This window comes from uncultured Methanobrevibacter sp. (assembly GCF_937898925.1).
Lineage (GTDB): Archaea > Methanobacteriota > Methanobacteria > Methanobacteriales > Methanobacteriaceae > Methanobrevibacter.
The window spans coordinates 1-46,201 of sequence record NZ_CALDKF010000029.1 but is presented as its reverse complement, the minus strand read 5'-3'; the positions used below and the strand labels follow the sequence as shown (position 1 = coordinate 46,201).

The following is a 46,201-nucleotide window of genomic DNA, read 5'->3' as shown; positions in this document are numbered from 1 at the left end:
TGCGGCCACTGTGCACCATGCACTGAAAACATCAATATCGCTATGGTGAACAAGTTCTATGACCTTGCAAGGCATCACGATGAAGTTCCGGAATCCATAAGGGCTCATTATAATGATTTAATGTATAATGCTTCTGATTGCATAGCATGTGGAAACTGTGAGGAAAGATGTCCTTTCAATGTGGGTATTGTTGAAATAATGGAAAATGCAAAGGCATTATTCCAATAAGAAATCTTTTTCCTAAAATTTTATTTTTTTTACTTTTTTTACTTTTTTTATTTTTTAATGATTTCTGCAGAGATTTAGACTAGCTATTTCTTATCCTATTATTAATTAAATTTAAATATTTTAGATTATATACTATTCATATTATAATAGTATTAAAAATTTTAAATCCAGAAAAGAAATTTTTAATTTTTATAATTCTCAATGATTAAAAAACATGAAAAGGTGTTATTTTGAATATAGATTTAAAAGAAATAGCAGTTTACATTGTCCTTATCATTATTGTTCTTATTGCTGCACAGCACTTGAATGTTGTAGTATCTGGCAGTATGGAACCTGTAATGTATAGAGGAGATATTGTAGTGCTTGAAAAAGCAAATCTTCTTGGATTCCAGGAGTTCAATCCAGCTGAAGTTGAAGTTGGAGACATTGTGGTCTACAATGCAGCTTGGCATAATGGGCCGGTTATCCATAGAGTGATTGAAAAAGGTCAAATCAACAGCACTACGGTCTATAAGATCAAAGGGGATAATAATGATGTTGCCGATCCTTATTGGGTAACTGAAGGTCAAATCACCTCAAGAGTTTTAACTTTTAATGGACAACCTTTGATTATTCCTAAAATAGGATACATATCCATATGGATAAGAGGACTTTAATGTTTTATGATTAATTATATTGATTACATGATAATTTTAACTAATAGTTTAATATCTTAAATCAATTTTAATTAATCGTTATTTTTATTATTTTAATAATAATTTTTTTATAGAAAATGGATTTAGTTTTTGCCTATCTTGAAAGCTATTTTATAATGTTTTGATAAGATCCATTTTCAGTTAATTAAAAAACTTATATTTATCGGTGTTTATATGTACTTTAAAATAAAATCTGAAGCTCAAGAAGCTTTAAAAAAAGCAGTTGATCAATTTGACTGTGATTTTGAAGATGAAATTAAATTGGAGTTTCCACCTAATCCTGAATTAGGTGATTTAGCCAGCACTGTTTCATTCCAATTGGCTAAGCATTTAAGAAAGGCTCCAAATTTAATTGCTCCTGAAGTTGTAGAAAAAATCGAACTTCCTGAAATATTTGAAAAGGTTGAAGCGACAGGACCTTATGTTAACTTCTTCATCAATCACGATATCTTTGCAAAGCAATTGTTGGATTCTGTAGATGAGGATTACGGTGCACTTCCAAAAGTTGATGAAAAGATCATTTTGGAACACACTTCAGCTAACCCTAATGGGCCATTGCATATTGGTCACATCAGGAACTCTGTTTTAGGAGATTCCTTAAGAAGACTTTTAACCACTGCAGGTAGAGAAGTTGATACCCAATACTATGTAAACGATATGGGAAGGCAATTGGCTATGATTGTTTTCGGTATGGAAGAGTTAGGATTGAAACTTGAAGACCAGCCATCTGAAAAAATCGACCATAAAGTTGGGGAATTATACTTTAAAGTCAATCAAATGCTCAAAGAGGATGAGTCCTTAGGTGATGGAGTAGATGCAACCATCAGAAAATATGAAGGCGGACCATCTGAACTTGACGAAAAGTTCGAGTATGCAGTGAACAGCTGTCTTGAAGGTGTAAAGGAAACCTTGAAGAGAATGAATGTGAAGCATGATGCATTTGTTTGGGAAGGACAATTCGTAAGGACAGGCATTGTTGACAAGATCACCAATGAATTGTATGAAATCGGTTATGCAAGAAAAGAGGATGTATTATACCTTGACTTGACTGAATATGGCATTGACAAGCATCTTGTCTTAAGAAGAGCAGATGGAACAAGCTTATATTCTACAAGAGACATTGCATATCACATTTACAAATGCAAGAAATGCGATAAGGTATTGGACATCTTCGGTTCTGACCATAAATTGGCTGCAAGACAAGTGGAACTTGCCCTTGAAATTCTCGAAGAGATTGAACCTAACAGTGACAAGATGGAAGTTATCTTCTATGAGTTCATCACCTTGCCTGAAGGGTCCATGTCTACAAGAAGAGGAGTATTCATATCTGTAGACGAATTGATGGATGAAGCTGTTAAGAGAGCTAAGGAAGAAATTGTCTCAAGAAGACCTGATCTCGATGAGGAAACCATTGATGAGATTGCTGAAGAGATTGGTATCGGTGCAATCAGATATTACATTGCAAGATTATCCCCTGAAAAACACATCACTTTCAAATGGGATGAAGCCTTAAGCTTTGAAAGAGGTTGCGCTTCAATTCAATACGCTCATGCAAGAGCTTGCAAATTACTTAGAAAAGCCCAAGAAGAAAAAGGCATTGACTTAGCAAGTCTTCAAGCTGAAGAGAATTGGTCATTGGATGACAATGAGAAAGAATTGGTAAAATTGATTGCTAAATTCCCAAGCTTGATTGAAGATTCAGCTAATATAAAAAGAGTTCATCCAATTGCTCAATACTGTCAAGACTTAGCTGGTGCATTCAACAGATTCTATAAATCAGAACAGGTAATCGGTTCTGATGTGGAAAGTGCAAGATTGATTTTAGTTGAAAAGGCTAGAATCACATTAAGAAATGCATTGGACATTTTAGGAGTTAGTGCTCCTGAGTTAATGTAGCCAAACTTTTAGAAAAAGTTTGATCAAAATTTTTTCCTATAGTTGGGAGTATATGCTCTTCAACTACTTTTTTTATTATTTTTCTTAAAAATAGACTCTTTTTAAAATTAGATTTTTTAAAAAATTAGATTTTTTTTTTTAATGATGATGTTGGATTTATTTTAAGCTATTTTTGCAAATGGTGTATCATCAAGTGACTTTATCCAATTGATTACAGTTCTGGTTATTGGGTATACAATGATTTCATAAATTATCTTGAATGCCCCTTGACAGATTATCATTGTAATCAAAACCTCATTAGGCATTAATCCTGCAAAGGCAATTGTAATGAAGATTATTGCATCCAATCCTTCACCAAACAATGTGCTTATTGAGCATCTTGCAAATAGGTAATCTGTGTATCTTTCCTTTAGTATTTTCATAAAATAAGCGTTTACATAAGACCCTACAAGGTATGATATTAAACTTGCAATCAATATTCTTGGAGTGCTTCCTAAAATAATGCTGAATGCATTTGAAGTTGCAAGATCTGTTCCAGGTAAGAATATGGCTATCTGATATGCTATGACCGCTATTAAATTTATTATAAAACCTAAATAGATGGTTCTTTTTGCAAGTGTGAATCCATAGATTTCAGTTAGCACATCTCCTACAATATATACAAGTGGGAATATGACAACGCCGCATGGCAATATTATATCGTATAATGAAAATGTTTTTGAAGCAAGAATGTTTGAAATTATAAGGCATCCGCAAAACAATGCAGTAATTATTGGATATAATTCCATTTGGCTTGGCTTATTTTTCAAAAAACTCACATTGCCACCCATATTTAAAATATAATTTTGCCAAAAATTTGATAATATTATATCAATTTCTCTACTCTTTCTTTCGCTTCCACTACTTCAGAGTCAGTGTTGTCGAATTCAAGGAATTTTTCATAGTTTTTCAAAGCGCTTTCATATTTCTCCCTGTCCTCTTGGATTATTCCAATCTCATAATAGGAGTAGTGATAGTTTGGATTGATTCCAAGTGCAAGAGAGAATGCTTCAAGAGCTTCGTCATCTTCCTCTAAGGCATGCAATGCAACACCTTTGTTGTGGTATGCATTCTCCAATTCGAAAATTGTTTCGTATGGGTTGTCGCTGTATCTTTCAATGCATTCATCTAAGGTTTGAACAGCTTCCTTATGCTTTTGAAGCTTGATTAAACAGCTTCCTTTTAAAAATAGAATGTTTGAATTGTTTTTGTCAGATTTGAGAGCCTTATTATAGGTTTTTAAAGCATCATCAAATCTTTGATGATTTTCAAGGACGTATCCTTTACTCATTAAATCGTAAATTCCACTTACTTCCACATCCATAACAATGTCATAGACCTTGGAAGCCTCTTCGTAATTTTCCATAAGTTCGTAAGTGTTTCCTTTTGAAATTAATGCGGAAAGGTTATTCGGATCTAATTCCAATGCATTATTGAAGCAGTCTAAAGCATCTTCAAATTGCTCTGTAATTGTCAAGACAGTACCTTTTTGAATGAATTCCTGAGCAGTTGTAGGCTCAATATCCAACATCGCGTTCATGTCATCAATGACTCTTTGCTCATCGATTTCCATGCTGTTTCCAGGCTTGATGATGTCTTCGTCACTTAATGCATGAGATTCGTTTTCAGCTATTTCCTCATTTTCAGCCATCAATGTTTGGAATTCTATAGAGTTCATTAATATGTTTGCCACTTCAGGATACTCTTCAATGATGATATCCATGTATCTTGCTGCCTCTTCCCTATTGTTTTCTTGGAGTGCAATTGTAATTTTGTTTACTAAGTGTTCTAATGCAGGGTCATTAAAGTCCATGTTTCCACCCTTTCCCTAAATACTATAATTAAATTGTTTTTTGAAAATTTTTTAAATGATATTGGAATCTTTAAATTCTCTAAATCAGATATTTTTTAAATGATTATGGAGTCGTTAAATTGTCTAATCAGATGTTTTATTCTTAAATCAGATTGATTATTGGTTTTGCAATTCTTTCAAGAAGTAGTACAATACTCCTTTTTGTGCATGCATTCTGTTTTCAGCTTGGTCATACACTACAGAGTGAGGGCCGTCAATAACTTCAGCGCTTACCTCTTCTCCTCTTATTGCAGGCAAGCAGTGCATGAAGATCACGTCATCATCTGCCAAATCGATAAGTTCCTGATTTACTTGATATTCCTTAAAGTCAGCTCTTCTTTTTTCAGCTTCAGCTTCATCACCCATACTTACCCAAACGTCAGTATAGATAACATCTGCGCCGCTAACAGCAGCTTTCACATCACTTGTGATTGTGATTGTGGAATTGTTTGCTTTTGCATATTCTTCTGCTTTAGCTACAATTTCTGCATTTGGCTTGTATTCGTCTGGACAAGCGACAGCCATGTCCATTCCTAAGCATCCACAGATTAATAAAAGTGAGTTGCATACGTTGTTTCCGTCACCTACGTAAACGAATTTACCGTCAAATCCGCCTTTGTGTTCCTTGACAGTCAACATGTCTGCCAAAGCTTGGCAAGGGTGTTCAAGATTGGTCAACCCATTAATGATAGGAACATCTGCCTCATCCCTAAGCTCGATGACATCATCATGCTCAATAGCCCTGATCATGATTGCATCAACGAATCTGGATAAGACTTTTGCAGTATCCTTGATAGGTTCCCCTCTTCCCAATTGGATATCGTTAGTGGATAGGAACAATGCGGTTCCGCCTAACTCATACATTCCAACTTCAAAGGAAACTCTTGTTCTTGTAGATGATTTTTGGAAAATCATTGCTAACTTTTGATCTTTTAGAGGTTTTTCCTCCATTTTTCCTGCTTTGAAGTCACTTGCAATATCTAAGATTCTAGTGACTTCATCTTCAATATCACTTACTGATAATAGACTTCTCATTTAGACTCCTTCATAAAAATTATTTAAATCTTAAAAATTCACTAAAATTAAAATAGCGCATTGCTTATATTAATTTTTAGTATAATAAAATTAAATATTTATTTTTAATAATATTAAAACTTATCACTTTAAAGCGCATGCTTTTTTATAAAATGTAAAAAAATAGCTAAAAAATATCTAAAAATAAGGGTAAAAAATTAATGATTACATTCATTAAAAATAGATTAAAGCATTTTTTTCTGACAATCACATTAAAAGTCAGAAAGTGTTCTTTGCTTCAAATCAGCTTCACGATGTGGTTTTATGTTTTCCTCTCTTGCTAATTTAACAAGTCTTCTTTGATAAATCAATGCTTTCTTGAACTGATTCTTGTCATTCAAATAGGAAATGATTTCTTTAAGGCCTTGGATTTCTTCCTCAATGCTGTATTCTTTAGCAAATTCAGTCTTATCCTCTGTTTCTAGAATGTCCTCATCATCATTCCCTATAGGGTTGATTATTTCGCCTAAAGTAACTACACTTTTCTCTTCAAGTTCAGATATTTCATCAGAAATCTCTTCATCTTTTCCAATTTCAGGGGATGATTCATCAATTTCATCTTCAGTTGAATCCAATTTAGCATCCTCTTTTTTAGGTTCAAGGAATTGTCTCAATTTAGATCTGATTGCATCAAGATTGAAATTGGAACTTGCTATTTGCTCTTTAGGATTTTCTAAAATGAGTTCTAAGTATTGATAGGATGTTTTTGAAACATTTTCAACAAAGTTCTTAAGCTCTTGAGGAACCTTGTTTTCAATGAACTCATCATCATTCTTTATGCTTTCATAATTGTCCTTGACCATTTCATTCAAGACCAAAATGGTTTCCAGATTATCAATCAACAATCCCCCAGCAAGATAAGATTTTACGATGCCTTCATTTGCCAAGTTTTGTGTTTTGAGTTCAAGATAATTGTCGAGTGTATTGTAGATTTTCAAAAGCTCTATCTCTTGGCCTTCTTCTAAAAAATGAGTTAACTTGATTTTGTATTCATTTATCAATCCTACAAAATCATCGTTATTGTAATATTCAACAAGGAGATCTATTTTCAATAAAATCAGGGTTTCAGCGATAGTGCTGTCTAAATATTCGTCACAAAGCTTCAATGCCTTTTGGTATTTTCCTTGTCTTTCTAATTTCTTTACCTTTTTCAAGGTTGCATTTATAGACTTTGCTGATTTAGACATAAAATCACCGAATTAATTGTTTTAAATATTTATAATCTAAAGTTATATCTAAAGTATTAGTTGTTAATTAGTTAATGAATAACTAATTAACCTTTGGCTATCAATCTAAAACAGATTAAAAGCTTATTCGTTTCTGATTGCTTCCATATGATCGATACGTTTTTGGATTAAAGCTGCGGTTCCAACGTCTCTTCTATGGTAAACATTTCCTCCAACTATATTACAAGCTTCTTCAGCTATTTTTTCAGCTTCAGCAATGGTTTCTCCTTGTGCAACAATTCCTAAAGCTCTTGAACCTGAAAGATGGATTCCATCTTCCTCTTGGCTTACAGCTGCATAGAAGACTTTTGCACCAAGCGCTTCAATAGCTTCATCATCCACTTCAATGAGCTCTCCTGCATGAGGAGTGTCTGGGTATCCGTCAGGCACTATGTATTTGCATACAGAAGCCAAGTCTTCAAATTCAACTTCGCTGAGATTTCCTGCAACGATGTCCTTGCAGATGTCAAGCATTGAAGTTTTTAAAAGTGGAAGAACGTTCATTGCTTCAGGGTCACCGAATCTTGCATTGTATTCAATTAATTTAGGGCCTTCATTTGATAACATGAATTGACCGTAAAGAATTCCTTTGTAAGGAGTGGTTTCCTTAGCTATTGCCTTTAAGGTTTCTTTCATGATGTCAACAGCTTCATCGTAATCCTTTTGAGTCATGAATGGCAATAATCCTCCAACATCAGAGTATGAACCCATTCCACCAGTGATCAATCCTTGGTCATTTTCAAAAGCATGAGGGTGGTCTTGAGCTGCAGGCATTGGAGCTAAGTTTTCTCCATCACAGAATGCTTGGATGGTGAATTCCTCTCCAACAACTTTCTCTTCAATGATTACTTGTGCAAATCCGCCCATTGCATTGTCCATAACTTCCTTTGCATAAGCTTTTGCATCTTGGTTGTCTTTAAGGTGGTCACCTACGATTTTAACACCTTTACCTCCAGTCAATCCTACAGGTTTCACTACAACATCCTTTTCATATTCATCAAGGAAAGCGCTGATGTCTTCATAATTATCAAATACCTTGTAGGTCAATGATCCTTTGATTTGGTATTTTTCAAAGAGGTTTCTCATAAATGACTTGTCAGTTTCAATTCTTGCAGATTCTTGTGCTGGTCCAACACAAGGGACTCCAACCGCTTCAAGAGCGTTTACAATTCCTTTTCCAAGAGGAGCTTCAGGTCCGATTACAGCCAATTCGATTCCATTTTCCTTTGCGAATTTAGCCACTTCATCAACTTCCCCTTCATCTCCTTTCTTAAAAGTGGATATTTTACTGATTCCAGGATTGTTCTTGCTCATGTAAGCATATAATTCTACATCATCTTTTATCAATGCATCACAGATTGCATGTTCTCTTGCACCGGTTCCAACAACTAATACTTTCATTTTTAATCTCCATTCAAGAGTTTTGAGTTTAATATTTCAGATTAATTTTTCATGTCAATAAAAAAATTAAAATCCTTATTATTATGATTTATGTTTTTATTAGTATATATTTTTTAAAAAACATATGTTAATATTTATATCTATCTTAGGATATATATTATTATATTACAAATTATTGAACAAAATTTGATGAAAATTTTTCTGTTTTTTAAACAGGATTTTTGAAAATCAAAATCATGATTATTGAATTTATTAAATGAAAAGGATGGTTGAAAATGAGAGGCGGAGACGCTATTATTAAAGCTTTAATGGATAAAGGTGTTGACACCATTTTCGGTTACCCTGGAGGTACCGTAATTCCATTTTATGACATGCTATATGATTCAGACTTAAGGCATATACTTGTTAGACATGAACAATGTGCAGCACATGCTGCAGAAGGTTATGCAAGAGCTTCTGGTAAAGTTGGTGTCTGTTTAGCTACTTCCGGGCCGGGTGCAACCAATTTGGTCACCGGTATTGCAAATGCATATATGGATTCATCTCCACTTATTGCAATTACTGGACAGGTTGTAAGTAATTTAATCGGTAATGATGCATTCCAGGAAGTAGACATCATGGGTATTACAATGCCTATCACTAAACATTCCTATCAGCCAAAAGACGCGAACGACATTCCAAGCATCATCAATACCAGTTTTGAAATAGCTTCAACTGGCAGATGCGGACCTGTATTAATCGATGTTCCTAAGGAAGTGCAAGAGCAAGAATTGGATGATTACGTATTGGGAACAATTCCAACTCCTGGTTATAAACCTACTGTGAAAGGTAATTCTAAACAAATTGCAAAAGCTGCTAAAATGCTTCTTGAAGCAGATAAGCCATTCATTTTAGCAGGTGGAGGTACCATATTATCTGGTGCTAATGAGGAAGTCAAGAAACTTGCAGAATTGATCAATGCTCCTATAGCAACCACATTAATGGGTAAAGGCATTGTTGATGAGAAGGATGACTTATCCATGGGAATGCTTGGTATGCATGGAAAGCAAGTTGCTAACCAAAACATTAACAAGACTGACTGCTTGCTTGCAATTGGTTGCAGATTCTCTGACAGAACTACCGGTAAACTGGAAGAGTTCATACCTAACGCTAAGGTTATCCACATTGACATTGATCCAGCAGAGATTGGTAAGAATGTTGCTGTAGACTTGCCTATTGTAGGTGATGCAAAGATTGTATTAAATCAATTGATTAAAGAGCTTGAAGCAAAACCAAGCGATAAGAATGCTTGGTTAAAATCTATTGTAGAATTCAAGAAATCTACAATACCAAGAGTAAGTTATGATGATATTCCATTAAAACCTCAACAGGTAATCAAGGAAATTGCAAACTCAATCACTGAAGATACCATTGTAACAACTGATGTAGGTCTTCACCAAATGTGGGCAGCACATTTCTTGGACATTTCAAAACCTCGCAAGTTCATATCTTCAGGTGGTCTTGGAACTATGGGATTCGGTTTCCCAGCAGCTATTGGTGCAAAGGTTGCCTGTCCTGATGATGCAGTGCTTGCAATTGTAGGTGATGGAGGATTCCTTATGGTTTCCCAAGAGTTGGCTACAATCAAGGAGTATGACATTCCTGTAGTTATCGCTATGTTAAACAACAGAAAATTAGGAATGGTTTACCAATGGCAAAACAAGATGTACAATCAAAGATACTCCCAAACCGATATGGGAAGCACTCCTGATTTTGTTAAATTAGCTGAAAGTTATGGTATCAATGCAGTAAGAGTTGAAGAAGTAGGTAAGACTCAAGAGATCTTATCCAAAGCATTGAAAGATAATGAAGCTATTTTAGTAGACATTACTGTTGAGAAGAATGAGTTCATTCCAATGTTCCCACCAGGTGGAGGCATAAATGACCTTCTTGGTGAGTATAAATATGAAAGTGATGTGGAACTTTCTAAAGATTCTCAACATGCAGAAGGAGGAGAATAGAATGAGCGAAAAATCTCATGTTATCAGCACTTTAGTTGAACACAAGCCAGGTGTACTTCAAAATGTTGCAAGCTTATTGAATAGACGTGGATTCAATATTGACAGCATTACCGTAGGGACATCTGAAGTTGAAGGTTTAGCTAGAATGGTTTTCGTTGTAAAAGGTGATGAAAAGGTCTTGGAACAGGTCATCAAGCAATTGCACAAGCTTGTTGATGTTGTCAAAATCAAGGATCTTGACCCTGATTATGTTTTAAAAAGAGAGCTTTGTTTAGTCAAAGTTAAGACCACACGAGAAAAATCAAGGTCTGAGATTATAGAGTATGCAGATATTTTCAAGGCAAAAATCATTGATGTCTGTGATGATTTCATTACAATGGAAGTTACAGGCAATCCTGAAAAGATTGATTCCTTCTTAAGATTGCTTAAGCCATTCGGAATCAAGAAAATAGCTCGTACTGGACCTACTGCTATTGCAAGAGGTCATCACTAATGCCCAAGCGTTTTAGCCTTCGGCTAAAAACCTTAGCCAAAAAATAGTTTAATAGTTGGAGTAAATGCTCCGAACTACTTTTTTTATTTTTTTAAAATTAAATCAATAATTTTTAAAAATTATTTTATTTTCTATGTTTTTAATGATCTTTTGAAATTATTTTTATTTTAAAACTATTTTTAGATTATTTTTTCAGTTTTTTATTTTTTTAAACTATTTTTAGATTATTTTTTCAGTTTTTTTATAAGTTTTTCAAGAAGGGGAACAAATAAACAGTTTGAAAAGAGCAAACTATTTATTATAACTATTGTGTTTCTATGCTTCCGTATCTATCTTCACATATTCCTTTAAACTTGTGGATAAAGAATTTGGCCCAGATGTATCCAACAGTTCCTCCAACGAAACATCCTAATACAACCCCTGCATATATTCCAATTAGTCCCCATCCAAATATGAAACAGAATATGTAAGCGAATACAGTTTCGGCTATAAGTGACCTAAGCACGGTAATGATAAAGGAGTATATTCCTTTTCCAACTCCTTGAAACATCATTGAAGACATTATACCGTGAGGAATGGCAAGCACAAATAGGCTTAAAACGCTTATTGCAGTTGCTATCTCTGGTGCAAGGGCCGCACTTGCAGAGGTGTAACTGAAAGCCCCTGCTATTTGATTGGAGAATAATACCATGATAGCCCCAAGTGCAATTGATATGCCAAATCCTATTTTTATTGAGTAGCTATGTCCTGTCTTTAGGTTTTCATAATTGTGGGCACCATAAGCCACTCCAGCTACTGTAAGCACAGCTGTACCAATACCTATCAATGGAATCATGGTTAGTTGCACAATTCTCATGGATGCTGTATAAACTGCCACAGCACTTGTTCCTGCTACAATCACGAGCATGGAATTGATTATTATTGCAAGAGCTGAAAAGATCACGTTTTCAAGTGTGGATGGAATTGCTACCTGAAGGGAGTCTAAAATAATTTTAGTGCTATAATGAAAGTTTTTAGGGCTTAAATCAAGGAATAAATCTTTTTTACCCCATATCCAATAACTCATAACTAATATTGACATTGTACATGATATTATGGTTGCCCATGCAGCTCCGGTTATTCCAAAATTCAGATAGTAAATGAATATTGGATCCAATATTATATTTAATATGGCTGTTACAGCAATTGCTATGGTTGCTCTTCTCATATCCCCTTCGGACCGGAATATTGCAGATTCCACTCCAGAAAAAACGAATATGAAAAGGAATCCGAATATGATGTACCCATAATCAAGAGCATATTGAATTGAATCTCCTGCTCCCATAAGTTCGAGAATAGGCACCATTGCACCAATCATGATGAATGTGAATATTGCACTTACAATAATTGACAGCAAAATTGCATGAAGGCCGGCATTGTTTGCCTCGGAAAAGTCATTTGCACCAATGTAACGTGCGATGAGTGAATTGGCACCGGCCCCTATACCGTTTCCAAGTCCTACAAGTATGGTGAATAGAGGAGTAATGAATCCTATTGCTGCCAATGCGTCTGCACCAAGGCCTGCAACCCATATGCTGTCTGCTATGTTATACATCATGATTAAAAGCATTGAGATCATCATGGGGACACTTAGCTTTCTTATAGCCCTTTTAGGGTCCCCAGTAATCATTTTAATATTATCATTCTTTTCTACATTTTCTGACATAATGTTCCCCTTACAAATTTTTATATCTTCTTATTTTCTAATTCTATTTATTCTAATGATCTTTAATTTTATATCTTCTTATTTTCTAATTCTATTTATTCTAATGATCTTTAATTTTTATGTAGTTATTAATTCACTGATAGAGATATTTCAACTCTTTTGGCTTACTTGCTGTTTTTTATTTCCATATTCAGAGATATTGTTTTTATAGCAGTATCCTTCAAAAACTCTTGCAATACCCTTTTTTCTTCATCATCCACTTCCTTGAATATCTCATCTTCCCAATCATCTAGAATTTTCAATGATTCTTCAATCACATATTCCCCTTTTGAGGTTAAAGAAATTTTATTTTGACGTCTGTTGTTTTCATCAATTTCCTTTACAATAAGTTCCTTGTCTTCTAATTTTCTTAAGGATCTTGCTACGGAACCTTTATCGACATTGCATCTTTTAGCTATTTCGTCTTGGTTTATTCCGTTGGAGCATTTTATTTCAAATAGTGTATGTAATTGTGAAGCGTTTATGTTCAAATCTTCTAGGCGGTGATTCAAATAAAAGCTATGGCCTCTTGCAATCATTGTAATGAGCTTTCCAAGTGGAAATTCCAACGCATTCTTTTCTTTAAATTTTTCCAAAGACATATTCTCTCCCAATTCCTTTTGAGAATCATTTATCTTTTTTTCTGTTTTTTAATAGGTTTTTTAATATTAAAATCAATAAGCATTTTTATATTCTGGATTTCATGGTATATAAACTGTTGCATTAACAACAATTGTATATGCAACAGTTAAATTATTTAAGTTAAATAATTCTTTAATTTCATTAATGATTTCCTTCAAATCCCATTATTTCTAAAATCATCATTGAAAAACTCTTATAAAATTCCAATTTAATAAGTTTTATAAACTATTAAATTAAATATATTAATGTTATATTTAATACTAAAATTAGTAAACATTTCAATAAACTAATTTCTCTATTGAATATATTGATTTATTGTTTTAAAATTACGATAAATCATTGCTATTAATTTTATAAAATTATTAAAAAACTTATAGGAGTCTTAAAAATGAAAATGTATTATGATGACGATGTTGACGCAGAAGTCGTTGCAGACAAAACCATTGCTGTAATCGGTTACGGAAGTCAAGGACGTGGTCAATCTAGAAACATGGCTGACAGTGGATTAAATGTAATTGTTGGTCTTAGAGAAGGCGGTTCATCCTGGCAAAAAGCTGTTGATGATGGAATGAATGTTAAAACTATTGAAGAAGCTGCTGAAGCTGCAGACATTATCCACATTTTATTACCAGATGAAACCCAAGAAAAAGTTTACAAAGAACAAATCGCTCCTTATGTTGAAGCTGGAAACACCATTTCATTCTCTCACGGTTACAACATTCACTTTGGATTAATCCAACCTGGAGAAGACGTAAACATCGTAATGTTTGCACCTAAAGGACCTGGATCTCGTGTCAGAACCACTTACTTAGACGGTTTCGGTATTCCTGGTTTAGTAGCTATTGAACAAGATGCTACTGGTGATGCATTGCAAATCGCATTAGGTATGGCAAAAGCTGTTGGTCTTACCAGAGCAGGTGTAATAGAAACCACCTTCCAAGAAGAAACTGAAACTGACTTATTCGGTGAACAAGCTGTATTATGTGGTGGATTAAGTGCACTTATCAAAGCAGGATTTGAAACTTTAGTTGAAGCAGGTTACCAACCTGAAATCGCTTACTTTGAAACCTGTCACGAAGTAAAGCTTATTGTAGATGACATCTACGAAAACGGTATGGCTGGAATGTGGCATGATGTAAGTAACACTGCTGAATACGGTGGATTAACCAGAGGTGGCAGAATAATTACTGATGCAACCAAAGCTGAAATGAAAGCAATCTTAACTGAAATCCAAGACGGAACCTTTAAAAAACAATTTGCAGATGAAAACGCAACTGATGCAGCAAACTTAAAAGAAATGAGAGCTGCTGAAGAAAAAGAAGGCATCGAAATTGTCGGTAAAAGATTAAGAATCGCTTGTGGATTACAAAAAGAAGATGAATAGTTTCTCTTCTTTCTTTTTTCTTTTTTAATTATTTTTACAATATTATAATCTATTTTTATCAAATTTTCTTATTTCAAACTTTTTAAAAACTTTCTGCTTTTTTAAATATTATATAAAAGTTTTTAAACTATGCCAAATATATCTAAATTAACTAAAGATTAGTCTAGATTTTTTTAATTTAATTCTAAATTTGTGATTAAAATGGTATATGTAGGTATGGATCATGGAACTACCGGTATTTCATTTGCTATAATGGATGAGAGGCAAGTTCTTGATGTTTTTAAGATATCCCGTGAAGATAGTAAGGCTGGGAAAGTGTCAGCTATTGAAGAATTGTCCAAGCGTGTTGATTTGGATGATATTGAATTAATGATTATCACTTATGCTATGGGAGATGGAATCAGCTCCATTCTTCCAATGGAAAGGGTTGAAAATAGAGGGATTCTTTCAATTGGAGGTGCAGGCAAGGTAACTGGTGGAGGAACATCAGTGTATTCAGAAATTGAAAATGCCGATTTGCCTGTCTTGATGATTCCAGGAATCCATAAGAATTGCGAGTGGCTAGACCCATTGTTCAGAGCAGCCTATTCCCATCATGCAAGCCCTGAAAAGATTAGCATTGTCTATAACGCTTATCTTGAAACCAATTGGGAAAACATGATTGTTGCAGACATCAGTTCAAACAGTGTTGACTTGCTTGTAGAGGATGGAATAATCAAGGGAGCCATTGATGCCTGTTGCGGTGCAATGGGAGTTGTTCACGGACCTCTCGATTTGGAAATGATTAGAGACATTGATGATGGAAAATGCACAGCAAATGAATGCTTCTCACATGCTGGTGCTATAAAAATAGCTGGAATTGACAATAAGGTTGCATTCATGAAGGATGAGCTTTTAAACAATTACAGAAATGGTGATGGGAAAGCAAAGCTTGCTATTGACACCATGATAATGACTGTAGCTATGGAAATTGCAGGATTGATTGCAGTAAGCAAAAATGAGATTGAAGGCATTGTTCTTACAGGCTCAATGGGTTCAATGAAAGATCCTGTTGATTTTGAAAAGGAGTTGAACAAGTACTTCAAGAACAAGTACCCAACCAAGATCATTTCAAGTGAATCCGGAGCTATTGGTGCAGCTCAAATAGCAAGGGATATTGCTCATGGAAAAAGAGAAATCATGGGTATAAAAGTTGAGCTTTAATTGTATACAAATTGTATACAATATATTTTTTTTTAAACTATTTTTTCTTTATTTTTTCGATTTTTAATTTTTTTAAAAAAAGAGTTTTAAATTTTATTTTAATTGAAAAACTCATTATTTTTCCTTTTTTTATCTAAAATTTTTTCTACAATAGAAAATTAAAAATAGCTATTTTTTAATAAGGATATAATAATTTTTAAAATGAGCATATAATAAAATTTTGAAATAAATAAAAAATAAAAATAGTAAAATTTAGAGAATATTTTCTAAACTTTTTTTTTTTAAAGTTGATTAAAGTATTAAACTACCAATCAACACTATTATTCCTACAATCCAACAGTAGTATGCGAATATGTCCAAGCTTTTTTCTCTAACGATCTTGAGCAATACGCTTATAGCTAAGTATCCTGAAATAACTGCAACTACAAATCCTGCAATGCAAGCACCTATTTCAACACTTCCTCCGCTTAAATCCTTAAGTTGGAAAACCGCTGCACCTAAGATTGCTGGAATTGATAAGATGAAACTGAATTTTGCAGCAAATTCCTTATCCAATCCTGCAAACAATCCAGCAGCTATTGTGGTACCTGAACGGGAAAGCCCTGGCAATACCGCTAATGCTTGTCCGCATCCCATGATGAGAGCTTCTTTAATGGTCATGTTTCTAACATCTATTCTGCCGCTGTTCATTCTTTGGGATGCATATAAAAGACAACCGGTTACTAATAATAAGAATGCAGGTATGGTCAATCCCTTAAACATTGATTCAATTATATCGTTAAAGAGTACTCCTACAACACCTACAGGAATGGTAGCCAATATTGTAAGCCAAGCCAATTTCTTGTAAGGGTCTTTCTTGATTTCTCCCATGAAATTTCCATTCTTTAAGTCAACTAGACTTAAAAGGAATCCTTTAATCATGTTTACAATATCATTAAAGAAATACACGATTACAGCTACAAGGGTTCCTACATGCATCAACACATCAAAGGCAAGTCCTACATCACTTAAACCTAATGCCTGTTGTGCAAAGATCAAATGAGCAGAACTGCTTACAGGCAGAAATTCAGTTAATCCTTGGACAAGTCCAATGATTATTGCTTGAAAAATATCCATTATTTCAACTCGCTTAGTTTTTTATAAGAATTTTAAATCAGTTAAGTTTTAAAAAGATTTAAAAAAAATTTAATTAACTCATGTCTATTCGACATAAGTTAACCAATTATGAATGTCTTCAGATCTTCCATATACTGCATCGAAGTATTTTTCTTGCAATTCTTTGGTTACAGGACCTCTGGATCCAATACCGATTTGTCTGTTGTCGATTGCACGGATCGGAGTAACTTCAGCTGCACTTCCAGTGAAGAACACTTCGTCAGCTAAGTATAATCTTTCTCTTGAAATGGTTTCTTCAGAAACTTCATAGCCTAAGTCCTTTGCAATGGTCATGATGCTGTCTCTGGTAATTCCTCTAAGGATGGAAGAACCTAAGTCAGGAGTGATGATTTTGCCATCTTCTACGATGAAAATGTTTTCTCCACTACCTTCTGCAACATGTCCGTGATAATCTAATTGGATAGCTTCATCGTAACCGTGTTCTCCTGCTTCCAAGTTAGCAAGCTGGGAGTTCATGTAGTTAGCTGCAGCTTTTGCAAGAACAGGCAATGTACCTGGTGCAGGTTTTCTCCAAGTGGAAATACCGATGTTTGCACCTTGTTCCATTTCCTCTTCTCCAATGTATGCTCCCCATTCCCATACAGCAATGGTTGTGTTTACAGGACAGTTTAATGGGTTTACACCTAATTCACCAAAGCCTCTGTAGGTAATTGGTCTGATGTAACAGCCTTTTAAGTTGTTTTCCTTAATGGTTTCTATGATTGCATCACAGATTTCTTCTTGAGTAAATGGAATTTCCATTTTGTAAATTTTAGCGGAATCAAATAATCTTTGTACGTGTTCTTTTAAACGGAATACAGCAGGTCCATTTTCAGTTTCATAACATCTTATACCTTCGAATACTGCAGTTCCATAGTGGACTACGTGAGAGAGAACGCTGATTTTAGCATCTTTTAATGCTACAAATTCTCCATCCATCCAAACTTTTAAATTTTCATCAAATGCCATTTTTTCACCTTTTGTTTTTTTAAAAGTATTTATTCAATGTCAAATTTTATGTCAATGTAGTTAGTTTAAGGGATTGTTTTATTTAATCGGAATTTGGCCGATTATAAGTTTTAAAAAAATAATTCCTTTATTAATTATTTATTTCTTATATTTTAAATATATTGCTTATTATAAGGATTTTTCATCAGATATTTTTGTTTTTTATTCATTTTTCGCCTATTTTTTCAAAATTCCTAAAAATGATTTTTATTTTAAATCTTTTCCATCGAAAGTTTTAAATAATATGTTAACAATATTTATTATGTAGTATGGTTCCGTGGTCTAGGGGTATGATATCTCGCTTACAACGAGAGGATCACGAGTTCGAATCTCGTCGGAACCACTTCTCAACTTTTTTTTTTATTTTGAAATTTTTTATCATTCATTTCTTTTTAATTAGCTATTTTTAGTTCTCATTCATATGTTCGTTAATGATAGAATAATTATTTTTTTAAAAAACTAATTTTAAAAATCAGATAAAAATAAAGATAAAATAAGTGATTTTTTTAAATAAAAATAATGAAAAAAAGAAATGGTGGTTTAAAAATTAAATTAAGATTTGGTTGAAACGCTTTTTGTGTAAAAGCACTATTCTAGAAAGCAACAATCAATATCATGATTATTACTAATGAAATAAAGAACACGATTGTTCCTTTTACTAAAACATCTGCTTCCTTGTCTGAGTATAATACAATACCATAAGAGAGCAGCAATGCTATTAATAGTTCAGCAATACCTAAGTATCCTGTAGGGACTCTTATTATTTTTCCAAGGATAAATCCAATTAGGTATGAAATAAGGACTACCACTATAACAGATGCTATAGGATTAGATAATATAGGTTTTAAAATCTCTCCCCAAGGTTTGCTTGGCTTTTGAGGGACATGTCCACCAAAGTTGCTTAAAGCACTATCAGAAGATGAGAAGAAGCTATGATTGCTGGAAGCCCTATTGCTTCTTTGGCTAAGTGAGCCAGGTCTTCTATTTCCTGAAAGGGATGGTGCTCTTCTTCTTTTTGGAGCTTGTTGCTGACGGCTTGCAAATAGTGTACCGCTTGGACCAGAGTAGTTGTCTCTAGGAGTTTTATTTAAGAACTCAGCACGGTATAGGTCATCATCATATTCACTGTAATGACTTAATTCCAATCCGCCGACTTCATCCTCATAATATTCCATGTCTTCAGAGAATTCCTCATAACCTTCATAAGCACCTTGAAGCCTGTTATATGACCTGTCATCATCATAACCCCTATAATTTGATGTGTTGTCAATATATTCTCTGTTAACATCTCTATGATAGAAAGAATCGCTATCAATATCTGTTAATCTGTTTGCTCCACGGTCTAATCTTGACTTAGTTTCTTTGTTTTTATTTGAATATTTTTTCGCTAAAGTGACAAGGTTGTTTCTATCAATGAGCTTGATCTTTCTCTCTTCAGCATATCTTTTTGCTTGAGAGGAAAAACCAGAACTGGTTACAATAGCTACTTTAGAGGCTCTAAGTTTTTTACCTATAAATTCCATTTCCTTTAAAACATCGATTCCAACTTCCCAGTCCTTATCGTAGTTTTTACATCCAACCACTAAACCAAAATCACCCATAGATGTTTGAAGGATTGCATATATGTCTACAACCTGTTGGGATGTCTTAAAATTTTTATAAACTTTAAAGCCAGAATCCTCAAGAACTTTAGCTATAAAATTCACTAATTGTGGCTTTTCCACGGTTTCACCTTATCTTAATTTTAATATAATATATTTATATTTTCTCAATATATAATTTTTATTAAATTTTTCTAAAAAATCAATCAAATTCACTTATATTCTCATTTCATTTCAATAGAATTTTTCATTTTTTCAAATTTTTTCATAATATTTATAATCATGAAAATATATACTAATATTAGTTATATAATCTAAAAAGCTATTGAATTTTTTAAAAAATTTAGATTATTTTTTAATTATAATTTTAAGGAACGTTTATTATGTTATCTATTGGTCAATGTTACTTAGATTTTGTTGATAAAATCTTAAAAGAAGGAAAGGAAACCTATAAGGACAGTGATCATCATTTAAAGGAAAGTCTTGGTAATTATTATTATATTGATGATCCATTGGATTTAAAATTCAGAGCTAAATATCAGCACATGACTCCTGAATTGATGTTGGAAGAAATCAAAAGCGGAAAATTTGATATTCCATCATGTCCTATCAAAGGTGATGCATTATATGAATATGTAAAATCCTTTGAAATAAGGGATGATCAAGGTTTTGTTTACACTTACCCTAACCGTATCTTGGAACATTTTGGTGTAGACCAATTTGAAACCATGAAACAAAGAATCCTAACCGCTACAGGAAGTAATCGTGCAGTTGCTGTTACCATCGACCCTGCATTGGATGGAGATAGGGAAGACATTCCTTGCTTGCAGGTTATACAGATTCTCGTTAGGGATGGAGAATTAACCATTCACTGTTTCTTCCGTTCCAATGACATTTTTGGAGCATTCTATTCCAACATGTTCTTCATAACATACATTGGAATCAAGATGAAAGAGGAAGTCAATAAGGAAATAATGGGAGATAAACTAAACTTCGGCGGTCTTCATTACCATTCCACTTCTGGCCACATATACAGCAATGATATGAGGGCAGCTAGAAAATTGATTTCCGCAAATAAATAATCTTAGGGCTAATATTTTTTAATTAGCTTCTTTTTTTATTCTTTTATATTTTAAATTCGAGGGAAATTATTTTATCAATATTTTTTCTAATTTTTATTGTTTGTTGATTCGTATGAAAATTTTATTATCTAATGATGATGGCGTAGATGCATCAGGAATTTTGGCAGCAAAGCAAGTTGCTGATGAGTTTGGAGAGACAATTGTGGTTGCACCTTCTAAACAGCAAAGTGGAATCGGCCATGCATTGACTCTCGTTGAACCTATCAGGGTGAATGAAGTCAATTTGAGAGATGGTGACATTGGATATGGAGTTACTGGAACTCCTACAGATGCAGTGACTATAGGTATTTATGAAATAATGGATGATTGGCCTGACTTGGTGATTTCTGGAATCAACACTGGCAGAAACACAGGTAAAGGAGAACTATCCACCTCTGGTACAATTGGTGCTGCAACAGAGGCTGCTTCTCTTGGAATTCCTACAATTGCAGTGAGCCAGCACACTCCTGATGACAATATCAAGTTTGATGAAGGCCATATTGAAATTGATTTTTCATCAAGTCAAAAGGTCTTAAGGGACCTTATCCAAAAGGTCATTGACAATGGATTTCCGGAAGGGGTTGACATATTGAACTTGAATGTTCCAGCGGATCCTGATTCCTATGAACCTAAAATATGTCCATTGGCTACAAGAATGTATGAGCCTGTTGTTGAAATGCGTGTAGATCCAAGGGGAAGACCTTATTATTGGATTGATGGTGTTTTTTACGAAGGAAATCCTAAAGACAGTGATGATTATGTCCTTTTAGAGGAGAATGTACCTACATTGACTCCTTTGATATTGGATATGGCTCATGATTTGGACGCCTTAAAGGAATGGTATGATAAATGATCCATTTAGATTTTTGATTTTTTCTTTTTAATCGGTCCGGATTAAAATCAAAATTAAAATTTTATTTCATAATACACAAACAATATATAACATAAGATACATAATAAAAATTAATTATAATTAAATCAATACACTGATTAAAATTCAATTTGAAAAAAATTTAAGGAGATAAAATATGTCTGTAAATCAACTTGAAGCTACATTACAAGCTGTTACACACACCTTAGCAAAATTGGAAAAAGAAGGGTGCAATGATGAAAAGCTTTTAAATGAGCTTAGAAAAGAAAGAGATAAACTTTTAAATGAATTAAATTTAAACTAATTACAAATTCAATTTAATAATTAAATAAGTTTATAATGGATTAAATATAAATAATATTTTACGAATATTATTCAATAAATTAAGATTTTATTTTTATAATTTAAAGAGGCTATATAATGAGTGACAATTTCCAAGTAAATAAACAATTTGCTAAATTCAAAGGCAAAGATGTTCTTATTGGTTTAAAAAACTGGGAAGAAGTAGAAGGAAAAATAATTACCATTGATAACTTTTTAAACTTAGTTTTGGATGATGGTGAAGGTTTAAAAGTTATTAAAGGTGGAAAAATAGCATTTATTTCTATTCAAGAATAAATCTATTTCTCTTTTTCTATTTTCTTTATCTATTTTCAATTTTTATTCCATATTCTCTTTTTAAATTCAATTTTAGATTTTTCACTTCTGTTTCAATAGTTACGAATAATTACTTATTTTAAAAAAATATAGTTAAATTAAATTAATAATTTAACCGCATGCTTCTTCAATTGATTCTCTGATTTCATCAATGCTGTTTCCAAGCATAAGAGCCAAGAACATTGCTCCTCCAGCGCCTGCTCCTTCCTTGATGAATCCTTTTGTATAATTCTTAAGACCTTCGACAGTGGAAATCTCAAAGTTAGGGTCTACAGCATTTACAGTGATATCTCCGATTTGCTCTACAATATTAAGCATGTCAGCAGTGTTATCTTTCACTACAAATGCAGTTGTTGCAAGGCAACTGTTTGAGAAGTCGAAGTCAGGATCCAATGCCTTAGCTATTGCACAAGAAGCAGTGAGTTGAGTTCCTCCTGCCAATACGACAGGAACTTTTGCACCCATAAGGACTCCTGCAACTGCTGGAAGCATAGGGTCTCCAACAGCTCTGACAACATCAAAAGGATCATTTTCTTCTGTTTCTTCCAAACCTGCATTTTTCAATCCCTCTTCAACAATTGCATTTTTCATTTCATGAGGGTTTGTGTCCATGCAACCGCTGACCTTTCCTTTAGCATCATAGCCAAGTCCAACCAATACTCCAAGTGCAGTGGTTGTACCAGCAGGTAGGCTTTCTCCAATTACGATGTAGTCATGCTTTTCAGATAATATTTCAGCAAGCTCGAATCCTTTTTCAAAAAGCTCTTCAGGGTTTTCTACAGCTTTTCCGGTTCTAATGTCTTTACCATGCTTTCCATCGCTTATGTCAAAAACATCAGAGTTTGCCTTGATTTCACTTCCTGCATCCAATACCATAACAGGACAGTCACAAAGTGCAAGGGAACCTTTTGTAATCATTGATGGAGTAGGGGTTACAACTTCTCCAATGATTGTTTGAGGAATGTCTGTCATACATTTGACCTCTCCATCCAAAATAAGCTCTGCATCTCCAGCAGGAGTGTATTTGGTAAGTTCTGGAGTAGCTCCAGCACCAGTAAGGCCTGGAATCTTAGAGGTTTCAGTTGTAGCTATTGTACAAATAAAAATAGGGTTTTTCAAGTCTGGCAATTCCTTTACAAGTTTGTCTGATCCGTAAGTTTTCAATCCTTCTATCATTTTATCATCTTGAATTTCGTAAATTTTTTAAAGTATTTTTGATAAATTAATTAAAATTTTTTGTCAATTCTTGATTAAATTAATTAACTTAGTTCTATAAATATATTATTGGTAAAAATTATATAAATGTATGTTAATATACTTAATATGAACTGATTTTATTCATTTTTAAAATTTTTTAAATGGTGCATTGAAATTGATATCTTTAGGAATTGAAGGGACTGCAGAAAAGACTGGAATAGGCATTGTTGACAGTGAAGGCAATGTATTGGCTATGGCTGGAAAGCAATTGTATCCAGAAGAGGGAGGCATACATCCAAGAGAGGCAGCTGAACATCATGCCAAATGGATTCCTCAACTCATCCCACAAGCTATGGAAGAGGCAGGCCTTAGCTATAAGGATATTGATTTCATCTCTTTTTCACAAGGTCCAGGTCTTGGCCCTGCGCTTAGAACTGTAGCCACTTCTGCAAGAACACTTGCATTGAGCCTTAATGTTCCAATCGTTGGTGTAAACCATTGTATAGGTCACGTTGAAATAGGAAAATTGGACACTGGCGCTCGTAATCCAGTAACCCTTTATGTAAGTGGTGGAAACAGTCAGGTGATTGCTTATGAATCTGGCAGATACAGGATTTTTGGTGAAACATTGGATATAGCTATTGGAAATTGCCTTGACCATTTCGGACGTGAAACCGGTCTTGGACATCCTGGAGGGCCAGTTGTTGAAAAGCTCGCTAAGGAAGGCTCCTACATTGATTTGCCTTATGTTGTTAAGGGCATGGATTTCTCATTTTCAGGTTTGCTCAGTGCTGCACTTAGAGCACATAAAAATGGAGAAAGAATCGAGGATATATGCTTTTCACTTCAGGAAACTGCATTTGCAATGCTTGTTGAAGTGACAGAAAGGGCACTTGCACATACAGAAAAGGATGAGGTTCTCTTATGTGGGGGTGTTTCTGCAAACAGCAGACTTAGGGAAATGATGAAAATAATGGCAGAAGAGCATTATGCAAAATTCTACATGCCTAAGATGAAATACTCTGGAGACAATGGTGTTATGATTGCATGGCTCGGCCAATTGATGTATAAGGCTTATGGTCCACTAAAAATAGAGGATACCAATATCATTCAAAGGTTCAGAACCGATGAAGTGGATGCTCCATGGGTTGACAATACAAAATACAAGCTGAACTTGCCTAAAGAGCTTAGAGCTAAAGGGGCGGAATCAGATATTTATGAAGCAACTTGGCTTGGAAGGGAAGCCATTGTAAAGAACAGGGTTTCCAAATCCTATAGGATAGAAGAGATAGACAATAAAATCAGAAAGCTTAGAACCAAAAGTGAAGCAAAGATATTGTCTGATGTTAAAAAGACTGGTGTCAGAGCTCCAGTTTTATATGATGTTGACTTTGAAGAGAAATCAATTGTCATGGAAAAGATCAATGGCTCTTTAGTTAAGGATATCATGCATGATATTGGAGAAGACAAAAGAAGGGAATTAGCCATTGCAATTGGTGAAAACATCAAGGCATTCCATGACGGAGATATTATCCATGGTGACTTGACAGGTTCAAACATGATTTTGATTGATGATGATTTGGATAATATCGGTGATAATCTTGCTATTTTCGACTTTGGTCTTGGAAAGTATTCTGACCTATTGGAAGATAAGGCAGCAGATTTGTTGGTTTTAAAGAAATCATTCCAAAGCATTGATTATGATATAGCCATTCAAACATTTGACTGGATTTTAGAAGCTTATGATTCCAATAATCAGTCTAAAATGGCAAATAAGATAGCTGAGATTGAAGGAAGAGGAAGATACACACATTAATCGTTTTTTACAATCTAATTTTTTTAACTTTTTTATTTTTCATTTTTTATTTTCTCTTTTTGTTTTGGTTTTTTTAGATAAATATATTAAAACTTTTTTATATAATAAAAACTATGATAACATTTATAACTGGGAACGAACATAAAGTAATAGAAGCAGAGAATATTTTCAAACTTTTTGGCGTTGAACTTGAGCATATTGATTTAGGTTACATGGAACCTCAAGGAACTCTTGAGGATGTAGCAAGATTCGGTGCTAAATATGCTTGCCAAGAGTTAAATCGCTCTGTGATTGTTGAAGATGCTGGTTTATTCATAAGAGCTTTAAATGGTTTTCCAGGAACTTACTCAAAATTTGTACAGAATTCACTTGGAAACCAAAACATTTTAAAACTTATGGATGGAGTTGATGATCGATACGCTGAATTCAGGTCAGTTATTGGCTATTGCACACCCAATTCTGAGCCCAAGGTCTTTTTAGGGCGTGTCGAAGGTCAAATAGCTTTTGAAGAAAGAGGCCATCTTGGTTTTGCTTACGACCCTTTATTCATAATAGAGGAAGAAGGCAAGACCTTTGGAGAACTTACTACAGAAGAGAAGAACCAGTATTCACATAGAAGAAATTCTTTAGAAAAATTTATCAATTGGTATGTAAACCAAGATGATGAATAATAAATTTTTAAATATTTTTTAATTAACAAAATTAGAATAGGCAATTTTATCTAAGATTGGCTGTTTTATCGTAGTTTAATTGATGAAATTTAAAACTTATTGTTTTTATTTAGGTCATATTTTGGTAATTTTTTAAAGATTTTTTCAAAAAAATGAATTTAAAATAATTTTTTAAAATGATTATTGTCTTAAAATCGTTTTTAATGGTTTTGAGTGACGATTTTTCATTAATAATTATTTTACAAAGGACCTTACTATAAATAATCAAAAAACTTATTGGAGAGGATATTTATGGCAAGACCAGAATGGATCGCATACAGTAACGAAGAAATCGAAGAATTTATTGTAAAATTCAAAAGAGAAGGTAAATCTGCAAGTCAAATCGGAGTAATTTTAAGAGACCAATACGGTATTCCTAGTGTAAAAGAAGTCACTGGTGAAAAAATTACCCAAATCTTAAAAAGAAACGGTCAAGCTGAAGAGTACCCTGAAGATTTAATGAATTTAATCAGAAGAGCAGTAAATATCAGAGATCACTTAGAAGAAAACCCAAAAGACCTTCATGGTAAAAGAGGATTAACTATCATTGAATCTAGAATCCGTAGATTAGGTAGATACTATGCAAAGAATGGTCAATTACCAGAAGGATGGAGATACGATCCAACAAAAGCAGCACTTCTCGTTAAATAGAGACAATGAAAAATTTGATTCTCTATTAAGTAGAGGATGTGAAGCTAGTGATATGCTAAAGAAGCATATTGCAAATGATAACATTATTAGATTAATTTCTCATAATGATGCTGATGGATTGTCATCAGCAGGTATTATAGCTAATGCCATTAAGGAAGAGGGAGGACAATTCCACATTACTATTGTCCCTCGCCTTAAGGCTGATGTTATTAGGGATGTTGCAAAGGAAAAATATGAATTGTATGTTTTTTCAGATATGGGCAGTGCTTGTATCAAGCAACTCAATTCCCTAAAGGCTGATGTTATTGTTGCAGACCATCACCAGCCAAGCACCCATGAACCTAAAGACAATCTTGTCCATGTCAACCCACACTTGTTTGGCGTTGACGGAAGTCGTGAAATAAGTGGTGCAGGGTCTAGCTATTTGTCAGTTAGGGACATGGACAAAAAGCATTTGGCTTATATGGCGCTTATTGGTGCATTTGGTGACATGCAGTGCCAGAACAGATTTGTTGGTGTAAACCAATTAATTTTGAAGGATGGTCAGGAAGCAGGCAATTTGGAAATCCATGAAGACTTAAAGATAGTCTCTAAAGCACAAGAGCCTTTATTCAAATCAATTGCGTATACCTTGAATCCTCCACTTCCAGGTTTAACTGGTAGTTTGGAGAACTCACAGGAACTCCTTGAAAAAATGGGTGTTTCCTATGGTATTACATTCATTGAATTGGAAGATGAGGAAAAGGATGTTGTTAAAGATGAACTTGTAAAGGTCAATCCTCAAATATTTGGTGATGTTTACAGTGTTCCTCGTGAGCATCCAGTCTTACGTAATTTAGAGGAGTATTCTGCAATCTTGGATGCTTGTGGTAAAAACAAGGAGTATGGATTGGCACTTAGCATTGTTCTTGGTGAAAGAGAGGAAGCTTTAGATAAGGCTCTCAATCTTCAAAAGACTTATAGGAACGACCTTACTAAAGGGTTTGATTGGATTAGCCGTGAAGGCGCCCAACAATTGAATTACATTCAATACCTTTACAGTGAGGATAAGGTTCTTAAAAGCATTATGGGAACAATTGCTGGTGTAGGTATGTCTGCTAAGATCTTAAATGATGATAAGCCTATTTTAGGATTATCAAGACTTCATAAGGACATTAAGGTTTCTGGTAGAGCAACACGCCCAATGGTTGCACGTGGAGTTAATTTAGGCAAAGCTTTAAGCGAAGTCGCAGTTAACTTTGGCGGGCAAGGTGGTGGACACGATATAGCAGCTGGCGCTATGATACCATATGAAGCTAAGGATCAATTCTTGCATTTAGTTGACCAAGCTATTGAGGCTCAATTAAATAGTTAAGATTATTCTTAGCTATTTCTTTTTTCATCAATTTCTTTTTTTTAATCAAATTTTAAAAAGTTTTCATGAGTTTTATATTTTTAACTTTTTCATAATCAACTATTTCTACAAATTTTTCATTAAATTGCAATTTTTTAGCCTATTTTTTAAAAAGTATTTTATAATTAAAATACATAAATAATAATGTTATATTATTAAATTAGTTTACTAAATGATTATTATCATTGCTTATATTATTTTATTATTGATTGGTGGAATCTTATGAATGTTGATAAATTAGTTGGAAATACCCCAATGATTAAGATTGATTATGAATATGATGGCAAAAAGGGAAGCATTTATTCTAAAGTTGAATATTACAACTATTCTGGAAGCATTAAAGACAGAATAGCATTGTACATTATCCAAAAGGAAAAGGAAAGAGGAAACTTAAAGGATGGCCAACCTATCATAGAGGTTACAAGCGGAAACACTGGAATCGCTTTCAGTGCAATTGGAGCGCTTTTAGGCCATGAAGTACATATTTTCATGCCTGATTGGGTATCTCTTGAAAGAAGGAAACTTATCCAAATGTATGGTGCAGAGGTTCACCTTGTATCCAGAGAAGATGGAGGATTCAAGGGAGCTCTTGAACTTGTAGATGATTTTGCTGATGAAATTGGCGCTTATAAGCCTCTTCAGTTTGACAATGAATTGAATGTTGAAGCCCAATATAAGAAAACAGGTCAAGAAATCGTTGATGCAATTCCAGATGTCAATGCATTTGTTTCAGGAATCGGTACTGGCGGAACACTTATGGGAATCGGTAAAAGATTAAAGGATCATAATCCTGATGCTAAAGTCTTTGCATTGGAACCAAGCACATTATCAATTCTTAAGATGGGAATGGATGAAGGAAGCCATTTGATTGAAGGTATTGGAGATGACTTCATTCCTGGAATCGTTGATGAGGAATTGATTGATGATATAGTCCTGATTCATGACTGTGATGCAATCAACATGTCTAAAAGGATTGCTCAGGAATTAGGATTGGGAATAGGAATTTCAAGCGGTGCAAACTTCTTGGCAAGTGTAATCATGGACAATGATGACTTGAAGATTGCAACAGTCTTCCCAGATGACAACAAGAAGTACATAACAACCAAATTGTCAGAACCTATTGATGAAAATCCTGAATTGATTTCCAATCATATCAAACTTATAGGTTTTGAAGTAATTTAAATTAACTGTATTTTCAAATTTTTTACAAAATTTCATAGAATTTAGGAGAGTTGCATGTTTTTAACTAAAGAAGAAGAAAAAATGGCTAGTGGTGAATATGGAGAAACCATTAGAAAGAGTATGGATATCTTAATTGCTTTAGGAGACATTTACGGTGCAGAGAAATTCGTAGACATCAAGTCTGCTCAAGTGTCTGGAGTATCCTATAAGACCATAGGCCAAGCAGGTCTTGAATACCTTGAGGACTTGGCTAGAACTGCTGAAATAATTTACAATGAAAATGGTACAATAAGCGATAAAAGTGGAATTTCAACAATATCTGCAACACTTAACCCTGCAGGAACTGATCTTGACAATTGGGAAGATTTCGGTTTTCCTCCAGAGTTCGCTAAAAAGCAAGTTGATATCTGCAATGCTTATGGAGCGCTTGGAATAAGCACTACCTGTACATGCACTCCTTATTTGATTGGAAACGTTCCAAGATTCGGTGACCATGTTTCATGGTCTGAATCCTCTGCGGTTGCTTATGTCAATTCTGTAATCGGTGCAAGAACCAATCGTGAAGGAGGGCCTGGAGCATTAGCTGCAGCTATTGTAGGAAAAACTCCTTTATACGGATTCCATTTGGATGAAAACAGAACCGCTAATTTGCTTGTTGATGTTGAATGTGAACTTGAAAGGGCCGATTTCGGTGCTTTAGGTTATGCAGTAGGTCAAGTGGTTAAGGATGGAGTTCCTTACTTTAAAATGCAAAACAAGCCTTACAAGATAGAAAACGGTAATCTGAAAGCTCTTGGTGCAGCGCTTGCATCTTCTGGTGCAGTGGCTTTATACCATGTTGAAGACATCACTCCAGAGTACAAGTTTGCTGACATTGGAAATGTTGAAGATAAAATAACTATTGCTAAAGATGATATTGTAGAAACAAGAGAAAAACTTAGCAGTGCAGAAGGTTATGCAGACCTTGTATGCTTAGGATGTCCACATGCTTCCCTAGAGGAAGTTAAGGAAGTTGCAGAAATAGTCAAAGGCAAGAAGATCAAAAACGAGCTTTGGGTTTGCACTTCAATCAACATCAAGGAAGCTGCTAAACGTTTAGGATATCTCGATGCCATTGAGAATGCAGGAGGTAAGATCTGCTGTGATACTTGTATGGTAGTTGCTCCAATAGAGCAAATGGGATATGAAGTCATTGGAGTAAACTCTGCAAAGGCAGCTAATTATGTTCCTTCAATGTGTGGGTTGAAAGTTATCTACAATGACATTGAAAACCTATTAGATTTTGAATAAATCTATTTTTTCTTCTCTTTTTTCTTATTTTTCAATTAATTTTTATTTTTATTTTTAATTTCATTCATAACTATTTTTTTATTATTTTTATCCTATTTTGCTTGATTTTTTTAATAAAATTTAACTATACAAGAATCAATTTCCCCATTTTTTTTAATAAACTTTAAGTTATATAAGAATAATAAATAATATCATATAAATTTATGAATAATTAACTAGGTCATATTTTTGACAAAATGATGTAAATTGAAATAAATTATTTAAAATTCTAATGAGATTACATAAACCTTCAAGGAGTGTTAATTAATGAATGTTATTGTTGTAGGAGCAGGAAATGCAGGTCGTCCTGTTGCAAGATTATTAAACTATGCTGGCCACACGGTAAAGATAACCGATCCTAAGAAAATCGAAGACTTCCACATGGATGTTCAAAAGACTTTAAGACTTATGGAAAGTGAAGGAGTTGAATTAGATTTAGGTGTATTTGAACCAAATCTTGATGGAATCGATACAGTTTACTTATCTCCAACTGTACCGGAAAATGCTCCAGCTTACAAAATCATAAAAGAAGCTAATCTCAATGTCTTTTCCAATGATGATTTCGGTAGATTGGCAGACAGCTTCATTGATATTGACATTATTGGAATCACAGGCAGTGTAGGTAAAACCAGTACAACCCATATGGTAACTGAAATCTTCAGAACTGCGGGATATCAAGTTTGGATATGTTCCTCCATGACCCAAAACCTTGTTAGTGAAGTCATTGTTGATGGAATCATCAAAGGAATTCCAGAAAAATCAGACATTGCTGTTTTGGAGCTTCCTCATGGAACTGCAGGTTTAATGGCAGAGCTTCAGCTTAAGGTAGGAGCACTCTTGAATATTTATGAAGAGCATTTGTCTGAGTTTGGAGGTTCAATGGAACGTTACACCCAAAGAAAAATGTTCATTGCTAAGAATAGTGAAAACTTCATCACAAGCATTCATTGTAAAGACACTGTAAAAGAAGCAAGACCTGATGCAATCTTTTACGCGATGGTTAAGGATTTACCTGGATATGATCCATCCAAAAAATCTGAATACTTTGATAAGGTAGCAAACTTTGAGGAAGTTGCTATTGGCGAAGGCCAAGTATGTAATTTTATTGGGGATAGCGCTAAAGGCGCTATTGATATCGCTTATAAATTCAGAAACAAATCCAATGAACTTAAAAAAGGCAACTTTACCTCTGACTTCCATATGATGAGCTATTACTATGAGAATGCAGTTGCTGCAACAGCTATTGCAATGGCTTATGGCTTGCCTGTAGAAATCATCAAGAATGGTCTTGCAAACTTCAAAGGGCTTTCAGTTCATATGGAATACATTGGGGACTACAATGGCAGAGAAGTTTATATTGACGCTTCCTACTTAATAGAAGGTATTACAGCTGCACTTGACTTCTTAGGGGATAGAAGTCTTGTTCTATTGCTTGATAACTTTGATACTTCAACTTATAGGGATAAGAAGGAAACCGGTAAGCTTATGGGCCAGTATGCTGATGTAATGGTAGCTACTGGATTCAATGAGGTTTACCAAAGAGTTGACTTGGAACCTGCTCAAGAATTGCTTGATGCTGCAGTAGACTCAGATGCAGTTAAGGTAATTGCAGGAACTATGGAAGAAGGTGCAGAACTAGCTATTAAATATTCTAAACCTGGAGACACAATCCTTCACTTAGGACCACAACTCATGCAGGATCCTGAAGGAATTATGGAAAAAATAGTTACAGGTTTAGAAGAAGGCTGTAAAAAGTACGACTAGCCAGTTTTTCCATTTCCTTAGGCAATGAAAAACTTGACCAGATTTTTTCCCACTATTTGGAGTATTAATTTCTTTTAATTTTTTCTTTTTTTTTTTTTAATTGATTTTATCTTTTCATGAAGGTGTTAAATTGAATAGTTTAGAGCTCTCTTCTATGTCTGATGAAGAATTGGCTTCATTGGATTTAGAAAATAAAACCTTTGGTGTAATTGGTGTTTGTGGAGTTGTAGGAAACTTGGTTGCAAGAATCCTTATGGACAGGGGCTATTCTGTTATTGGAACAGATATCTCATCTAAAGAGGATTGCAGATTCCACTCTTCTTTTGAAGGCTATGACATTGAAATATTCTTTGGAGGCCATCCTGAAGAATTCTTTAGGAAAATTGATTTCATCGTTCCCCCTCCAAGCATGCCAAAAAATGCTAAGGTTTTAGAGATGGCTTCTAATCAAGGCATTAAAGTCATTGAGCTTGGAGACATTTTTAAGCTATTCACACCAGAAAAACCTGTAATGTGCATTGGCGGAACCAATGGAAAGACCACTACAACAACTCTTTTAAAGCATATTGCATATTCTGCAGGAATCAACCCTTGTGAACATAATCTTAAAGGCATGCAAGGTAACAATGAATTCATTCCATCACTTCAAACCAGATTGAATGGAGATTTAGCTATTTTAGAGACAGGTACTGACGGTACACCTGGAGGATTGAAGTCCATCATTGACTTGACCCATGCCAATTTCGGCATCTTGACAAACATTACAGTTGACCACTTGCAGGACCCTCACGAAAATGATGAAACAGACTTCATCACAAGAAGCTTTTTAGAGTATGCTAAAGTTAAAGGAGAGCTTGTAAAGGGTATTGAAGAGAATGATGGTACCTTAATATACAATAGTGACGATCCAACAATCGTTGGCCTTTTCAAAGAGATTGACTTCAAAGGGGATGCAATAAGCTTTGGCCTTGAAGATGAGCCATGCAGAGTGGCGACCAAACCATGCTGGTGTGGCAGGGGCATTGAAATAAACGAGCTTATTTCCGGTTGCGGAACCTTTGAATGCGACTGCGGAATCAAGTATGAAAAGCCAATGTATTTAGCTAAAAACATTTCTTTAAAGGAGAGAACATTCACTCTAGAATCTCCTGAAGGAGAAACAGATTTCACCATTTCCCTTGATGGATTGCATAATGTTTACAATGCAGTTGGAGCAATAATTGCAGCAAGAAGATTCCTAAAGCTTTCTGATGAAGAAATCCAAAAAGGACTTATGAGCTTTAAGGGAACTGCTGGAAGAATGGAAATAATGGGTAAAGTTGGAGATAAGACCATTATGGTTGACTATGCTCATAATCCAGCAGGTGTTGAAACCGTATTAAAGGAAATCACTAAAATATATGGTGATACAACAGTTGTTATCACAGTTACTTCTGAATCAGGCCATGAGGGAGACATTGAGATTTTAGAAAAGGCCTTGGATAATGTAAAATATATCGTTCCAGCTTCTCATGATTCAAGACTTGTTGTAGATGAATTATTGGCATCTGCAAAAGAAGGAAATGCAGATTTTGATTATGAAACCTTAGAGAAAACATTTGTTTTCACTGAAGAAGCTCCAGAACAAGCTTCTAATTTTACTTTAGGAGCTAACCAAGAGCAAGTTGTTGAAGGTGTCAAGGCAGCTTTGAAAACAGATTCCAATATTGTTATAGCTATAGGTGAGGCTGCATTCAAATTCAATTCAGCTATCAGTGAATTGTGCGATAAGGATTAAACGCTTTTAATCCATTCTTTTTTATTCTTTTCTTCTTCTATTCTTTTTTTATTCTTTTTTTATTTTATTTTAATTTATTTTTTATTTAATTTTTATTTTAAATCAATATTATATCCATTTGATTAATTTTCAACTGCTCTCTATAAATATTTAAATAATATCTAAATACATATATTATTTTATGGTTACTTATATCGAACATCCTTTAATTAGGCCGAATTCAGCAGAAGCTAGGATTTATCAACAGGTATTGGCAGCAGATGTATTGAAAAATGGAAATACAATGATTGTAGCTCCAACAGCTTTAGGTAAGACAATCATTGCAATACTCGTAGCTGCAGATAGGCTTCAAAAATTAAAAGGATCAAAAATTCTTATTTTAGCTCCAAGTAAACCATTAACCATACAGCATGAAGAAAACTTCAAGCACTTTTTAAATGTTCCTTGCACCTCAATTACAGGGGCTGTAAAGACAGATGAAAGGGAAAAGCGATGGAGAGAGTCACAAGTCATTTGTGCAACACCTCAAACCGTTGAATCAGACCTATTGAATGAAAGATACAGTTTGGATGACGTTTCCCTTGTTGTTTTTGATGAATGTCACCATGCAGTAGGTTCCTATTCCTATGTTTATCTTGCATCCAGATATGTCAAGGAATGCCAGAACCATCTCATTTTAGGATTAACCGCTTCTCCAGGGCATGACAAGGGCAAGATCAAGGAAGTTTGCGAAAACCTTTTCATTCAGGATATCACTATCAAGACTGAAGAAGACCCTGATGTAAAGCCATATTTCAATCCAATTAACATTGACTGGATAAAGGTTGAAATGGGTCCAAGACTCGAGAAAATCAGGGATTTGGTGAAGAAGGCATTGAATGTTCGTCTGAAAGGATTAAAGGATTTAGGAATCATCAACACAGTGGCTGTAAACAAAAGGGACATATTGAAGGCAAGGTCTAAGGTTCAAAGGAAAATAGGCCAATCTGTAAATCCCCCTAAGGAATGTTTCCAGGCAATATCCATTTTGTCTGCAGTAATCAACTTGCAGCATGCATTAGGATTATTGGAAAGCCAAGGTGTGGCTCCATTCAATGATTATGTAGGAAGGCTTAGAAAGAAAACCACAAGAGCTGCAAAGAATATCTTGCTTGACCCTAACTTTTCAAAAGCTGTTTATCTTGCAAAAGAGGCAGAGGAGTATGGCCTTGAGCATCCAAAAATGAAAAAGCTCATAGAACTCCTTAAGCTAGAGCTTGGTATGGATGGACAGACAAGATTGAAATCCCTAAGAGATGATGGGGAAGATAAGGACAGTCCTAAAATCATAGTGTTTACACAATTTAGAGACACTTTAGACATGATCCATGAAAGATGTGAGAAGGAAGGCATCAAAAGTGTAAGATTCTATGGTCAAGGAACCAGTGACGGCAAGAAAGGATTGACTCAAAAGGAACAGAAAAACATCATCAAGTCATTTAAGACAGGAAATTATGATGTTTTGATTTCAACAAGTGTTGCAGAAGAGGGTATAGACATACCTGCGGTTGATTTGGTAATTTTATATGAACCGGTTCCATCTGAAATCCGTATGATACAAAGAAGAGGAAGAACCGGACGTAAATCCTCTGGTAGGATGAAGGTATTGATAACCAAAAAGACAATAGATGAAGGTTATTACTGGACCAGCGTTAGAAGGGAGTCCAGAATGAAGACACAGCTTGCAACTCAAGAGGCTATCGAAGAGCTAAAGCTCAATGCTGCTGAAAGGATTGAAGCTGAACGTACAGCTAAGGTCTTAGGCAAAAGGGAAAAATCAATTGTAGAGGATCCGGTCACTTCAGACATGGATGATTCATTGGAAGAGGAAGTCAGTGATGAGGATATTGAAGAAATTGATTTGGAAAATGAGAATGAAAGCAAGTTGAAAGAGCTTAAGGAAAAGGAAGCTAAAGAGGAACAAGCTTTAGAAGATGCCATTTATGAGGAGCTTACTAAAAGTCCTCAAAACCAGGAATTGGTTGTTTATGTTGATACAAGAGAAGGAAACTCAAAAGTCATTAGGGCATTGGATACCATTGGCGTAAAGGTTAAAGTCAATACAATGGCTGTTGCAGATTATCAAGTAAGTGAAGAGGTTGCAATAGAGAGAAAAACCGCTAAGGACTTTGTAGATTCCATTGTCGATAAGAGATTGTTCAAGCAGGCAAGAATGATGATGGAAGAGTTTAAAAAGCCAATCATGATTCTTGAAGGAGATGATTTCTACTCAGGATTCATCAATCCAAATGCTATAAGAGGTGCAATGACATCAATTGCACTTGATTACGGCATTAGCATCATTCCAACAAGAACAGAAGAAGACACTGCTGCAATGATCAAGAGAATTGCTATCAGAGAACAGAAAGGTGAAAAACGCAGCATTCAAATCAGAACTGAAAGAAAACCGCAAAACCTTTGGGAACAGCAATTGTTCATCATTGAATCATTGCCAAACATTGGGCCTGTTCATGCTAAAAGATTGTTGGAACACTTCGGTTCAGTCAAGGCGGTTCTTGAAGCTGATGAGAAAAAACTTCAGGAAGTGGAAGGAATCGGTAAGAAAACGGCTAAGAACATTAGGGAAGTTGTTGAAGGCAAGTATCTCTACTTCAAAAAGGATGACAATCAAAAGAAACTTAAATGAAACCTTTAAGTTTCTTAATTTTTCTATTTTTTAAGATTTTTCTTATTTTAAATAATTATTAATCTATTTTTAAATAATTATTAATCTATTTTTAAAAAATTATTATATATAATAAAAGCTAAAAATAACTATTAGTTTAAAAATAACTATTATTTAAAAAATTTAATATAATATTTATTTCATAATATTTTTACATAATTTTTATTTCAATTACTTTACAAATTTCATTTAGATGGTGATTATTTGAAGATTTTAATGGATGAAAGAGGAAAAAAATACTTAATCAAGGAAGACAGAGAGTTCCAAACTGATTTAGGTATTATTAAAAAAGAGCAAATGGAAAGAGCTACTATTGGTGATACAATAATCACTCATTTAAATAAGGAGTTTAAAGTCATTAAGCCAACTGTAAATGATTTCATAGATTTAATGGACAGGCGTTGTTCCATCCTTATCCAAAAGGATATTGGAACTGTTCTTGCTCGCACTGGTCTTGGTTCAGGTGACAGAGTGATAGATGCAGGTACAGGTGCAGGGGCTATTGCATTGAACTTCGGAAATGTTGTTGGAGAAAAGGGTAAGGTATTCACCTATGAGATAAGAGAGGACTTTGCAGAAGTTGCCAAAAAGAACATTGATGATTTTGGCATAAAGAACATTGAAGTTAAAAACCAAAATATCAAGGATGGAATCGATGAAGAGGAAATCGATTTGGTTTTCCTAGATCTTCCAAAGCCATTTGAGATCTTTGAGGATGTTAAGAAGGCATTAAGGCTTGGAGGATGGTTAGCGGTTTATGCTCCATATATCGATCAAGCCGAAACAGCTTATAGAATTGCAAAGAAATTAGGCTTTAGAGATCTTACAATCCTTGAAACCATTGAGAGAGAAATGGAAATAAGACCTCAAGGAACCAGACCAAAAACAAGAATGGTTGGTCATAGCGGTTATTTGGTTTTTGCTAGAAAGCTTTAGGAAATTTTTCTTAATAAAATATTTTTTAATTTTTAGATTTATATTCTTTCAATTATAACAGTTTATTTTTATAACAATTGTAATGTTATGTGGTATCATGTTTGATGTGAATGAGTTAAAAGACAAGGTGTTGAATGGTTACAAAGTCGCTAAGGAAGATGCAATGAATCTCATTGATGTTCCTTTAGATGATTTGTCAAGTGCAGCAAATGAGATAAGAAAGTCATTTTGCCAAAACAGATTCGATGCCTGTATGATAATCAATGTAAAAAGCGGCAGATGCAGTGAAAACTGCAAGTTCTGTGCTCAATCCAATCATTATGACACTGATATTGAAATCTATCCCCTCTTATCCAAAGAGGAATTGAAGGAAAGGTCATTGGCTATCTACAATTCTGGATTCAAGAGAATATCCTATGTCGCTTCAGGAAGAAAAGTGACTCAAAAGGATTTTGAAATAATGGCTGGTCTCATTGAAGAGTTGAAAGAGGAAAACAGCGATATCAAGATCTGCGTTTCATTAGGACTTTTAACAAAAGACCAGATATCAACCTTAAATGATGCAGGTGTTGATAGAATCCATAACAATCTGGAAAGTTCAAGGAATTACTTCAAGGAAATCTGCACCACTCACTCCTATGATGAAAAGCTCGACACTATAGAAATGATTCACGATGAAAATGTCATGATCTGCAGCGGAGGAATATTTGGAATGGGTGAAAGCTTTGAAGACAGGATTGACTTGGCACTTCAATTGAGAGAGTTCGGAGTCAAATCAATTCCAATAAATGTCTTGAATCCAATCAAGGGAACTCCTGTTGAAAACAATGAGATATTGTCCAATGATGAGACATGCAGGATAATTGCAATATTCAGATTCATCAATCCTGATGCATATATTCGTATGGCTGGTGGAAGAGCGCTTTTAGGAGACAATGGTAGAAAGGCATTTGAGTCAGGTGCAAATGCAGGAATTTTAGGAAATATGCTGACCACTCAAGGAGTGGAATTGGATAATGACTTGAAACTTTTGGAAGAATTGGGTTTTGAAATAACTTACTCAATAGATGGGTTGTGATACTTTGTCTAAAGGACTGTTTGTAATTGGAACTGGAACAGATATTGGAAAAACTTATGTCACTGGATTATTGCTAAAGTATATTCGTGACAATGGATATGATGCCACTTACTTTAAGGCAGCTTTAAGTGGTGCCATAAGGGATGAAAACGATTCTTTGATTCCTGGAGATGCTGTAGAGGTATTGACAATGGCTGGTTTAGAGGAAGATACGGATTTCCTGGTTCCATACATTTATGAAACTGCAGTTTCACCGCATCTTGCAAGTCAGATTGAAGGAAATCCTGTTGACTTAAGTGTAGTGAGGGATGCTTATGAAAAGGTATCCCAAAAATATGACTACATCGTGATGGAAGGAAGTGGAGGAATAGTTTGTCCTATACGTTATGAAGGAAAAGGTCATGAGAACAACATCATGCTTGAGGACATAATAAAGTATCTTGGTCTTGATGTCATACTCATTGCAGATGCAGGACTCGGAACAATCAACTCAATTGTCACCACAGTTGAATACTTGAAAAACAGAAACATTCATGCTTGCGGTATCATCATGAATAACTACAAGGATGAACTTATGGAAAATGACAATATCAAAATGGTTGAAGATCTTTGCAATGTTCCAGTTATAGCAAAAGTTTATCAAAATGATAAAAATTTACTGCCAAATGTAGGTGCAGATGAATTGATTTCATATTTCAAATAATGCTATTAATTATATTGAAGATAGCTATAATTATTTAATAGTTTGTCTTAATATCTTTTTTTATTTTACATTTCATATTAATTAAAGTTATACTTGTTTCATATGCGAAAATTTTCATACAGGTTTTCTAAAAAAATTCTATTTTTTCAATTTTTTTTAAGATTTTTTAAATCAATTTTTTGACAATAATGGTTAACTCGGTTTAGAAAAAATTTATAATATGGATTGGAGTTATTATTTCTATGAACAAAAAAATCTTAATTGCAATAATGGCAATAATCATAATAATATGTGCTGGTGCCTTTGCATTAACTAATATGCAATCAGGTAATGGTGCCTCAATAAATGTTGATGCAAATGCACTTGAAGATAAGGGAAATTTAGTTGTTGACTCAGAAGAGATCTCTGCAGACAATGGTTTGTATTCAAGTTCGTCTTCTGATGAAAACGCTGTTTTAGTAAAAAACAACGGAGTATTGAAATTAGTTAATTCCATAATCAATAAAACAGGTGATACAAGCTCCACTGGTGATGATGCAGACTTCTATGGAATCAATTCAGCGATTTTGGTTAATACAAATGGAAGCTTGGATATTTCAAATGTGAAGATAACTACAAACTCAAAAGGATCAAATGGTATTTTTGTAACAAATGCAGAAAGCTCTGGAAGCTCTTCATCTAATGTTGCTTTAGATGGCAATGGTTTGGCAGAGGGAGGTAGTGGTTCAGGGGATAATTCATCTAATGGTGGTACTCCTCCTGATATGCCTTCTGGTGATAATTCATCTAATGGTGGTAGCCCTCCTGAAATGCCGGATTCAAATGGAGCTTCTGGTGGTGGAGAATCCTCAAGTATGGCAGCATCTAACCAAGATAGTGTAGATGGAACTACAGAGGCAAATATTGAAAATGTAGAAATAACAACATACAGCGATAAGTCTCGTGGACTTGATGCAACATACAATGGAATCATCAATGCTAAAAATGTCATAATCAATACAAATGGTCAAAGCTGTGCAGCTCTTGCTACAGATCGTGGTGAAGGAGAGGTTCATGTAACTAACAGTGAATTGAATACAGGTGTAAGCAAGCAAAGCGGCAGAGGTTCACCAATAATCTATTCTACAGGAAACATAACTGTGGCAAACTCCATAGGCACTGCTTATGTTTCTCAAATAGCTTGTATTGAAGGTAAAAACAGTATTGAACTCTCTAACTGTGACTTGTCTGCTGCTGCAGGTGGAAACAGACAGGACAACGGTGAATATGTTGATTTAGGTGGTGTATTTATCTATCAAAGCATGAGTGGAGATGCTGATGTGGGCACATCAACTTTCACTGCAAAGGATTCTGTATTGTCAATCCTATCCGATTCAGACTGCTATGAATCTGCACCGATGTTCCATGTAACCAATACCAAGGCAATCATTAACTTGGAAAAAACAGAACTTAACTTTGGTAGTGGAACTCTCTTGGATGTTTCCGGTCAAAGCCAATGGGGAATCGTAGGTTCCAATGGTGGAGAGCTCACGTTCAATGCAAAAGATGAAACCCTTGATGGAAACGTAATTGTGGATTCAATCAGTTCATTGAACATGACTCTAAGCTCCACCAGCTATGTCGGAACCATCAATCCTTCTGATGATTTTGGGCAAACTGATTTGATTATTGAATCTGGTTCTGACTGGACATTAGATGGGGATAGTCACATATCCAGTTTAGAGAATAATGGTGATATCAATTATAATGGTCATACATTATATGTAAATGGTGTGGCTTATACAGAATCTAATCCATATAATTAATTTTTGGAAATTTTAAATTTTTCATTTTTTTTCTTTTTTATTTATTTTTTAACCATTTCTTTTAATTTTTCCCTAGAGAAAACTTTTTGTATATTGTATATTTTTTTATTCAAGGTAAAAAATTAAAAATTTATTTAATATAAAGTCTAATCTTATAATAGAGTTTTAGAATTGAAATTTTAAAAACTATTTTTAAAAAATTATTATCAGATTATAAGGTTTTAATATGAATGAAAGTGAAAAATGTGCAAAAAAGGATTTAGCTCATATTTGGCATCCTGCTTCTCAGATGAAAGACTATGAAGATTTTCCGCCAATAATAATTGACCATGGAAAAGGGGTTAAGTTATTTGATGTAGATGGCAAGGAGTATATAGACATTATCAGCTCCTGGTGGTGCAATTTGCTTGGACACTGCAATGATGAGGTTAGTGATGCTCTCAAAAGTCAAGTGGATAAGTTGGATCATGTTCTTTTTGCTAACTTTTCACACAAAACGATTATTGAATTGTCAGAGCGTTTAATCAAGGTAATGCCAGAGGGACTTAACAAGTTCAGTTTTGTTGATAATGGTTCAGCATCCATTGAATGTGCACTTAAAATGGCTTTCCAATATTGTGCACAAAATGGAAAAGGTCATAAGAAACGCTTCATGTGCTTTACTGACGCTTATCATGGAGAAACTTTAGGTGCATTGTCTGTTGGCGCTTTGGATGAATATTCTAAGGTATTTGAACCTATAATGATTGATACAATCAAGGTGCAGGCACCTGATTGTTACAGATGCCCATACAATAAGAATAGGGATAGCTGTGATTGTGAATGTTTTGAAAATGCAGAGAAGGCATTTGCAGAATATGGACATGAAACCTGTGCTATGATAATCGAGCCATTGATTCAAGGCAGTGCAGGAATGAAGATTTACCCTCCATTGTATCTCAAGAAGCTTAGGGAGCTTTGTGACTTGTATGATGTGCTCTTGATTGCAGATGAGATAGCTACTGGTTTTGGAAGAACAGGCAAGATGTTTGCAGTGGACCATGCAGGAATAAGTCCGGATATAATGTGCATTTCCAAAGGGCTTACAAACGGTTATATGGCAATGGCAGTTTGTATAAGCACTGATGAGATTTATAATGGATTTTATGGAGATTATGAGGATAATGTGGCATTCATGCACAGTCATACCTATGCTGGAAATCCATTGGCGGCAAGTGTAGCAAATGCAACCTTGAAGATTATTGAAAGGGACAATATTCTTGAAGAGGCAAATGAAAAGGCAATTTGGCTAAACAATCGCTTCCATGAAATATTTGATAGTCATCCTAATGTAGGTGAAATCAGACAGATGGGACTCATCAATGCAATCGAACTCGTTGAGGATAAGGAATCTAAAAAAGGATTTGATTCATCAGAAAGAATCGGCTATAAAATCTATAGGGAAGCTTTGAAACAAGGATTGATGCTTAGGCCTTTAGGTAATGTAATGTACTTCAATCCTCCTTTGGTAATTACAAAAGAAGAGCTTGGAGAGTCTTTAAGAATCTGTAAACAAGCTATTGATTCTGTATTATTATAGAAAAAGTTTTTTATTTTTTTATATTTTCAAAATTAAAATTTTTTATTATTTTTTTACAAAAAGAGGAATATTTATAAAGATTTTAAAAAAAGAAAAGAAGAATAGCTATTTAAAATAGCTATTAATTACTTATTTTTATTAATTTATTTTTTATCTATTTTTAACTATTTTTCATGTTCTACCAATCACTGAAAAAGTTTTGATCAAGGTTTTGACCGAAGGTCAAAAGCTTGGGATTATTCCATGAAAATAGCTGGTTTATAAGGCATTGCATTTCTTGCCTTGTTTTGTGGGTCGTAGCTGTCATCAGTATGAATGATTACTTCTGATTCCACTTCAGCTTCAATGAAGTCTTTTGCATCATTTAAGATGGTAGCTTCATCAATCTTACCGATGTATCTTGTTTTGGTCATTTCTTTTGATATCTTCTTAGCGACATTTGCTATTTCCTTTTTGTTATCATAGATGTTTTGACCAATTGCCCTACCCATTATTTGGCCGATGTCAGGTTTACCGACCTCATCAGCTATTTTATATAATTCCCATTTCCAATCTGGAGCTAAATAAAGGTGTATTTTTTCCGGATCGGTGTCCACAATGTTTTTGATTTCGTTAATGTCCTTAACGATGTTTTGAACAAGGGATTCGGATCTTTCAATCTCTTCGCTGATAAGTTCTTCATCATATTCAGGCCATTCTGCAAATGAAACGAATCCTTCTCCGCCAAATTTGCTCCAAAGCTCTTCAGAAGTGTGTGGAGTGAATGGAGCAAGTAATCTGATCCAGTTACTTAATAATGTGGATAATACGTAGATTACAGCAGGGTCCTTTTTCTCAATGAGGTCTTTGACTCTGTACATGTAATGGTCCAAGTCTTTTTTAAGCAAGAACAATGCATGTTGCAATGCTTGTCTGGTTTGGAAAACTTCAAGCGCTTCTGTTGCAGCCTTGATATGGACATTCAATTGGCTAATCATCCATTTGTCGATGCTGCGTTCAAGAGCAACTTCCTCAATATTGGATAAGTCAAGTTTTTCTCCTTTGATGTCTTCCACTTTTTGTGCAAATTCTCTAAACCATTCGAGTCTTCTTTGGGTTCCTCTAACCTCTTTTTCTCTCCAATCGAAGTCTTGCCATGGTTCAGCTGATGCCATAAGGAAGAGTCTTACCACATCTGCACTGTATTCTTCAATTGCATCTGCAAGGAGAATTACATTACCTTTTGAGGAGGACATCTTGTTTCCCTCAAGAAGCCCCATACCGAATACAACAGTTCCTTTTGGCCATTTCTCTTCAGGATAAATCGCTGCGTGGGTGAACATGAGGAAACTTAAATGGTTACCTACAAGGTCTTTTGCAGACAATCTCCAGTCAAGAGGATACCAGTAATTGAATTCAGCTTGAATATCTTCCACTATTTCAGGTGCAACGGTGATTTCATCGCTGTCCACTCCTAAGAAGACCTTTTCAAAGAATGCTTCATTCAAGTCTTCAGGGTCCATATCCTTAAGATATTTAGCTATTGAATAGTAGGACATATACATTGTTGAGTCTGATAAAGGCTCGATTAACCATTGGTCGTCCCATGGAACTCTGGTTCCAAGACCTACTCTTCTGGAACATGCCCAATCATCTAGCCAGTTAAGGTAGTATTCAAAGTTGGAGCGGATTTCTCCAGGAATGATGGTTTCTTGAGCAAGTAACTTTTGGGTCTTTTCAGTCCATTCCTCATCACCATATCTGATGAACCATTGGTCATCCATAATCTTGACAACACATTTGTTACCGCATCTGCAGATTACAGGTCTTTCTGCAAAGTCGTACATGATGTTTGCACTGCCTTCCTCAATCATGTCTGCCTTGATTTCGTCTCTGATATATGCAACTCTTTTTCCTGCGTATTTTTCAATATGGTCGCTGATGTACCCTTTGCTGTGCTCTGCCTTGTACAATTCATCAGTTGCATCTTGCACTTTAGGATCGTTTTGGTTTTCGATTCCCATTCTTTCAACTACTTCCACAGCTGGGAACTCTCCATATCCTTTTACGGTTACAACATTCAATGGTTCTGCCTTAGCAACTTCATCTGCAATGTCATATTCCTTGATTAGATCTGCATTTTCCTTCAAGTCTCTAAGTGCGATATAGTCTGCAGGTGCGTGAGCAGGTACGGAGAATACTGTTCCTGAACCGTATTCAGGGTCTACAAAGCTTGCAGGGAAGATTGGTAATGGTTCTCCATTAAGTGGGTTTTTAACGTATTTTCCTATTAATGGTTTAGGATCAATGTCTCCAGTGATCTCTAAGTCATGCTGATTGGAAAGGTTAAGGAAAGCTTCATTACTTATAATCCATTTTTCCCCTTCGCATGCACCGGATTTCACTTCAACTTCTATGTAGTGAACTTCTGGGTTTAACCATACATTGGTTGCAGCGAAGATGGTTTCAGGTCTGAAGGTTGCAGGTACGATATATTGTCCAGGTTCAACTTCAAACTTAATCAATGTCAATTCGTTTACTCCTACGCCTTCACCTTCAAGCAAGTCATGGTCCCCTACAGGGTTCTCATCGTGAGGACAGTATTTGACAGGGTGTTCACCTTGCTTGATTAAGCCTAAGGACTTAAGCTTTTTAGCTTGCCAGGTGATGAATTTCTGATAAGTTGGATCGATAGTTCTGAATTCCCTTCTCCAGTCGATGGAATAACCCATATCGTCCATTACAGTGTGGTATTCGTTACTGAAATATTTTACAATGTTAATTGGGTCTTCCAATTTTGGAAGGGTGTCATGAGGGACCTTGTGAACTCTTTCGTATAAGTCAAGGGTCCATGGGTCTTTCCTTTTGATTCTGTCTGCAATACCTATAACAGGTGCACCGGTTACGTGCCATGCCATAGGGAATAATACATTGTAGCCTTCCATCCTTTTGAATCTTGCAAATACATCAGGTACGGTATAGGTTCTACCGTGACCGATATGCATAGCTCCACTTGGGTATGGATAAGCCACTGTTATGAATAGTTTTTCCTTTTCATTAGGGTCTGATTGAAATAGCTTTTCCTCTCTCCAGATTTTTTGCCATTTCTTTTCAATTTCGTTATTAGTCACTAAATCACCGTTTCTGTTTTGATAATTAATAATTATTAAAATTATAATTTATTAGTTATGAATTAATAATCATGTTTTTGGATAATCATATTATTATTGAAATCACATTATTAATAAATCATATTAATTTATATTTATTATTTTTATTTAATATAT

At 34.6% G+C, this 46,201-nt stretch carries 37 protein-coding genes and 1 tRNA gene; 26 read left to right on the top strand and 12 right to left on the bottom strand.

Annotated elements, in window-relative coordinates; all coding sequences use genetic code 11:
• The 3 genes from Q0409_RS02325 to argS all read left to right on the top strand — a co-directional run.
• Window positions 1-228: 4Fe-4S binding protein (locus Q0409_RS02325; RefSeq protein ID WP_298534686.1), on the top strand; the 228-nt coding region annotated here is incomplete at its 5' end.
• A gap of 230 nt (window positions 229-458) precedes the next feature.
• Entirely contained in the window at window positions 459-884 is a 426-nt protein-coding gene (locus tag Q0409_RS02320) for a signal peptidase I (protein WP_298534683.1), read from the top strand.
• 213 nt (window positions 885-1,097) lie between these two features.
• Window positions 1,098-2,819, top strand: coding sequence for an arginine--tRNA ligase (argS, locus tag Q0409_RS02315; protein WP_298534681.1), 1,722 nt, complete (start codon window positions 1,098-1,100; stop codon window positions 2,817-2,819).
• A gap of 161 nt (window positions 2,820-2,980) precedes the next feature.
• Here the strand turns inward: argS and Q0409_RS02310 are convergent, their stop codons facing one another.
• The 5 genes from Q0409_RS02310 to purD all read right to left on the bottom strand — a co-directional run bounded on the left by Q0409_RS02310 (window position 2,981) and on the right by purD (window position 8,411).
• Window positions 2,981-3,637, bottom strand: coding sequence for a queuosine precursor transporter (locus Q0409_RS02310; protein ID WP_295608088.1), 657 nt, complete (start codon window positions 3,635-3,637; stop codon window positions 2,981-2,983).
• Between the two features lie 47 nt (window positions 3,638-3,684).
• A complete protein-coding gene (locus Q0409_RS02305) occupies window positions 3,685-4,671 on the bottom strand; it encodes a tetratricopeptide repeat protein (RefSeq protein WP_298534679.1) in 987 nt (328 codons plus the stop codon).
• Window positions 4,672-4,827: 156 nt separating this feature from the next.
• Complete coding sequence (argF, locus tag Q0409_RS02300) at window positions 4,828-5,745, bottom strand: ornithine carbamoyltransferase (protein ID WP_298534676.1); 918 nt, start codon at window positions 5,743-5,745, stop codon at window positions 4,828-4,830.
• 251 nt (window positions 5,746-5,996) lie between these two features.
• The gene (locus Q0409_RS02295; RefSeq protein ID WP_298534673.1) at window positions 5,997-6,971 is read right to left on the bottom strand and encodes a hypothetical protein; all 975 of its coding nucleotides are present in this window, start codon (window positions 6,969-6,971) and stop codon (window positions 5,997-5,999) included.
• A gap of 123 nt (window positions 6,972-7,094) precedes the next feature.
• Window positions 7,095-8,411, bottom strand: a complete 1,317-nt coding sequence (purD, locus tag Q0409_RS02290; RefSeq protein WP_298534670.1) for a phosphoribosylamine--glycine ligase — start codon at window positions 8,409-8,411, stop codon at window positions 7,095-7,097.
• A gap of 275 nt (window positions 8,412-8,686) precedes the next feature.
• Between purD and Q0409_RS02285 the strand changes: the two genes are divergently transcribed.
• Window positions 8,687-10,411: an acetolactate synthase large subunit gene (locus Q0409_RS02285; protein ID WP_298534668.1), complete on the top strand. Its 1,725-nt coding sequence runs from the start codon at window positions 8,687-8,689 to the stop codon at window positions 10,409-10,411.
• A gap of 1 nt (window position 10,412) precedes the next feature.
• The gene (gene ilvN / locus Q0409_RS02280; RefSeq protein WP_296869181.1) at window positions 10,413-10,904 is read left to right on the top strand and encodes an acetolactate synthase small subunit; all 492 of its coding nucleotides are present in this window, start codon (window positions 10,413-10,415) and stop codon (window positions 10,902-10,904) included.
• 304 nt (window positions 10,905-11,208) lie between these two features.
• Here ilvN and Q0409_RS02275 read toward each other — a convergent pair whose 3' ends face one another.
• Together Q0409_RS02275 and Q0409_RS02270 are read right to left on the bottom strand one after the other, a co-directional pair.
• Complete coding sequence (locus Q0409_RS02275; RefSeq protein ID WP_298534665.1) at window positions 11,209-12,609, bottom strand: MATE family efflux transporter; 1,401 nt, start codon at window positions 12,607-12,609, stop codon at window positions 11,209-11,211.
• 164 nt (window positions 12,610-12,773) lie between these two features.
• Window positions 12,774-13,250, bottom strand: a complete 477-nt coding sequence (locus Q0409_RS02270; RefSeq protein ID WP_298534663.1) for a MarR family winged helix-turn-helix transcriptional regulator — start codon at window positions 13,248-13,250, stop codon at window positions 12,774-12,776.
• 428 nt (window positions 13,251-13,678) lie between these two features.
• On the opposite strand from Q0409_RS02270, the gene ilvC reads away from it, so the two are divergent.
• Window positions 13,679-14,674 carry a ketol-acid reductoisomerase gene (ilvC, locus tag Q0409_RS02265; RefSeq protein WP_298534660.1) on the top strand — a complete coding sequence of 332 codons (996 nt, stop codon included), beginning with the start codon at window positions 13,679-13,681 and terminating at the stop codon, window positions 14,672-14,674.
• A 201-nt stretch (window positions 14,675-14,875) separates the two neighbouring features.
• Window positions 14,876-15,877, top strand: coding sequence for a methanogenesis marker 12 protein (locus Q0409_RS02260; protein ID WP_298534658.1), 1,002 nt, complete (start codon window positions 14,876-14,878; stop codon window positions 15,875-15,877).
• Between the two features lie 291 nt (window positions 15,878-16,168).
• Here Q0409_RS02260 and Q0409_RS02255 read toward each other — a convergent pair whose 3' ends face one another.
• Together Q0409_RS02255 and Q0409_RS02250 are read right to left on the bottom strand one after the other, a co-directional pair.
• Window positions 16,169-16,993, bottom strand: a complete 825-nt coding sequence (locus Q0409_RS02255; RefSeq protein WP_298534656.1) for an undecaprenyl-diphosphate phosphatase — start codon at window positions 16,991-16,993, stop codon at window positions 16,169-16,171.
• A gap of 84 nt (window positions 16,994-17,077) precedes the next feature.
• Complete coding sequence (locus tag Q0409_RS02250) at window positions 17,078-18,001, bottom strand: branched-chain amino acid transaminase (protein WP_298534654.1); 924 nt, start codon at window positions 17,999-18,001, stop codon at window positions 17,078-17,080.
• A 310-nt stretch (window positions 18,002-18,311) separates the two neighbouring features.
• Here Q0409_RS02250 and Q0409_RS02245 point away from each other — a divergent pair.
• Window positions 18,312-18,383, top strand: a tRNA-Val gene (locus Q0409_RS02245).
• A gap of 250 nt (window positions 18,384-18,633) precedes the next feature.
• On the opposite strand, the gene Q0409_RS02240 is transcribed toward Q0409_RS02245, so the two are convergent.
• A complete protein-coding gene (locus tag Q0409_RS02240; protein WP_298534652.1) occupies window positions 18,634-19,764 on the bottom strand; it encodes a restriction endonuclease in 1,131 nt (376 codons plus the stop codon).
• 260 nt (window positions 19,765-20,024) lie between these two features.
• On the opposite strand from Q0409_RS02240, the gene Q0409_RS02235 reads away from it, so the two are divergent.
• The 4 genes from Q0409_RS02235 to Q0409_RS02220 all read left to right on the top strand — a co-directional run bounded on the left by Q0409_RS02235 (window position 20,025) and on the right by Q0409_RS02220 (window position 22,251).
• Entirely contained in the window at window positions 20,025-20,723 is a 699-nt protein-coding gene (locus tag Q0409_RS02235) for a thymidylate synthase (RefSeq protein WP_295608069.1), read from the top strand.
• Between the two features lie 112 nt (window positions 20,724-20,835).
• Window positions 20,836-21,615, top strand: coding sequence for a 5'/3'-nucleotidase SurE (surE, locus tag Q0409_RS02230; RefSeq protein ID WP_298534650.1), 780 nt, complete (start codon window positions 20,836-20,838; stop codon window positions 21,613-21,615).
• Between the two features lie 175 nt (window positions 21,616-21,790).
• Complete coding sequence (locus tag Q0409_RS02225; RefSeq protein WP_292789242.1) at window positions 21,791-21,937, top strand: hypothetical protein; 147 nt, start codon at window positions 21,791-21,793, stop codon at window positions 21,935-21,937.
• Window positions 21,938-22,053: 116 nt separating this feature from the next.
• Window positions 22,054-22,251 carry an LSM domain-containing protein gene (locus Q0409_RS02220; protein ID WP_292789244.1) on the top strand — a complete coding sequence of 66 codons (198 nt, stop codon included), beginning with the start codon at window positions 22,054-22,056 and terminating at the stop codon, window positions 22,249-22,251.
• Window positions 22,252-22,401: 150 nt separating this feature from the next.
• Here the strand turns inward: Q0409_RS02220 and cobT are convergent, their stop codons facing one another.
• The gene (cobT, locus tag Q0409_RS02215; protein WP_298534647.1) at window positions 22,402-23,466 is read right to left on the bottom strand and encodes a nicotinate mononucleotide-dependent phosphoribosyltransferase CobT; all 1,065 of its coding nucleotides are present in this window, start codon (window positions 23,464-23,466) and stop codon (window positions 22,402-22,404) included.
• Window positions 23,467-23,662: 196 nt separating this feature from the next.
• Between cobT and Q0409_RS02210 the strand changes: the two genes are divergently transcribed.
• The 14 genes from Q0409_RS02210 to bioA all read left to right on the top strand — a co-directional run bounded on the left by Q0409_RS02210 (window position 23,663) and on the right by bioA (window position 42,935).
• Window positions 23,663-25,303 carry a bifunctional N(6)-L-threonylcarbamoyladenine synthase/serine/threonine protein kinase gene (locus Q0409_RS02210; protein ID WP_298534691.1) on the top strand — a complete coding sequence of 547 codons (1,641 nt, stop codon included), beginning with the start codon at window positions 23,663-23,665 and terminating at the stop codon, window positions 25,301-25,303.
• A 113-nt stretch (window positions 25,304-25,416) separates the two neighbouring features.
• Window positions 25,417-25,974, top strand: a complete 558-nt coding sequence (locus Q0409_RS02205) for an XTP/dITP diphosphatase (protein WP_298534644.1) — start codon at window positions 25,417-25,419, stop codon at window positions 25,972-25,974.
• A gap of 291 nt (window positions 25,975-26,265) precedes the next feature.
• Window positions 26,266-26,664, top strand: a complete 399-nt coding sequence (locus Q0409_RS02200) for a 30S ribosomal protein S15 (RefSeq protein ID WP_292788541.1) — start codon at window positions 26,266-26,268, stop codon at window positions 26,662-26,664.
• Between the two features lie 52 nt (window positions 26,665-26,716).
• Entirely contained in the window at window positions 26,717-28,018 is a 1,302-nt protein-coding gene (locus Q0409_RS02195) for a DHH family phosphoesterase (RefSeq protein ID WP_298534689.1), read from the top strand.
• Between the two features lie 261 nt (window positions 28,019-28,279).
• Window positions 28,280-29,239, top strand: coding sequence for a PLP-dependent cysteine synthase family protein (locus tag Q0409_RS02190; RefSeq protein WP_298534641.1), 960 nt, complete (start codon window positions 28,280-28,282; stop codon window positions 29,237-29,239).
• A 54-nt stretch (window positions 29,240-29,293) separates the two neighbouring features.
• Complete coding sequence (locus Q0409_RS02185) at window positions 29,294-30,529, top strand: aconitase X catalytic domain-containing protein (RefSeq protein WP_298534639.1); 1,236 nt, start codon at window positions 29,294-29,296, stop codon at window positions 30,527-30,529.
• A 306-nt stretch (window positions 30,530-30,835) separates the two neighbouring features.
• A complete protein-coding gene (locus Q0409_RS02180) occupies window positions 30,836-32,332 on the top strand; it encodes a Mur ligase family protein (protein ID WP_298534637.1) in 1,497 nt (498 codons plus the stop codon).
• A 130-nt stretch (window positions 32,333-32,462) separates the two neighbouring features.
• Window positions 32,463-34,109: a Mur ligase family protein gene (locus Q0409_RS02175; RefSeq protein ID WP_298534634.1), complete on the top strand. Its 1,647-nt coding sequence runs from the start codon at window positions 32,463-32,465 to the stop codon at window positions 34,107-34,109.
• 181 nt (window positions 34,110-34,290) lie between these two features.
• Window positions 34,291-36,795 (top strand): DEAD/DEAH box helicase, encoded by a 2,505-nt coding sequence (locus Q0409_RS02170; protein WP_298534632.1) that lies wholly within the window; start codon window positions 34,291-34,293, stop codon window positions 36,793-36,795.
• Window positions 36,796-37,038: 243 nt separating this feature from the next.
• Window positions 37,039-37,770 (top strand): tRNA (adenine-N1)-methyltransferase, encoded by a 732-nt coding sequence (locus tag Q0409_RS02165; RefSeq protein ID WP_298534629.1) that lies wholly within the window; start codon window positions 37,039-37,041, stop codon window positions 37,768-37,770.
• Between the two features lie 97 nt (window positions 37,771-37,867).
• Window positions 37,868-38,848: a biotin synthase BioB gene (gene bioB / locus Q0409_RS02160; RefSeq protein WP_298534626.1), complete on the top strand. Its 981-nt coding sequence runs from the start codon at window positions 37,868-37,870 to the stop codon at window positions 38,846-38,848.
• Window positions 38,838-39,551 (top strand): dethiobiotin synthase, encoded by a 714-nt coding sequence (bioD, locus tag Q0409_RS02155; RefSeq protein ID WP_298534623.1) that lies wholly within the window; start codon window positions 38,838-38,840, stop codon window positions 39,549-39,551. Before bioB ends, bioD begins: the two co-directional genes overlap by 11 nt.
• Window positions 39,552-39,793: 242 nt before the next feature.
• Window positions 39,794-41,356, top strand: coding sequence for a hypothetical protein (locus Q0409_RS02150; RefSeq protein ID WP_298534621.1), 1,563 nt, complete (start codon window positions 39,794-39,796; stop codon window positions 41,354-41,356).
• A gap of 226 nt (window positions 41,357-41,582) precedes the next feature.
• Window positions 41,583-42,935: an adenosylmethionine--8-amino-7-oxononanoate transaminase gene (gene bioA / locus Q0409_RS02145; protein WP_298534619.1), complete on the top strand. Its 1,353-nt coding sequence runs from the start codon at window positions 41,583-41,585 to the stop codon at window positions 42,933-42,935.
• Between the two features lie 236 nt (window positions 42,936-43,171).
• Here bioA and leuS read toward each other — a convergent pair whose 3' ends face one another.
• Window positions 43,172-46,045, bottom strand: coding sequence for a leucine--tRNA ligase (gene leuS / locus Q0409_RS02140; protein ID WP_298534617.1), 2,874 nt, complete (start codon window positions 46,043-46,045; stop codon window positions 43,172-43,174).
• Between the last annotated feature and the right edge of the window lie 156 nt (window positions 46,046-46,201).

What these genes read in the sequence shown, in the direction of transcription:
- argS (WP_298534681.1), top strand. Translation starts at nt 1,098, where the DNA reads ATGTACTTTAAAATAAAATCTGAAGCTCAAGAAGCTTTAAAAAAAGCA.
- Q0409_RS02305 (WP_298534679.1), bottom strand. Translation starts at nt 4,671, where the DNA reads ATGGACTTTAATGACCCTGCATTAGAACACTTAGTAAACAAAATTACA.
- argF (WP_298534676.1), bottom strand. Translation starts at nt 5,745, where the DNA reads ATGAGAAGTCTATTATCAGTAAGTGATATTGAAGATGAAGTCACTAGA.
- Q0409_RS02295 (WP_298534673.1), bottom strand. Translation starts at nt 6,971, where the DNA reads ATGTCTAAATCAGCAAAGTCTATAAATGCAACCTTGAAAAAGGTAAAG.
- purD (WP_298534670.1), bottom strand. Translation starts at nt 8,411, where the DNA reads ATGAAAGTATTAGTTGTTGGAACCGGTGCAAGAGAACATGCAATCTGT.
- Q0409_RS02285 (WP_298534668.1), top strand. Translation starts at nt 8,687, where the DNA reads ATGAGAGGCGGAGACGCTATTATTAAAGCTTTAATGGATAAAGGTGTT.
- ilvN (WP_296869181.1), top strand. Translation starts at nt 10,413, where the DNA reads ATGAGCGAAAAATCTCATGTTATCAGCACTTTAGTTGAACACAAGCCA.
- Q0409_RS02275 (WP_298534665.1), bottom strand. Translation starts at nt 12,609, where the DNA reads ATGTCAGAAAATGTAGAAAAGAATGATAATATTAAAATGATTACTGGG.
- Q0409_RS02270 (WP_298534663.1), bottom strand. Translation starts at nt 13,250, where the DNA reads ATGTCTTTGGAAAAATTTAAAGAAAAGAATGCGTTGGAATTTCCACTT.
- ilvC (WP_298534660.1), top strand. Translation starts at nt 13,679, where the DNA reads ATGAAAATGTATTATGATGACGATGTTGACGCAGAAGTCGTTGCAGAC.
- Q0409_RS02260 (WP_298534658.1), top strand. Translation starts at nt 14,876, where the DNA reads ATGGTATATGTAGGTATGGATCATGGAACTACCGGTATTTCATTTGCT.
- Q0409_RS02255 (WP_298534656.1), bottom strand. Translation starts at nt 16,993, where the DNA reads ATGGATATTTTTCAAGCAATAATCATTGGACTTGTCCAAGGATTAACT.
- Q0409_RS02250 (WP_298534654.1), bottom strand. Translation starts at nt 18,001, where the DNA reads ATGGCATTTGATGAAAATTTAAAAGTTTGGATGGATGGAGAATTTGTA.
- Q0409_RS02235 (WP_295608069.1), top strand. Translation starts at nt 20,025, where the DNA reads ATGTTATCTATTGGTCAATGTTACTTAGATTTTGTTGATAAAATCTTA.
- surE (WP_298534650.1), top strand. Translation starts at nt 20,836, where the DNA reads ATGAAAATTTTATTATCTAATGATGATGGCGTAGATGCATCAGGAATT.
- Q0409_RS02225 (WP_292789242.1), top strand. Translation starts at nt 21,791, where the DNA reads ATGTCTGTAAATCAACTTGAAGCTACATTACAAGCTGTTACACACACC.
- Q0409_RS02220 (WP_292789244.1), top strand. Translation starts at nt 22,054, where the DNA reads ATGAGTGACAATTTCCAAGTAAATAAACAATTTGCTAAATTCAAAGGC.
- cobT (WP_298534647.1), bottom strand. Translation starts at nt 23,466, where the DNA reads ATGATAGAAGGATTGAAAACTTACGGATCAGACAAACTTGTAAAGGAA.
- Q0409_RS02205 (WP_298534644.1), top strand. Translation starts at nt 25,417, where the DNA reads ATGATAACATTTATAACTGGGAACGAACATAAAGTAATAGAAGCAGAG.
- Q0409_RS02200 (WP_292788541.1), top strand. Translation starts at nt 26,266, where the DNA reads ATGGCAAGACCAGAATGGATCGCATACAGTAACGAAGAAATCGAAGAA.
- Q0409_RS02195 (WP_298534689.1), top strand. Translation starts at nt 26,717, where the DNA reads ATGCTAAAGAAGCATATTGCAAATGATAACATTATTAGATTAATTTCT.
- Q0409_RS02190 (WP_298534641.1), top strand. Translation starts at nt 28,280, where the DNA reads ATGAATGTTGATAAATTAGTTGGAAATACCCCAATGATTAAGATTGAT.
- Q0409_RS02185 (WP_298534639.1), top strand. Translation starts at nt 29,294, where the DNA reads ATGTTTTTAACTAAAGAAGAAGAAAAAATGGCTAGTGGTGAATATGGA.
- Q0409_RS02180 (WP_298534637.1), top strand. Translation starts at nt 30,836, where the DNA reads ATGAATGTTATTGTTGTAGGAGCAGGAAATGCAGGTCGTCCTGTTGCA.
- Q0409_RS02170 (WP_298534632.1), top strand. Translation starts at nt 34,291, where the DNA reads ATGGTTACTTATATCGAACATCCTTTAATTAGGCCGAATTCAGCAGAA.
- bioB (WP_298534626.1), top strand. Translation starts at nt 37,868, where the DNA reads ATGTTTGATGTGAATGAGTTAAAAGACAAGGTGTTGAATGGTTACAAA.
- bioD (WP_298534623.1), top strand. Translation starts at nt 38,838, where the DNA reads ATGGGTTGTGATACTTTGTCTAAAGGACTGTTTGTAATTGGAACTGGA.
- Q0409_RS02150 (WP_298534621.1), top strand. Translation starts at nt 39,794, where the DNA reads ATGAACAAAAAAATCTTAATTGCAATAATGGCAATAATCATAATAATA.
- bioA (WP_298534619.1), top strand. Translation starts at nt 41,583, where the DNA reads ATGAATGAAAGTGAAAAATGTGCAAAAAAGGATTTAGCTCATATTTGG.